This is a genomic window from Promicromonospora aerolata (assembly GCF_042682255.1).
GTDB classification, from domain to species: Bacteria; Actinomycetota; Actinomycetes; order Actinomycetales; family Cellulomonadaceae; genus Promicromonospora; species Promicromonospora aerolata.
Genome location: NZ_JBHUHF010000001.1, coordinates 5,374,816 through 5,429,456, shown reverse-complemented (window position 1 = coordinate 5,429,456; position 54,641 = coordinate 5,374,816). Strand labels below are relative to the sequence as shown.

58 protein-coding genes and 1 tRNA gene (2 of these 59 only partly in view) are annotated in these 54,641 nt (G+C 69.8%); 19 read left to right on the top strand and 40 right to left on the bottom strand.

Going from position 1 to position 54,641, the window contains the following annotated elements:
* On the bottom strand, positions 1-510 hold the beginning of the coding sequence (locus ACFSL2_RS24130; RefSeq protein ID WP_377200270.1) for a urocanate hydratase. The gene continues 1,164 nt to the left of window position 1, outside the view; 510 of the gene's 1,674 nt are visible here — the first part of the coding sequence; it begins with the start codon at positions 508-510; the stop codon falls past the left edge of the window.
* A gap of 27 nt (positions 511-537) precedes the next feature.
* Entirely contained in the window at positions 538-2,187 is a 1,650-nt protein-coding gene (gene hutH / locus ACFSL2_RS24125) for a histidine ammonia-lyase (protein ID WP_377200269.1), read from the bottom strand.
* A 167-nt stretch (positions 2,188-2,354) separates the two neighbouring features.
* Here hutH and ACFSL2_RS24120 point away from each other — a divergent pair, with 167 nt between their 5' ends.
* Together ACFSL2_RS24120 and ACFSL2_RS24115 are read left to right on the top strand one after the other, a co-directional pair.
* The gene (locus ACFSL2_RS24120; RefSeq protein WP_377200268.1) at positions 2,355-3,122 is read left to right on the top strand and encodes an IclR family transcriptional regulator; all 768 of its coding nucleotides are present in this window, start codon (positions 2,355-2,357) and stop codon (positions 3,120-3,122) included.
* A gap of 334 nt (positions 3,123-3,456) precedes the next feature.
* Positions 3,457-4,248: a transposase family protein gene (locus tag ACFSL2_RS24115; RefSeq protein ID WP_377197979.1), complete on the top strand. Its 792-nt coding sequence runs from the start codon at positions 3,457-3,459 to the stop codon at positions 4,246-4,248.
* Between the two features lie 9 nt (positions 4,249-4,257).
* Here the strand turns inward: ACFSL2_RS24115 and ACFSL2_RS24110 are convergent, their stop codons facing one another.
* The gene (locus ACFSL2_RS24110; protein ID WP_377200267.1) at positions 4,258-4,446 is read right to left on the bottom strand and encodes a hypothetical protein; all 189 of its coding nucleotides are present in this window, start codon (positions 4,444-4,446) and stop codon (positions 4,258-4,260) included.
* Between the two features lie 305 nt (positions 4,447-4,751).
* Here ACFSL2_RS24110 and ACFSL2_RS24105 point away from each other — a divergent pair, with 305 nt between their 5' ends.
* A complete protein-coding gene (locus ACFSL2_RS24105) occupies positions 4,752-5,381 on the top strand; it encodes a ClpP family protease (RefSeq protein ID WP_377200266.1) in 630 nt (209 codons plus the stop codon).
* On the top strand, positions 5,378-5,965 hold the full coding sequence (locus ACFSL2_RS24100) for a ClpP family protease (protein WP_377200265.1): 588 nt from the start codon (positions 5,378-5,380) through the stop codon (positions 5,963-5,965). The genes ACFSL2_RS24105 and ACFSL2_RS24100 overlap by 4 nt, the downstream gene beginning before the upstream one ends.
* Before the next feature lie 34 nt (positions 5,966-5,999).
* Here ACFSL2_RS24100 and ACFSL2_RS24095 read toward each other — a convergent pair whose 3' ends face one another.
* On the bottom strand, positions 6,000-6,317 hold the full coding sequence (locus ACFSL2_RS24095; RefSeq protein ID WP_377200264.1) for a helix-turn-helix domain-containing protein: 318 nt from the start codon (positions 6,315-6,317) through the stop codon (positions 6,000-6,002).
* Positions 6,318-6,514: 197 nt separating this feature from the next.
* On the opposite strand from ACFSL2_RS24095, the gene ACFSL2_RS24090 reads away from it, so the two are divergent.
* The 5 genes from ACFSL2_RS24090 to ACFSL2_RS24070 all read left to right on the top strand — a co-directional run bounded on the left by ACFSL2_RS24090 (position 6,515) and on the right by ACFSL2_RS24070 (position 10,696).
* The gene (locus tag ACFSL2_RS24090; protein WP_377200263.1) at positions 6,515-7,276 is read left to right on the top strand and encodes a hypothetical protein; all 762 of its coding nucleotides are present in this window, start codon (positions 6,515-6,517) and stop codon (positions 7,274-7,276) included.
* Positions 7,277-7,427: 151 nt separating this feature from the next.
* Positions 7,428-8,600, top strand: coding sequence for a UDP-N-acetylglucosamine--N-acetylmuramyl-(pentapeptide) pyrophosphoryl-undecaprenol N-acetylglucosamine transferase (locus ACFSL2_RS24085; protein ID WP_377200262.1), 1,173 nt, complete (start codon positions 7,428-7,430; stop codon positions 8,598-8,600).
* A 23-nt stretch (positions 8,601-8,623) separates the two neighbouring features.
* Positions 8,624-9,352, top strand: coding sequence for an AAA family ATPase (locus ACFSL2_RS24080; RefSeq protein WP_377200261.1), 729 nt, complete (start codon positions 8,624-8,626; stop codon positions 9,350-9,352).
* A gap of 64 nt (positions 9,353-9,416) precedes the next feature.
* Positions 9,417-9,977: a peptide deformylase gene (gene def / locus ACFSL2_RS24075; RefSeq protein ID WP_377200260.1), complete on the top strand. Its 561-nt coding sequence runs from the start codon at positions 9,417-9,419 to the stop codon at positions 9,975-9,977.
* A 53-nt stretch (positions 9,978-10,030) separates the two neighbouring features.
* A complete protein-coding gene (locus ACFSL2_RS24070; protein WP_377200259.1) occupies positions 10,031-10,696 on the top strand; it encodes a class I SAM-dependent methyltransferase in 666 nt (221 codons plus the stop codon).
* Positions 10,697-10,712: 16 nt separating this feature from the next.
* Here ACFSL2_RS24070 and ACFSL2_RS24065 read toward each other — a convergent pair whose 3' ends face one another.
* The 3 genes from ACFSL2_RS24065 to ACFSL2_RS24055 all read right to left on the bottom strand — a co-directional run bounded on the left by ACFSL2_RS24065 (position 10,713) and on the right by ACFSL2_RS24055 (position 12,302).
* The gene (locus ACFSL2_RS24065; protein WP_377200258.1) at positions 10,713-11,390 is read right to left on the bottom strand and encodes a DUF429 domain-containing protein; all 678 of its coding nucleotides are present in this window, start codon (positions 11,388-11,390) and stop codon (positions 10,713-10,715) included.
* Between the two features lie 108 nt (positions 11,391-11,498).
* Positions 11,499-11,837, bottom strand: coding sequence for a hypothetical protein (locus tag ACFSL2_RS24060; RefSeq protein WP_377200257.1), 339 nt, complete (start codon positions 11,835-11,837; stop codon positions 11,499-11,501).
* Between the two features lie 90 nt (positions 11,838-11,927).
* Positions 11,928-12,302 carry a hypothetical protein gene (locus tag ACFSL2_RS24055; RefSeq protein ID WP_377200256.1) on the bottom strand — a complete coding sequence of 125 codons (375 nt, stop codon included), beginning with the start codon at positions 12,300-12,302 and terminating at the stop codon, positions 11,928-11,930.
* A gap of 300 nt (positions 12,303-12,602) precedes the next feature.
* Here ACFSL2_RS24055 and ACFSL2_RS24050 point away from each other — a divergent pair, with 300 nt between their 5' ends.
* From ACFSL2_RS24050 to ACFSL2_RS24040, 3 genes are read left to right on the top strand one after another with little or no spacing between them, the layout of a single operon-like run.
* Complete coding sequence (locus tag ACFSL2_RS24050) at positions 12,603-13,286, top strand: YceI family protein (RefSeq protein ID WP_377200255.1); 684 nt, start codon at positions 12,603-12,605, stop codon at positions 13,284-13,286.
* Between the two features lie 19 nt (positions 13,287-13,305).
* Complete coding sequence (locus ACFSL2_RS24045) at positions 13,306-13,830, top strand: sigma-70 family RNA polymerase sigma factor (protein WP_377200254.1); 525 nt, start codon at positions 13,306-13,308, stop codon at positions 13,828-13,830.
* Entirely contained in the window at positions 13,827-14,642 is an 816-nt protein-coding gene (locus ACFSL2_RS24040) for an anti-sigma factor family protein (RefSeq protein ID WP_377200253.1), read from the top strand. The genes ACFSL2_RS24045 and ACFSL2_RS24040 overlap by 4 nt, the downstream gene beginning before the upstream one ends.
* Here the strand turns inward: ACFSL2_RS24040 and ACFSL2_RS24035 are convergent.
* The 10 genes from ACFSL2_RS24035 to ACFSL2_RS23990 all read right to left on the bottom strand — a co-directional run bounded on the left by ACFSL2_RS24035 (position 14,637) and on the right by ACFSL2_RS23990 (position 27,134).
* Entirely contained in the window at positions 14,637-15,125 is a 489-nt protein-coding gene (locus ACFSL2_RS24035) for a nitroreductase/quinone reductase family protein (RefSeq protein ID WP_377200252.1), read from the bottom strand. The genes ACFSL2_RS24040 and ACFSL2_RS24035 overlap by 6 nt on opposite strands.
* Positions 15,126-15,205: 80 nt before the next feature.
* Positions 15,206-16,738, bottom strand: a complete 1,533-nt coding sequence (locus tag ACFSL2_RS24030; RefSeq protein WP_377200251.1) for a sulfatase-like hydrolase/transferase — start codon at positions 16,736-16,738, stop codon at positions 15,206-15,208.
* A gap of 4 nt (positions 16,739-16,742) precedes the next feature.
* Positions 16,743-17,759, bottom strand: coding sequence for an aliphatic sulfonate ABC transporter substrate-binding protein (locus tag ACFSL2_RS24025; RefSeq protein ID WP_377200250.1), 1,017 nt, complete (start codon positions 17,757-17,759; stop codon positions 16,743-16,745).
* An 83-nt stretch (positions 17,760-17,842) separates the two neighbouring features.
* The gene (locus ACFSL2_RS24020; protein WP_377200249.1) at positions 17,843-18,649 is read right to left on the bottom strand and encodes an ABC transporter ATP-binding protein; all 807 of its coding nucleotides are present in this window, start codon (positions 18,647-18,649) and stop codon (positions 17,843-17,845) included.
* Positions 18,646-19,458, bottom strand: a complete 813-nt coding sequence (locus ACFSL2_RS24015) for an ABC transporter permease (RefSeq protein ID WP_377200248.1) — start codon at positions 19,456-19,458, stop codon at positions 18,646-18,648. Before ACFSL2_RS24015 ends, ACFSL2_RS24020 begins: the two co-directional genes overlap by 4 nt.
* Entirely contained in the window at positions 19,455-20,738 is a 1,284-nt protein-coding gene (locus tag ACFSL2_RS24010) for an ROK family protein (protein WP_377200247.1), read from the bottom strand. Before ACFSL2_RS24010 ends, ACFSL2_RS24015 begins: the two co-directional genes overlap by 4 nt.
* Before the next feature lie 169 nt (positions 20,739-20,907).
* Positions 20,908-23,343 carry a glycoside hydrolase family 43 protein gene (locus ACFSL2_RS24005; RefSeq protein WP_377200246.1) on the bottom strand — a complete coding sequence of 812 codons (2,436 nt, stop codon included), beginning with the start codon at positions 23,341-23,343 and terminating at the stop codon, positions 20,908-20,910.
* A gap of 643 nt (positions 23,344-23,986) precedes the next feature.
* Positions 23,987-24,838, bottom strand: coding sequence for a carbohydrate ABC transporter permease (locus ACFSL2_RS24000; protein ID WP_377200245.1), 852 nt, complete (start codon positions 24,836-24,838; stop codon positions 23,987-23,989).
* Positions 24,839-24,840: 2 nt separating this feature from the next.
* On the bottom strand, positions 24,841-25,788 hold the full coding sequence (locus ACFSL2_RS23995) for a carbohydrate ABC transporter permease (protein ID WP_377200244.1): 948 nt from the start codon (positions 25,786-25,788) through the stop codon (positions 24,841-24,843).
* The gene (locus ACFSL2_RS23990) at positions 25,785-27,134 is read right to left on the bottom strand and encodes an ABC transporter substrate-binding protein (RefSeq protein ID WP_465264543.1); all 1,350 of its coding nucleotides are present in this window, start codon (positions 27,132-27,134) and stop codon (positions 25,785-25,787) included. The genes ACFSL2_RS23995 and ACFSL2_RS23990 overlap by 4 nt, the downstream gene beginning before the upstream one ends.
* Positions 27,135-27,323: 189 nt before the next feature.
* Between ACFSL2_RS23990 and ACFSL2_RS23985 the strand changes: the two genes are divergently transcribed.
* A complete protein-coding gene (locus ACFSL2_RS23985; RefSeq protein WP_377200242.1) occupies positions 27,324-28,256 on the top strand; it encodes a sugar-binding transcriptional regulator in 933 nt (310 codons plus the stop codon).
* A gap of 24 nt (positions 28,257-28,280) precedes the next feature.
* On the opposite strand, the gene ACFSL2_RS23980 is transcribed toward ACFSL2_RS23985, so the two are convergent.
* Positions 28,281-29,777 (bottom strand): mannitol dehydrogenase family protein, encoded by a 1,497-nt coding sequence (locus ACFSL2_RS23980; protein WP_377200241.1) that lies wholly within the window; start codon positions 29,775-29,777, stop codon positions 28,281-28,283.
* A gap of 143 nt (positions 29,778-29,920) precedes the next feature.
* Here ACFSL2_RS23980 and ACFSL2_RS23975 point away from each other — a divergent pair, with 143 nt between their 5' ends.
* Positions 29,921-30,307, top strand: a complete 387-nt coding sequence (locus tag ACFSL2_RS23975) for a MerR family transcriptional regulator (protein ID WP_377200240.1) — start codon at positions 29,921-29,923, stop codon at positions 30,305-30,307.
* A gap of 36 nt (positions 30,308-30,343) precedes the next feature.
* Here the strand turns inward: ACFSL2_RS23975 and ACFSL2_RS23970 are convergent, their stop codons facing one another.
* A complete protein-coding gene (locus ACFSL2_RS23970) occupies positions 30,344-31,294 on the bottom strand; it encodes a helix-turn-helix transcriptional regulator (RefSeq protein WP_377200239.1) in 951 nt (316 codons plus the stop codon).
* A gap of 90 nt (positions 31,295-31,384) precedes the next feature.
* Here ACFSL2_RS23970 and ACFSL2_RS23965 point away from each other — a divergent pair, with 90 nt between their 5' ends.
* Complete coding sequence (locus ACFSL2_RS23965; RefSeq protein ID WP_377200238.1) at positions 31,385-32,551, top strand: epoxide hydrolase family protein; 1,167 nt, start codon at positions 31,385-31,387, stop codon at positions 32,549-32,551.
* Positions 32,552-32,659: 108 nt separating this feature from the next.
* Here the strand turns inward: ACFSL2_RS23965 and aztD are convergent, their stop codons facing one another.
* Both aztD and ACFSL2_RS23955 read right to left on the bottom strand, forming a co-directional pair.
* Positions 32,660-33,988 carry a zinc metallochaperone AztD gene (gene aztD / locus ACFSL2_RS23960; protein WP_377200237.1) on the bottom strand — a complete coding sequence of 443 codons (1,329 nt, stop codon included), beginning with the start codon at positions 33,986-33,988 and terminating at the stop codon, positions 32,660-32,662.
* Between the two features lie 139 nt (positions 33,989-34,127).
* Positions 34,128-35,015 (bottom strand): alpha/beta fold hydrolase, encoded by an 888-nt coding sequence (locus ACFSL2_RS23955; RefSeq protein ID WP_377200236.1) that lies wholly within the window; start codon positions 35,013-35,015, stop codon positions 34,128-34,130.
* 101 nt (positions 35,016-35,116) lie between these two features.
* Between ACFSL2_RS23955 and ACFSL2_RS23950 the strand changes: the two genes are divergently transcribed.
* Complete coding sequence (locus ACFSL2_RS23950) at positions 35,117-35,719, top strand: TetR/AcrR family transcriptional regulator (RefSeq protein WP_377200235.1); 603 nt, start codon at positions 35,117-35,119, stop codon at positions 35,717-35,719.
* On the opposite strand, the gene ACFSL2_RS23945 is transcribed toward ACFSL2_RS23950, so the two are convergent.
* The 8 genes from ACFSL2_RS23945 to ACFSL2_RS23910 all read right to left on the bottom strand — a co-directional run bounded on the left by ACFSL2_RS23945 (position 35,716) and on the right by ACFSL2_RS23910 (position 42,049).
* Positions 35,716-36,345, bottom strand: a complete 630-nt coding sequence (locus tag ACFSL2_RS23945) for a DUF6518 family protein (RefSeq protein ID WP_377200234.1) — start codon at positions 36,343-36,345, stop codon at positions 35,716-35,718. The genes ACFSL2_RS23950 and ACFSL2_RS23945 overlap by 4 nt on opposite strands.
* Positions 36,342-37,859 (bottom strand): HNH endonuclease, encoded by a 1,518-nt coding sequence (locus ACFSL2_RS23940; RefSeq protein WP_377200233.1) that lies wholly within the window; start codon positions 37,857-37,859, stop codon positions 36,342-36,344. Before ACFSL2_RS23940 ends, ACFSL2_RS23945 begins: the two co-directional genes overlap by 4 nt.
* 87 nt (positions 37,860-37,946) lie before the next feature.
* The gene (locus ACFSL2_RS23935) at positions 37,947-38,579 is read right to left on the bottom strand and encodes a GyrI-like domain-containing protein (protein WP_377200232.1); all 633 of its coding nucleotides are present in this window, start codon (positions 38,577-38,579) and stop codon (positions 37,947-37,949) included.
* A gap of 82 nt (positions 38,580-38,661) precedes the next feature.
* A complete protein-coding gene (locus ACFSL2_RS23930) occupies positions 38,662-38,949 on the bottom strand; it encodes a hypothetical protein (protein ID WP_377200231.1) in 288 nt (95 codons plus the stop codon).
* A 19-nt stretch (positions 38,950-38,968) separates the two neighbouring features.
* Positions 38,969-39,877: an IS5 family transposase gene (locus ACFSL2_RS23925; protein ID WP_377196429.1), complete on the bottom strand. Its 909-nt coding sequence runs from the start codon at positions 39,875-39,877 to the stop codon at positions 38,969-38,971.
* A gap of 461 nt (positions 39,878-40,338) precedes the next feature.
* Positions 40,339-40,411: transfer RNA gene (locus tag ACFSL2_RS23920), tRNA-Ala, on the bottom strand.
* A gap of 110 nt (positions 40,412-40,521) precedes the next feature.
* The gene (locus ACFSL2_RS23915) at positions 40,522-41,148 is read right to left on the bottom strand and encodes a superoxide dismutase (RefSeq protein WP_377200230.1); all 627 of its coding nucleotides are present in this window, start codon (positions 41,146-41,148) and stop codon (positions 40,522-40,524) included.
* A gap of 64 nt (positions 41,149-41,212) precedes the next feature.
* Entirely contained in the window at positions 41,213-42,049 is an 837-nt protein-coding gene (locus tag ACFSL2_RS23910) for an NAD(P)H-dependent oxidoreductase (RefSeq protein WP_377200229.1), read from the bottom strand.
* Between the two features lie 112 nt (positions 42,050-42,161).
* Here ACFSL2_RS23910 and ACFSL2_RS23905 point away from each other — a divergent pair, with 112 nt between their 5' ends.
* Positions 42,162-42,515 (top strand): winged helix-turn-helix transcriptional regulator, encoded by a 354-nt coding sequence (locus ACFSL2_RS23905; protein ID WP_377200228.1) that lies wholly within the window; start codon positions 42,162-42,164, stop codon positions 42,513-42,515.
* A gap of 13 nt (positions 42,516-42,528) precedes the next feature.
* Here ACFSL2_RS23905 and ACFSL2_RS23900 read toward each other — a convergent pair whose 3' ends face one another.
* From ACFSL2_RS23900 to ACFSL2_RS23885, 4 genes are all read right to left on the bottom strand, one after another.
* Complete coding sequence (locus ACFSL2_RS23900; protein ID WP_377200227.1) at positions 42,529-43,080, bottom strand: GNAT family N-acetyltransferase; 552 nt, start codon at positions 43,078-43,080, stop codon at positions 42,529-42,531.
* Complete coding sequence (locus ACFSL2_RS23895; RefSeq protein WP_377200226.1) at positions 43,070-43,441, bottom strand: nuclear transport factor 2 family protein; 372 nt, start codon at positions 43,439-43,441, stop codon at positions 43,070-43,072. The genes ACFSL2_RS23900 and ACFSL2_RS23895 overlap by 11 nt, the downstream gene beginning before the upstream one ends.
* A 111-nt stretch (positions 43,442-43,552) precedes the next feature.
* Positions 43,553-43,939, bottom strand: a complete 387-nt coding sequence (locus ACFSL2_RS23890; protein WP_377200225.1) for a VOC family protein — start codon at positions 43,937-43,939, stop codon at positions 43,553-43,555.
* 81 nt (positions 43,940-44,020) lie between these two features.
* Entirely contained in the window at positions 44,021-44,482 is a 462-nt protein-coding gene (locus tag ACFSL2_RS23885; RefSeq protein ID WP_377200224.1) for an Lrp/AsnC family transcriptional regulator, read from the bottom strand.
* Positions 44,483-44,604: 122 nt separating this feature from the next.
* Here ACFSL2_RS23885 and ACFSL2_RS23880 point away from each other — a divergent pair, with 122 nt between their 5' ends.
* Positions 44,605-45,981: an APC family permease gene (locus ACFSL2_RS23880; protein ID WP_377200223.1), complete on the top strand. Its 1,377-nt coding sequence runs from the start codon at positions 44,605-44,607 to the stop codon at positions 45,979-45,981.
* Here ACFSL2_RS23880 and ACFSL2_RS23875 read toward each other — a convergent pair.
* Entirely contained in the window at positions 45,938-46,225 is a 288-nt protein-coding gene (locus ACFSL2_RS23875) for a DUF1330 domain-containing protein (RefSeq protein WP_377200222.1), read from the bottom strand. The two genes, ACFSL2_RS23880 and ACFSL2_RS23875, sit on opposite strands and share 44 nt — an antisense overlap.
* 197 nt (positions 46,226-46,422) lie before the next feature.
* Between ACFSL2_RS23875 and ACFSL2_RS23870 the strand changes: the two genes are divergently transcribed.
* A complete protein-coding gene (locus tag ACFSL2_RS23870; RefSeq protein ID WP_377200221.1) occupies positions 46,423-47,196 on the top strand; it encodes a hypothetical protein in 774 nt (257 codons plus the stop codon).
* 604 nt (positions 47,197-47,800) lie between these two features.
* On the opposite strand, the gene ACFSL2_RS23865 is transcribed toward ACFSL2_RS23870, so the two are convergent.
* From ACFSL2_RS23865 to mobF, 6 genes are all read right to left on the bottom strand, one after another.
* Positions 47,801-48,178, bottom strand: coding sequence for a recombinase family protein (locus tag ACFSL2_RS23865; RefSeq protein ID WP_377200220.1), 378 nt, complete (start codon positions 48,176-48,178; stop codon positions 47,801-47,803).
* A complete protein-coding gene (locus ACFSL2_RS23860) occupies positions 48,175-48,561 on the bottom strand; it encodes a sulfate permease (protein ID WP_377200219.1) in 387 nt (128 codons plus the stop codon). Before ACFSL2_RS23860 ends, ACFSL2_RS23865 begins: the two co-directional genes overlap by 4 nt.
* Before the next feature lie 259 nt (positions 48,562-48,820).
* A complete protein-coding gene (locus tag ACFSL2_RS23855; protein WP_377200218.1) occupies positions 48,821-49,705 on the bottom strand; it encodes a DNA adenine methylase in 885 nt (294 codons plus the stop codon).
* On the bottom strand, positions 49,702-51,192 hold the full coding sequence (locus ACFSL2_RS23850) for a hypothetical protein (protein WP_377200217.1): 1,491 nt from the start codon (positions 51,190-51,192) through the stop codon (positions 49,702-49,704). Before ACFSL2_RS23850 ends, ACFSL2_RS23855 begins: the two co-directional genes overlap by 4 nt.
* Before the next feature lie 144 nt (positions 51,193-51,336).
* Positions 51,337-51,540, bottom strand: a complete 204-nt coding sequence (locus tag ACFSL2_RS23845; RefSeq protein ID WP_377200216.1) for a helix-turn-helix domain-containing protein — start codon at positions 51,538-51,540, stop codon at positions 51,337-51,339.
* Positions 51,541-51,612: 72 nt separating this feature from the next.
* A protein-coding gene (gene mobF / locus ACFSL2_RS23840) for a MobF family relaxase (protein WP_377200886.1) crosses the window boundary here: on the bottom strand, positions 51,613-54,641 show its 3' portion. Its footprint extends 505 nt past the window's final position; 3,029 of the gene's 3,534 nt are visible here — the last part of the coding sequence; its start codon lies beyond the right edge, outside the window; its stop codon occupies positions 51,613-51,615.

The following is a 54,641-nucleotide window of genomic DNA, read 5'->3' as shown; positions in this document are numbered from 1 at the left end:
GGTGAGCGTCCCCGCGAGGGTTCCGCCGAACTTCTTGGCCGCCACCGCCGCCAGCGTCTCGTACGTGCCCTGCAGGATGCCCTGCGAGCCGATGTAGATCCACGATCCGGCCGTCATCTGGCCGTACATCGTCAGGCCCAGCTGCTCCAGGCGGCGGAACTCCGGCCACGTCGCCCAGTCGCCCACGAGGTTGGAGTTGGCGATCAGCACCCGCGGCGCCCACTCGTGCGTGCGGAGCACGCCGACCGGGCGGCCCGACTGCACCATCAGCGTCTCGTCCTCGCGCAGGTCGGTGAGCGAGCGGACGATCCCGTGGTAGCTCGGCCAGTCGCGCACCGCGCGCCCGGTGCCGCCGTAGACGACCAGGTCGTCGGGCCGCTCGGCCACCTCGGGGTCGAGGTTGTTCATCAGCATGCGCAGCGGGGCCTCGGTCTGCCAGCTGCGGGCGGTCAGGCTGGTGCCGCGCGCCGCACGAACCCTCACGGGCGTCCCCCGGTCATACGTCTCCATGCGTCCCTCTCCTTGGTTGTAGGCGTGTCAGATCAGGGGGCCGACGGCGGCCGCGGGGGCCGTCGCGACGGCGCCGGTCGCCACGAGCTCGACCACGTGCTCGATCTCCGGGGCGAGGTAGCGGTCGGGTCCCGGACCGGGCACCACGGCGCGGACGGCGTCGTGCACGGCGCCCGTCCCCGCTGCGGGGGCCTCGGCGCGGAAGTCCAGCGCGCGCGTCGCCGTGAGCACCTCGATCGCGAGCACGCGCGTGAGCCCGTCGACGGACCGGCGGAGCTTGCGGGCGCCGGACCATCCCATGGACACGTGGTCCTCCTGCATCGCGGAGCTCGGGATGGAGTCCACGCTGGCCGGCGCTGCCAGCCGCTTCAGCTCCGAGACGATCCCCGCCGCCGTGTACTGGGCGATCATGTGGCCGGAGTCGACGCCGGGGTCGTGCGCGAGGAATGCCGGCAGGCCCTCGGAGCGGGAGACGTCGAGGAACCGGTCGGTGCGGCGCTCGCTCATGCTCGCCAGGTCGGCGGTCGCGATGGCGAGGAAGTCCAGCACGTACGCGACGGGTGCCCCGTGGAAGTTGCCGTTCGACTCCACGCGGCCGTCCGAGGTCACCACCGGGTTGTCGATGGCGGAGGCCAGCTCGCGGCCCGCCACCGTGGCCGCGTGCTCCAGGGTGTCGCGGGCGGCGCCGTGCACCTGCGGGGTACAGCGCAGCGAGTAGGCGTCCTGCACGCGGGTGCACGCGGGGTTGCCGTTCTCGTCCAGCTCGCGGTGGCTCGCCATGAGCGGTGACCCCGCGAGGACCTTGCGCAGGTTCGACGCCGACGCCGCCTGGCCCGGGTGCGGGCGCATCCCGACGAGGTCCTCGGCGAACGGGGCGTCCGACCCGAGCAAGGCCTCGACGCTGAGCGCCGCGGCGACGTCGGCGGTGGTGAGGAGCCGGCGCAGGTCGTGGAGGGCGAGGCAGAGCATGCCGAGCATGCCGTCGGTGCCGTTGATGAGGGCGAGGCCCTCCTTCTCGGCGAGCAGCAGGGGGTCGATCCCGGCCTCGGCGAGTGCCTCGACGGCATCGACGACCTCGCCTGCTGCCCCGCTGGTCGAGCCCTTCGAGGCGCTGGGCGGCACCACCCGCACCCGCCCCTCCCCCATGGTGGCCAGCGCGACATGGGCGAGCGGCGCGAGATCCCCGGAACAGCCGAGCGAACCGTACTCGTGCACGATCGGCGTGATGCCGGCGTTGAGCATCGCGGCGTAGGTCTGCGCGGTGACGGGGCGTGCACCGGTGTGGCCGGTGACGAGCGTCGCGAGGCGCAGCAGCTGCAGTGCGCGCACCACCTCGGTCTCGACCTCGGGGCCGGACCCGGCGGCGTGCGAGCGCACCAGGCTGAGCTGGAGCTGGGCCCGCATCTCCGTGGGGATGTGGCGGCGGGCGAGGGCGCCGAAGCCCGTGGAGACGCCGTAGTGGGGCACGGTGTCCTGAGCCAGTCCGTCGATGACGGCGCGGCTCTCGGCCATGCGGGCCACGGCGCTCTCGTGGATCTCGACGGAGGCGCCGTAGCGGGCGACCGCGACCACCTGGTCGACGGTCAGCGGCGTCCCGTCCAGGACGACGTGCTGGGGCAGGTCCGGACCGGCCGGGCGGGTGGCCGGCGTCGGCTCCGTGTGGTGCAGGGTGCTCATCCCCCCATGAAACCCCGCCCCGCTCCCTCCGTCCCCCCACCCAGGCCGGTTACAGTCTGAGATACCAGACAACCGAAGGTGGTCGGTAGTTCGTCAGGTGACCGGCAACTCGGGCTGCCGATCACCTGACAGATTGCCGATCACCCGGCCCCGTCCCTGGAGGCAGCATGGCTGGCAGCAGTACCGTTCCGGCCGCACGGACCACGGCGCGGCTGCTCACGTTCCTCGCGGCACAGACCGGTCCGGTGCCCGCCGGCGCCATCGCGCACGGCATCGGGGTGCCGCGCTCGAGCGTCTACCACCTGCTGTCCGTGCTGGGCGACGAAGGTTTCGTGCGGCACTTTCCCGACGAACGGCGCTACGGCCTCGGCGTCGCCGCGCTCGGCCTGGGCAGTGCGTACACCCGGCAGGCGCCGCTCACCCGGCTGGCCGCACCCGTCGTCGCCCGGCTCGTGGAGTCCACCGGTGAGAACGGGCACCTCGCGGTGCTCAACGGCCGCGAGGTGCTGTACCTGGTGGAGCAGCGGGCGGCGGGGCGCCCGCCTCTGGTGACCGACGTCGACGTGCATCTCCCGAGCCACCTCACCGCGAGCGGGCGGGCCGTGCTCGCGCTGCTGCCGCCGGCGCAGGTGCGGGCCCTGTACCCGACGCCGGGTTCGTTCACCGGGCTGACCGGGGCAGGACCGCGGACGCTGCGGGAGCTCCGGACCGTGCTGCGGTCGGCTCGTGAGCGAGGGTTCGCGGAGGAGGACGGCGAGGTGTCGGCCGGGTTCGCGTCGGTCGCGGCTGCCGTGGTGGACCACACGGGGCGGCCGGTCGCCGGGCTGGCGGTGACGTTCCGGTCGGAGGCCTACGACGACGACGCGCGAGCCGGTCTCGCGGAGCAGGCGACCCGGGCGGCGCGGGAGGTCAGCCGGAGGCTGGGGGCGCGGTGACACCGGCTCGGGCGCCTCGCTGTCGCACTGGTCCCTGGCGTTGGCTGCCCGCGCACATCATGCGTCGGAAATGACTCCTGACCTGCAAGAATATGCCTGCCGACAATGTCTCGAACTGCCGCGGTAATGACACAATTCTTGATGCCTGGACCGCTCGCGCGCGACGACTGATCGACTTAGAGCGTTATTCAGCGGCTTGGGAGTGCCCATGACTGTGTGACGCCCTGACCTGCATCGTTGCTTGTCAGGGTCAAGATCGGGCAGATAGCGCAACGGTCCTTGCGTCCGGTTTGATCGTGGTTGTCGAGACCCCATCAAGCCGAGCGAAGGACCGATGCCGTACCACTCTACTTGCGGGCTGAGCCCTGCCCAGACCTCCGAGCTGATCGGCCGCGTTCACCAGGTCCACGCCGCCCGTCCCGACGAGCAGCGGTACGACTTCGAGATGCCGGTCGACCAGGCGGTGGTGATGGTCCTGGTGATGGTGCGCCACAACCTCGCCCAGCAGGTCACCGCAGACCTGCACGGCGTCTCCCAGTCCACGGTCTCGCGGATCTACCGCTACCTGCTACCGATCCTGGGCATGGTCACGATGATGGACCGCGCCCGCCTGACCGACGCTCTCGCCTCCGGCGTCGTCCTAATCGACGGGACCCCGGTCCCGACCGGCAACCGCACCGCGACCGGGAAGGAGAACTTCAACGGCAAGCACCGCAAGCAGGCACTCAACGTGCAGGTCGCGGCCCGGCCCGACGGCACCCTGACCGACGTCTCAGACCCCGTGCCCGGCCGCCGCCACGACTCGGTGGCCCTGGACCTGGTGGGGTGGGGCTACCAGATCCGTGCCGCCACCGACCACAACCCGCAGCTGGCCGTCTTCGGCGACAGCGCCTACAGCCGGCACACCGACTGGACCCCGTTGAAGAAGCCGAAGGATGTCGAGCGCACACCCGAAGACATCGCGTTCAACCGCGCCGTAGCCAGCTTCCGCGCCCCGGTCGAACGAGCCATCGGACTGCTCAAGCAGTGGAAGACCCTCGCCACCGGCTACCGCGGACGCCTGAGCGAACTCCCAACCGTCATCCACGTGATCGTCAACCTGGAGTTCTACCGACTGGCCAGCTGAATAACGCTCTTACTTGCGCGAAAGATCCGCCACCGGAACGGTGAACTCTCGCGACCGCAGGGGACCTGGCGCCAGCACCACCGCCTCCTTGCCGGTCCACCCGCGCCGGATGGCCTGCACGACGCCCTCCGCGCCCCGCTCCGTGCTCGACACTCCGGTGACCTTCACGATGACGCCCGCCGCGATCCCGTCGCCCATGGCTTTTCTGCTCTCTGTAGTAATTGCGGTAGTAATTGCGGGCCAGGGCCGATCGACGTGACCTTCAACTCGTGGCGATTTGGCACTCAGCTCGATAGGGAGCCAGATACTGCCAGCGTCGACAGAGTGTCGTCAAGATAAATGCGGAATGTAGAAATGAATCACCTTTCTACGGTTCGTGGCCGCACATTTCCTCGCACCGGAACGACGCTCTCGTAGGTCTGCGACATGCTCGCTGCTCAGAGCAGTCCTGCTGACGGCAGATCCGGCCCCGCGACCCCCTCCGCGAAGCGCACGGTGGGGTCATGACCGAATCACCGAAGGCGCCGATGTTCGGCGAGCACGCACGCCGCGAGCTGTACGAGCGGCGTGTCCTGGTTCTCGACGGACCTCTGGACGACGACAACGGGACGCTCCTGATGACCCAGCTGATCGCGCTGGCCACGGAGGACTCGTCCACCGACATCGACCTGTGGATCCACTCTCCGGGCGGATCGGTGCCCGCGATGCTGGCGATCCGCGACATCATGCGAACCATCCCCAACGACGTGTCGACGCTCGTGCTGGGGATCGCCTACAGCGCGGGCCAGTTCCTCCTCTCGGCAGGCACCTCGGGCAAGCGCAGGGCGCTGCCGAACTCCCGGGTCCTGATGCACCAGGGCTCGGCCGGGATCGCCGGCACCGCCGTCGACATCGAGCTGCAGGCGGACGACCTGCGACACACCCGGGACACCGTGCTGCGCCTGGTCGCCGAGGACACCGGGCAGCCGGTCGAGCGGATCTTCGAGGACTCGCTGCACGACCACTGGTACACGGCCGAGGAGGCTCTCGACTTCGGCTTCATCGACACGATCGTGCAGGGCTTCGACGGGCTCAGACCGCGCGACCGTCAGCCGACCGGGTTCAGCGCCGTAGCCGAGGGGGACGCACGATGAGCAGCTACACCATCCCGAACGTCATCGCGTCGCACCCTCGGGGCGAGCGGATCATGGACGTCTACTCCCAGCTGCTCTCCGAACGGATCATCTACCTGGGCACCGCGATCGACGCCGGCGTCGCCAACGCCCTGATCGCGCAACTGCTGCACCTGGAGTCGAGCAACCCGGACAGCGACATCCAGCTCTACGTCAACTGCGAGGGCGGAGACCCGAGCGCCGGGATGGCGATCTACGACACGATGCGCTACATCCGGCCGCAGGTGTCGACCACCGTCGTGGGGCAGGCGGTCGCGGTCGGGGCCGTGCTGCTCGCCGCGGGGGCCGACGGCAAGCGGGCGGCGCTCCCGCACGCACGGGTCATCCTGCACCAGCCCGCGGCACAGGGCCGTGGCGCGATCCCAGACCTGATCCTGCAGGCCGACGAGGTGGTCCGCATCCGTGCCGACATGGAGGTCGCGCTCGCCCAGCACACGGGTCAGAGCGTCGGCACCCTCCGCGCCGACACCGACCGCGACCGCATCTTCACCGCCGGAGCCGCACGCGACTACGGCCTCCTGGACCACGTGATCGACCAGCGATGACGCGGTGTGATGCCCGGGCCGGTGGGCCCGGGCATCACGCCGCGAGCGCGAAGGCCGCCTGGCAGGTGGGCTGCCGTGCGGTGTCGCGGACGACGACCAGGCGGTCGGCGACGGCGGCAACCAGGTCGACCAGGGTGACGTCCAGCGCGCCGGTGATCGCCGCGATCATCTCGCTCGACGGCTCTTTGACGCCACGCTCGATCTCCGAGAGGTACTGCGGCGAGATCCCGGCGCGGCGGGCGGTCTGGTCCAGCGTCTCGCCGCGCACGTGCCGCAGCTGTCGCAGGCGTTCGCCGAGCAGGTGCCGCAGGAGCGGCTCTCGTGTCGTCGACGTCGACGGGGTTCGGGTCATACCTGAGCGTAGAACCGCACCCTCGGCCGACGTCGGCGCTTCTGCTGAGAGCAGCGACCGACACGGCACAGTCATGACGACACGAACCGGTCCCCGAGAGCCGGGAACTGACACCGGACAGCTGCAAGGCTGGGCCGGCGTGGGACAGATTCAGGACAGACGCCGCGAGCGACGCGGCCGGTGACCGGGGAGCCGAGATGCGACGGAGCAGGCTGGTGCAGGTCTGGGCGGTCTTCCTGGTGGGGCTGGTCGGTGGTTGCGCTCAGCCGGGTACCGCGGGTGGGGCGGCCGGTGTCGGCACATCCGGGGAACCGCGCGGATACCTCTGCCACGGCACGCCGGTCCCGGCGGCGGTCCTCACCGACGGCGCCACCGCCGATGAGCTCGGTGACGAGGCCGCCGCGGCACTGGACGGGGCGAGCGTCCCCGCCATCGAGCCGGAGCAGTGGCGTGTGCTGACGGAGACAAGCACGCGGGTCTACCTGATCCGGGAGCTGCCCGAGCCGCGTGACAGCGACGGCGAACAACGCACGCATGAGCTCTTGGGCATCGAGTGGACCGACCAGACCGAGGAGGGCGGCGAGGGCTGGCAGCTCTGGCAGCACGGCGACTGTGCGCTGCGCTACGACCTGGGCGAGCTCGGCGACGCGATCGTCGGGCTCGACCCCGACAACCCGCCGGACGCCGCGTCCTCGGAGGTACCCGTGCTCGTCACCGAGATCGACTGTGCGAGCGGCAAGCCGGCAGATGGCCGGGTCAGGGTGGAGCACCTGGTCGAGCTCGAGGACCGGGTAGAGCTCGTGATCGGCGTCGAAGCCCCGCCGGGGGACGGCCAGAACTGTCCGTCCAACCCGCCGACGCCGTTCACCATCGAGCTGGACGAGCCGCTCGGGAACCGGACACTGGTGGACGTCGCGGTGTACCCGGAGCGGGAGCTGGCCGTAGTCGCACAGGAGTGATGGGGCGGCCCGGATCACGGGGGGCGCACCGATGTCGCGGACAGGACACCACGTCCGTGGCTCCGGACCACGAACGCGAAGTTCTGTGCCCCCGTCGATCCTCTACAGTTGACCCGCGCCCCCCACCCCTGCCGTCCTGGGAGATGTCTTCGTGAGTTCACACCCGCGCGAGTTCCGTCTGCTCGTCACCGGTGGAGGGACCGGTGGGCATACCTATCCGGCCCTGACCACGCTCCGCGCCCTCCAGGCCAGGCTCACGGGGGAAGGCACAGCGGTCAGCGTCCTCTGGGCAGGCACCGCCGAAGGCCTGGAGGCCAAGGTCACCGCATCCGAGGGCATCCGCTTCGTGTCGGTCGCCACGGGCAAGATCCGCCGTTCGAGCAACCCGCTGGGCATGCTGTCGGCCGCCAACATGAAGGACATGGCGCGTGTGCCGCTCGGCGTCGCGCAGGCCAGATCGATCGTCGCCGAGTTCAAGCCGGACGTGATCCTGTCGACGGGCGGCTACGTCGCCGTCCCGATCGGGCTCGCCGCCGGCCTGCTGCGGCGTCCGCTCGTGGTGCACGAGCAGACCGTGCGGCTCGGGCTCGCCAACCGCCTCCTGGCCAAGCGCGCCACCCGCGTCGCCGTCTCCTCGCCGTCCACCCTCGAGCTGCTGCCCGAGAGCGTGCGCGAGCGGACCGTCGTGACCGGCAACCCGGTCCGCGCCGAGGTGATGACCGGGGAGCCGCTCAAGGCCGTCGACGCGCTCGGCCTGGACTCGTTCGACCCGGACCTCCCGGTCCTGTACGTGACGGGCGGCGCGCAGGGGTCCGTCCAGATCAACACGCTCGTCACCGAGGCGCTGCCGTGGCTGCTCCAGCGCGCGAACGTGATCCACCAGTGCGGGCCGAACAACCTCCAGGACATGTTCGAGCGCACCGCCGCCCTCCCGGCCGAGCTCGGCGCCCGCTACCGCGTCTTGGGGTTCGTCGGCGCCGAGCTGCCGGACGTGCTCGCCCTCGCCGACGTCGTCATCTCCCGGAGCGGCGCCGGGACTATCGCCGAGCTGACGGCACTGGGCAAGCCCTCCGTCCTGGTCCCGCTCGCCTCAGCGGCCGGGAACGAGCAGGCGCACAACGCGCGCCGGCTCCAGGACCTGGGTGCGGCTATCGCCCTGGAGGGCGACCTCCACGAGACGGACCTCCGGGCGGCGCTCAGACCGCTGCTCGACGCCGGACGGCGCGAGCGGATGTCCCACGCCGCCCGGGAGCACGGGCGTCCTGACGCCGCCGAGCGGCTGGTGGACGTGCTGCTGGAGGCGGCGCGGCCCGCCAACGCCTGACGAACCCTCGCTACGCTGTCTCGGTGCTCATCGAACGGGTCCGGGTCAAGCCGGCAGTCGTCGAAGAGGGCCAGTGGCCCTGGACCGTGCCGGCCATCGGTGACCTCGCCGCCCAGGGCATCCGGCTGAGCAGCAGCATCGTGGTCCTCGTCGGCGCCAACGGGAGTGGCAAGTCCACCCTGCTGGAAGCGATCGCCGAGGGCTACGGCCTGGACGTCCGCGGCGGGCACGGCGGCCGCAAGTACGCCAGCACCCTGGAGACGAGCCCGCTCGGCGAGGCGATCATGCTGGACCGCACGCGCGCCGGGTCGGGGATGACCCGCCGCAACGCCAAGGGCTTCTACCTGCGGGCCGAGACAGCTTTCGGGATGCTCGAGTACATGACCGGGGCGGGGATGCCCGGCTACGGCGACAAGCCGTCCTGGGAGGTCAGCCACGGCGAGTCCTACCTCCAGGCGATCATGGGACGGTTCGACGGGCCGGGCCTGTACCTCCTGGACGAGGCCGAGGGGCCGCTGTCGTTCGAGTCGACGCTGCAGCTGCTGTACCGCCTGCAGGACCTGGTCACCGAGTTCCCCGCCCAGGTGATCTACGCGACGCACTCGCCCATGGTCGCTGCGCTTCCCGGAGCGCAGATCCTCGAGATGACCGACGAGGGGATCACTGAGCGGGAGTGGGCCGAGCTGCAGTCGGTGGGCTTGTGGAAGAGATTCCTGGGTCGGCCCGACACCTTCTTCGACACCACCACCTAGACGAGCGGCTCCCCGGGCGGAGGCGCCCTACTGTGAGAACCAACCGAACAGGAACGGAGCACCGATGTCCTCACCGCAGAGCGGCAGCAGCTGGGCCCAGGGCGTCGCCGACGACGGCGTCGTCACGATCGGAGACCCGCGGCTCAAGGCCCCCACCACGGAGGTCGACACCGCGGAAGCCGGCGAACTGCTGAAGGCCCTGGTCACCCGGTTGCGCGCGCTCCGCGGTGCAGGGCTCGCCGCGCCGCAGATCGGGATCTCGGTGAGGGCTGCGGTCGTCGAGGTGCGCAAGACCGACGTCTTTCCCGACCGGCCGGAGACCGGGCTGATCCAGCTGGTCAATCCCGTCGTCGTCGAGAGCTCCGACGAGACCGTGCTGGACTGGGAGGGCTGCTTCAGCGTGCCCGGCTACATGGGCCAGGTGCCGCGGGCGGAGCGCCTCACCGTCCGGTACACCACCGAGACCGGCGAGAGCGTCTCGCGGGAGTTCACCGGCTACCCCGCCCGGGTCGTGCAGCACGAGATCGACCACCTCGACGGTCTCGTGTACCTCGACCGCATGGCAGACCTGGCCAGCCTCACGACCGTCCAGAACTACCTGGACCACCACCGGCCGGCGGGCTGACGCCACCAGCGGTCTTCTTGTGGACCACCCGGCGCCTGACTAGGGTCGACGCCGTGACCGACCCCCGTTCCTGGCAGTCCGAGACCGCACTGCTCGGCAACGCCGACCCGTCCGACCCGACCGGCTGGTTCGAGCGGCTCTGGGCGTCCGCCCGCGACGGCGACGTCACGATGCCGTGGGACCGGGACGAACCGCACCCGGCACTGGCCACCTGGGCAGGCGCCCCCAGTTCGGGCACGGCGAGCGGCACCGCCGTCGTCGTCGGGTGCGGGCTGGGCGCCGACGCCGAGCACCTGTCCCGGCTCGGCTACGAGACGACGGCGTTCGACATCTCCCCCACCGCTGTCGCAGCGGCCCGCGACCGGAACCCCGGCTCCTCGGTGACCTACGCCGTCGGAGACCTGCTCGACCTGCCCCGCGCGTGGGTCGGCGCCTTCGACCTGGTCGTCGAGATCTACACCGTCCAGGCGGTGAACCGCAGCGTGCGCGACGGGCTCACCGCCGGCGTCCGCTCGCTGGTGGCGCCGGGCGGAACCCTGCTCGCGGTCCAGGCCATTGCCGAAGAAGGCGACGACGACGGCCCGCCCTGGCCACTGACCCGGGCGGAGATCGAGGCATTCGGCACGGACGGACTGTCGGCCGTGTCGATCGAGCAGCTTCCCGCCCCTGGAACCCCGAACCGCCCCGGAATCTGGCGCGCGGAGTTCCGCCGGGCCTGAGCCGCTGGAGTCAGCGTTATGCATGGATGCACGAGGCAATTCCATCGAGCAGCTCCGGCGGGTCGGGATACCGTGCCGCTTCTCCTGCTGCAACCCGCGCTGCGCTCCAGCACGCGACAGCGGCATCGAGCACGTCGTCCGGGCCGGCCACCAGCCCTGCAGGACCAAGATTCGCAGGCAGGACGAAGTTCGCTTCCGCGAGCAGCCGACGCCGGTCCTCCAGACCTGCCCACGTCGCTTTCGCAGCAGGTATGAATCGGCCCGCCAGGACGGTGAACGACATCTCGGGATGCACCTCGACGATCTGACGACCCGATGCGCGGACGACCTCGTCTACTTCGAGGATCCGAGCGGCCAGGGCCCACGCCTGCCGGCTGATCCCCTTCCGCATCACCCGGCGGGCCTCGTTGGAGGCGGCCTGATAGTCCGGCGCAGCCAGCACGGTTCGAGGCGGTGTCATGAACACTGACGGCCACCGTGGTCCGACAGCCTTCCGCACCAGTACGTCAGCCTCCCTGGGCTCGAGCCCGTCTGGCAGACCAATTGGGATGTCGATACCCACCACCTCGACCGCCCCATCAGCATCTGCGGCAGCGAGCAGCCCGACCAGTGTCGGTGATGCGTAGGTACGCAGATCGCTCGCGACCGCGACCCAGTTCCTCCCCGCTGCGTCGACTCCCATCACCCGGACCATCAGCACATGATCCGTCTAGCGGAAGGGCTGGGTTCAGGCGTTCCGCGGTCCGCGTTCACCGCAACGTAACGTAACAAACAGCATCGAAGGTGCGATGAAGCCGGCATCTCAGTGGGCTGCGGCGGCCACTTGTTGTGATCTCGAACGGGGCCATGTCGTGACTTGCGACCTTCCATGCATGTCGTCGAAGGCAACCGTCGCCGACATCGTCTTCTCGATCCTCACGTCGGCGTCGAATGTGGCCCGAATCGTTCGTGTCCCGTCAGCTCCATCCGGCTTGTGTGGCGCGCTCTTCGCCTGCCACATCACAGAGACTGCTCTGGTTTCCAACTGCTCGGCCTGGCGCTGCTGCCGGACCAGCTCACGCACCTGCCGACCCGCAAAGACCGCCGCTGCAACCGTCGCCGCAGCCACGACGAAATTGGTCACTTCTTGGGCGTCGAACACAGCTCTCATACTGACACTACGGGGGTCGCCCTGGCGTCCAGTCAGAAGAGATCACCCGCTGGGCTGACGATTGCTCTACTGGGCCAGCTATCAATCCACCCACCGGTCGTACTGCACGAAGAACCGCGCATCTCCCGCCCCTGCACCGATCACCCCGGTGCACACCCGCCGCAGGTCCAGCACGCCCTGGAAGGCGCACACCGTGCCGCCGGCCACCACCTCCGACGCCAGCTCCTCGCCCGACATACCGGCCGGCGGGTCGACCGTCAGCTCCACCCAGCAGCCCCCGGAGCCGCAGCCCATCCCCTCGGCAGTCACTCGGGCGCCGTCGGGCAGCGGAGGGAGCGACGACGCCGGCGGGATGGCCGACTCGTCGAGGGCCAGCGAGAGCGGGGGAAGGGCCACGCCCACCGCCGCGACCGCTACGAGTGCCACGACGCTCCTGATCGCCGTTCGGGTACGCATCCCCAGACCCTATGGGGAATGCATCCGATGACGGCCAACGCGTCGTCACCGGTCACCGAGGCCCTACCTTCGTCCCCACCTCCTCGCACGCAATTGAGATCGGTCGGATGACTCGAGATCGGTCAAACAACCGACCGATCTCGAGTCAACGGACCGAAGCCGGCGAGATCGGTCCGACGACCGACCGAACTCACCGACTCAGCCGGCCAGTTTCCGGACGATTGAACCAATGCCCCCTTTCATCCGTAGTGCAGGGCAGAGGCCGGCAACGGGTCGGCCTGCGAACGAGAGGGGCGGAGCGTGCGCAGAGGGACAAAGGTGGCGGTCGGTGTCGGCGCTGGGGTGGTCGTGATCGGTGCGGCGGCGGTGGTCTTCGGGCCAGGCCTGTACGCCGACTGGGCGAACGAGGCGGCCGCGGACGCCCCCACGCTCGAGTCGTCGGCGGTCCCCCTGCCCGACGCCGAGGCGGCCGCCGGCACGTGGACGATCGGCGACGGGTCGTTCGCCGGGTACCGCGTCGACGAGGTGCTGCAGGGCGAGGACGTGACGGTCACGGGGCGGACCGAGGACGTGACCGGCTCGATCACGGTCGCGGACGGCGCCGTCAGCGAGGCGAGCGTCGAGGTGGACGTCGCGAGCGTGGCGACGGACGAGGCGAACCGCGACGCGTACTTCCGGGACGAGGCGATGGAGGCGCACACCTACCCGACGGCGACCTTCGAGCTGACCGAGCCGGCCCCGATCGAGGAGGGCGCCACCACCGTCGAGCTGATGGGCGACCTCACGATCCACGGCGTCACGCAGCCCGCGACGGTCGAGGCCGAGGTCGCGGGCGACGCGACCACCGGCGACCCCGTGCAGGTCATCGGCAGCGTACCGGTCACGTTCTCCGACTTCGACGTCGAAGCCCCGTCGCTCGGCTTCGTGACGGTGGAGGATGAGGGCAGCATCGAGTTCTCGCTGCAGCTCCAGCCCGAGCAGTAACGACGGAGGCGACCGGACCGTGACCAGAGGCGACTCGCCGGCGGGCGCCGAGGACGAGCTCCTCGCCGCCGTGCACGACACGCACGCCGGTGCGCTGTACCGGTACGTCGTGCGCCGCACGGGCGACGAGGAGGAGGCGCGCGACGTCGTGCAGGAGACGCTGTTGCGCGCGTGGCGGCACCCCGAGGTGCTCGAACGGTCCGAGGAATCGGTGCGGGCCTGGCTGTTCACGGTCGCACGCAACCTCACCGTCGACCACCTCCGCAGTGCCCGGCGCACCCGCGAGCGCGCCACCGGGCACGTGCCCGACCGCGAGGAACGGGACACGACGCAGGCCGTGCTCGACTCCTGGCTCGTCGCCGACGCGCTCGTGTCGCTCTCGCCGGCACACCGGGCGGTCGTCGTGGGCGCCTACTACGGCGGCCGCTCGGTGGCCGAGCTCGCGACCGAGCTGGGCGTCGCGCCCGGAACGGTGAAGTCGCGGCTGCACTACGGGCTGCGCGCGCTGCGCCTGGCCCTGCAGGAGAAAGGAGTCACGTCATGATCCCGGCAGACCCAGGACACGGCGGCGACCACTACGCGGAATGGGACGCGGCCTACGTGCTCGGCGCCCTGAGCCCGAGCGATCGCCGCGCCTACGAGCGACACCTGGCCGAGTGCGACACGTGCCGCTCGGCGGTCGCCGAGCTCGCCGGCATGCCGGGCCTGCTCGGCACACTGACCCCCGCGCACGCGGAGGCACTGGTGGCGGAGGCTCCGGAGGTGTCCGACGGCGGCGGGTCCACGCCCCACGCCCCCGGGCCGTACGCCGCGAGCTCCGCGCCGGATCCCGTGGTCTCGCTCGCCGGCCTCGCGGGCGCGGCACGCAGGTCCCGCACCCGACGCCGGTCGCTGGCTGCCGTCGCGGCGTCGGCCCTGGTGGTCGCCGGCGCTGTCGGCGGTTCGGTCCTCGCCGACGACGGCCTGTTCGGGACGCCGGGCGGGGCGGGGACGCCGCCGTCGGCCACCGTCGCGGGGGCCCGGACGATCGAGCTGCGCCCCGTGGGCGACGCCGACATGCGCGCCGAGCTGGTCGTCACGCCCACCACCTGGGGCACGAGCCTCCGCTGGAGCTGCCACTACCCGCCGGCACCGGGGCAGCAGCCCGACGGGCGCTACACGCCGGCGGAGCCGATCACGTACGAGCTCGTGCTGGTCGGCCAGGACGGCGCACGCACGGTGGCCGGGACCTGGTCCTGGTCGGGAGGCACGACCACGGGCCTCGACGCGTCGTCGGCCGTCCCGCTGACCGACGTGGACCGCATCGAGATCACGCTCGACGGGCAGGAGGAGGCACTCGCGGCGGCGACCCTATGACAGCCGCCGGGGCTCGGGGCGCGGCTCCAGCACGACGACCGCGGTCTCGGTCGACCGGAGCGCCGCGTAGGCGTCCAGGTGCGCGTCGATCTCCTGCCACAGGCTCCAGAGACGGGTGCGCTCCTCCCCCTGTGCCGCGTGCGCCTGCACGAAGTGGGACCCGTCGGCCACGTCCACCGTGGCCTCGGCGTGCTCCTGCAGGTTGAGCCACCAGGCGGGCTCGCCGTCGGCCCAGCCGTTCATCGCCAGGGTGATGTAGTTCGGCCCGTCCTCGAGGTAGGCGATGATCACGCTGTGCTCGCGCCCGGTGCGGCGCCCCGTGGTCGTCAGGCGCAGGGTTCCCCAGCTGTGCCCCCTCGGACGGCGAAGACCCACCCGGCCGGCGGTGACCCGGTACAGGCCGCGGTGCAGCGCCCACACCGTACGGACGAACCACCGGGGCGGAACCCGCGGTGCGGAGACTGGCCTGTGCTCGTTCGACACACTGATCACGATAGCGGGAACGACCATGCACTTGCTGCCGAAATCACGAACATCCTGGCAGCAAGTGCATGGTCAACCGGCTACCGCGGGGCGTAGGTCGTCTCGTCCAGGCCCGACTGGGTGGGGTCGTGGTCCACTTCCCCGACGTCGTACATCGTCGTCATCCAGTGGTAGAAGTTGTCGCCGCGGTCGCGGAGCAACCGGTACAGCCGCCCCATCATGCGGCGCTGCACCTCGGCCGGCCCGGGCGTGTCGTAGACGTTCGTCAGCTCGTGCGGGTCGGTCTCCAGGTCGTACAGCTCGTTCACGGAGTCCGGGTTGACCACCAGCTTGTACCGGTCCTCCCGCAGCATGCGCTGCGGGTACGGGAAGTGGTGCCCGTGGAACTCGCACACGATGTCCTGCTCCCACTCGACCTCGCGGCCCTCGACCAGGGGCAGCAGGCTGCGCGAGTCGATCGCCGGCTTCGGGTCGATGCCGGCCAGCTCGAGGATCGTGGCCGTGCAGTCCAGGAGGCTCACGAACTCGGTCCGCACCTGGCCCGCCGGGCCGCCCGGGACCCGCAGGAGGCCGGGCGTGCGGTAGATGTCCTCGTACATCGCCGGACCCTTGTCGTGCAGGCGGTGCGCCCCGGTGAACTCGCCGTGGTCGCAGGTGAAGAACACCGCGGTGTCGTCCACCAGGCCCAGCCGCTCGAGCGCGTCCATGACGCGGCCGATCTGCTGGTCGATGAGCGTCACGTACCCCCAGTAGACGGCGATCAGCTTGCGCGTCACCTCGATGGGCATCGTGTCGAAGGTCCAGTGCGCGCTGTAGTTGGCCTGGACGGGCGGCTTGCCCTCGAACGTCTCGGCGATGGAGGCCGGCAGCTCCACGTCGGCCGGGTCGAACATGTCGAAGTACTCGTCCGGCACGATGTACGGCAGATGGGGCCCGAAGAAGCTGAGCTCCAGGAAGAACGGCCGCGCTCCGCTGCGGTAGTCGTCCGCGTACTTCTCCAAGAGCTCGATGGTGCGGGTCGCCAGGTAGTGCTCGAACGTGGCCTCGACCGGCTGGTGCAGCCGTGCCGCCAGCAGGTTGCCCGGCCCGCCGTTGGGCAGCGTGCCGCGCACCCGGTCGCTGATCTCGTAGGGCGGCAGGTCGTTGTCCTTCAGGTACGCCAGGTAGTCCTCGTTCTCCACGGGGTTGTGCCAGCCCGGCAGGTCCGGCCCGTCGAACCCGAAGTACGCCGCGTCCTTCACGGTGCCGGCGTGCCACTTGCCGACGAGCCCGGTGTTGTACCCGTGCTCCCGCAACGCCTCCACGTAGGTGAAGGTGCCGTCGGCCAGGTCCTCCTGATAGCCCACGTTGCGCTCGTGGTTGGCCAGCACCTGGTGCCGGAACGGTGCCTGCCCGGTGAGCAGGCTCGCCCGCGACGGCGTGCAGATCGCGGTCGGCGTGTACCACCGGTCGAACCGCGTACCCGTACGGGCCAGCTCGTCGAGCACCGGCGTGCGCGCCTGCGCGTTGCCGTAGGCACCCAGCGTGTCGGCCCGGTGCTGGTCGGTCATGAGGAACAGGACGTTCCGCCGCGACGTCGCCTCGGGGCCCTGTCCGGTCGCTGCGTCCGCCACCGGGTCACTCACCCGCCTTGAGGAACAGGTCGCCGGTGTAGTACTCGGCGGGGTCGACCGGCGCCTCGAGCGTGCCCGCCTCGACGAAGTAGTCGTTCATGCCGGACAGCCACGTGTCGACCGTGCCGTCCTCGGTGATCTTGTCGAGCTCCGCGAGGTCCAGGACCTCGACGTTCGCGGCATCCGCCTCGACGTCGGCCACGTCGAGGTTGTTGAACTCCGCGGTCAGCTCGATCGTCTCGTCCATGTTCTCGGAGCGGTAGGCCATCGCCTCGCGCAGCACCGTGAGCACTGCGTCCACCTTCTCGGGTTCGTCGGCCACCACGTCGTTGCCCGCCACGAACGCCGTCGGGAAGGCGACCTTGTCCTCGAAGTCGGTGTTGTCCGCCAGCTCGACCAGGTCCGGCACCTGCTCCTTGACCGTCGCGAGCGCCGGGTACCAGAAGCCGGCGGCGTCGACCTGCCCCGACGACAGCGCGGCCACGATGGCCGGCGGCTCCATCGGCACGAGCTCGATGTCCTCCTTGGTCATGCCGGCGTCCTCGAGGGCGAGGGTCAGGATCATGTCGCCCGACGTACCCTCCGGCACGGCGACGGTCTTGCCCTTGAGGTCCTCGACCGACTCGATGCCGGGCTGCGCGACGACGCGGTCGGCGCGGCCGAGCGTGTTCATCGCGACGAGCTTCGCCTGGCCGGAGGCGGGCAGCCAGAACGCGCCGGGGCCGATGTACCCGAAGTCGAGGTCGCCCGTTCCGAGCGCCTGGATCTGCAGCGGCCCGTTGGTGAACGACGACGTGGTGGCGTCGATGCCGTGCTTCTCCCACAGCCCCTGGTCCTCGGCGACGGCCAGCAGGCTGGTGCCGTTGAAGTCGGGGATGTAGCCGAAGTTGACCTCGATGGTGTCGCCGCCGTCCGCCCCGGCGGCGCCGCCGGAGGAGCAGGCTCCCACGGACAGCACGAGGGCGAGGCCGGCGAGCGCCGCACCGATGGTCTTGCGGGGTGATGGCCTGGAAAATCGCATGGGGGATCCTTAGAACGGGTTCGTGGGTTCTGGTGAGGTCTGGGGCAGGTGGCCGGGTTTGGGGGCCACCCGGCGGGGCCGGGCTAGTGGTCGGCGGTCTGGTGGTAGACGGCGCGCCACACGCGGTTGCGCAGCTCGCCGAACTCGGGGCTGAGCCGCACGTCCTCGGTGCGCGGGTACGGCAGGTCGACGTCGATGACCTCGTGGATGCGGCCCGGGCGGGCGGCCATGACGACCACGCGGCCCGCGAGGAACACGGCCTCGTCGACGTCGTGCGTGATGAAGAGGACCGTGCGCTTCTCGGTGCTCCAGGTGTCGAGCAGCTGTTCTTGCAGGCGCACCCGGGTCAGGGCGTCCAGTGCGCCGAACGGCTCGTCCATGAGCAGGATCGACGGGTTCACTGCGTAGGCGCGGGCGATCGCGCAGCGCTGCTTCATGCCGCCCGACAGCGTCTTGGGCAGCGCGTCCGCGAACTGCTCCAGGCCGACCAGCCGCACGTAGTGCTCGGCGCGCTCCCGGCGCTCGACGGCGGGCAGGCCCGCTACCTTGAGCCCGAACTCGACGTTCTTGCGCACCGTGAGCCAGGGGAACAGCGCGTACTGCTGGAAGATCACGCCGCGCTCCGGCCCGGGGCCGGTCACGCCGTTGCCGTCCACGAGCACCTCGCCCGACGTCGGCGTCTCCAGGCCCGCGACGATGTTCATCAGGGTGGACTTGCCGCAGCCCGACGGGCCGACGACGGTCACGAACTCGTTGTCGGCGACGTCCAGGGAGACGCTGTCGAGCGCGACGAACTCCTCGTCCTGCAGCGCGAACGTCTTGCGGGTGTCGCGCACGGAGATCTTCGCGGTGTCGGTCATGGTCTTCGGTGTCTCCTGCGTGGTGGTCATCGTCGCTCCTGCCATCCGGTGAGCCTGGTCTCCGCCAGCAGCAGCAGCCGGTCCATCGTCAGGCCGAGGATGCCGATGACGACGATGCTGACGAAGATCGTCGCGAGGTCGTAGTAGGTCTGGGCCTGCTGCATGCGGAACCCGAGGCCCGCCTGGGCGGCGAGCAGCTCTGCCGCGACGAGGGTGGCCCACGCGGAACCGAGGCCGACCCGCATGCCGACGAGGATGAACGGCGACGACGCCGGCACCACGACGCGCACGAAGATCGTGCCGTCGCCCGCACCGAGCACGCGGGCCGCGTTGATGAGCGTCCGGTCGACGCTGACCACGCCCTGGTAGGTCGAGATGACGCAGGCCAGGAAGGCCGCCAGGAAGATGACGAACACCTTGGGCATCTCGCCGATACCCATCAGCACCAGCACGAGCGGCAGCAGCGCCAGCGGCGGGATGGTGCGGAAGAACTGGATCCACGGTTCGAACAGGCCACGGGCCGGCGTGTACCAGCCCATCAGGAACCCGACCGGGACCGCGGCGGCCGAGCCGAGCAGGAACCCGGCAAGGACGCGGCCGAGGCTGGCCGACAGGTCCTCCATCAGGGTGCCGTCGCTCCAGAGCTCGATGCCCTGGACGAGCACCTCCGGCGGCGTGGGGAGCTGCAGCCCGCTGAGGGCCAGCAACCACCAGATCCCGATGCCGCCCACGACCGAGACGGTGTTGAGGACGAGCAGGGTTGTTCGTTTCCCGGCACGGCGACGGGGCGGAGACCCGTTCTTCGTCGCGGTGGGAGTCGACACGGTCGACGCTGTCACAGGGCTCTCCTCATACGTGCGTGCAGAGTTTCGGGCGGGGTGCCGGGCCGTGGCCCGCGCAACGGCCCGCGCAGGTCTCCGCGGGCGTGGGTGGTCTCCGGCTCGGGGTATCCGGCCAGCAGGGGGGAAAGATGGAAGGCGGCGGCGAGCGCGCCGAGCGCACCGTCGGTGTCGCGCAGCCGCCCGGCGCGTACCACCAGCGAGTCGCCGGTGGGCAGGGGGTGCAGCTCATAGCGCAGGGCGGCGGCGGCCTGCTCGACGATCACGGGGGCGACCCGGGTGATCTCGCCGCCGATCACTATCTCGTCCGGGTCGAGGGCGAGGGCCGCCATGCCGAGCACGCGCCCCACGGTCGCGCCGACGTCGCGCAGCACACCCTCGACCACGGGGTCGCTGGTGGCCACCGCGGCGGCCAGGTCGTCGAGGTTCTCGACCTCGACGCCCTTCTCGCGGCACGCGGCCAGGACGGCGTGGACGGACGCGACGGTCTCGAGGCAGCCCCGCTTGCCACAGCGGCACCGGGTGCCCGCCGGGTCCACGGAGACGTGGCCGAGCTCGCCGGCGAACCCGTGCGCCCCGGTGCCGATGCGGCCGCCGACGACGAGCCCGCCGCCCACGCCGTCCGACAGGCGCACGTACAGCAGGTCGCTCGCGCCCTCGGGCTGCGACACCGCCTCCGCGAGCGCCGCCAGGCGGGTGTTGTTGTCGACGACGACGGGCGCGTCGAACCGTTCGGCGAACGCGGCGTGCACGCCGTCGGGCGCCGACCGGCGCACCCAGGGCACCTGTTCGCTGTCCGGGCGCCCGCCGCCGTGCGGCCCGGCCACGCCGATGCCGACCGCCTGCAGCTCACCGAAGTGCAGCCCGTGGTCGCGGGCCAGCCGGTCGATGAGGGAGAAGGCGAGCTCGAGCCGCTCGGCGCCCACGGTCTCGTCGTCGTAGTGCTCGACGCCGGAGGCGACGGTCTCCCGCGTCGCGTCCGCCACCGCGGCGCGGACGCGCCGGTGGCCGAAGTCGACGCCCAGGTACTGGCCGGACCCGGGGTCGAGCGCCAGGCGCTCGGCGGGCCGGCCGCTGCCCCTGCGGGTCGCGGCGTCGGTGTCGAGCACCACGATGGCGCCGCGCCGCAGGAGCTCGGCGGTGGTCTCGGAGAGGGTGGTCCGGGAGAGCCCTACGCGCCGGGCGAGCTCGCCGCGGCTCAGGGGCCCGTCGCGCAGTGCGCCGAGGACGCGGCCTTCATGGGCGCGCCTCGCGGTACTACCGGGTGTCGTCGTCGACATACCGGTGACCCTAGGGACCCCACAATTTTTCCGTCAACGACCCGGCAAAAAACCGGATCATTTTGGCCGCTCTCAAACAAAACCCCGCCCACCCTCGCTGAGTGCTGGGTATGTGCGCGTTGAGACGTCTCAGTCCCGCAGATACCCAGCACTCAACGGAGGCGGGGGGTTATGGCATGGCGTACGTGCGGAGGTAGTCGAAGCGTGCCGTGGCGCCCGGGGTGTTCATCGCTACCAGGCCGATGCGGAGGTCCTTGTCGTTCGGCAGGGTCCAGACGCCGCCCCACCGCCACGTCTCCCCGTCGGTGCTCGAGGCCATGCGCACCTCGTACTCACCGTTCGCGGCGTCCTGGTGGGCGTACAGCCGCAACCAGGTGGTCTCTCCGGGCGCGGCGCCCCACATCGGGGCCGCGGCCACCGCCGTCGGCGGCGTGGTGGTGGGGCGCGGCCCCTCCTTGGTGAACTCCACCTGCTGCGAGACGCTCCCCGGCTTGCGGGAGAGTCCGAGCTGGGAGTGCACCAGCTTCACGAACTGGTCGTCGCTCCCGTACAGGACCAGGCCGGCCTGCTTGTTCACCCCGACGCCGTCCAGCTCGAGCTTGGTCTCGACCAGGTAGTCCCCCTCGGGCGCGTCGCGGGTCAGCACGGACGCCGAGTTGGTGCGGAGATACAGCTCGGCCCCCTGGGTCGGCCAGGTGAAGGCGCCGTCCTCGAGCCGGACGCCGTCGGCCGGGCCCCGCACCCAGGACCAGGCCGATCCGTCCTCGCCGGGCACGGTGCCGTCGAACTCGTCCGAGCTGCCCGGCAGCAGCGCGCCCGGTTCGGGGTCGGCGACCCGCTCGGTCACCGGTCGGGCCGCGGGGACGAGGCTGATGTTGTCGGCGTCGGCGCCGCCGCGGGCGGTCACACCGACGGGTGCCTCGGTCGCGCGCCCCGTGCCGCCGTCCGGCCGGGTCGCCGCCGTCGGGGTCGCCGCCGCATGGGTCGGCGCCGTCAGGGTCGCCGCCGTCAGGGTCGCCGTGCCGAGCGGTTCGTTCAGGTTGTCGGCGGAGACGGCAGCGGTGAACGTGCCGGCGTCGACGTCGCGGTCGAGCGTGACGACGTTCCAGTCGCCGTACGGGAAGCTCTCCGGCAGGGCGGTGGCGGTCCGCACGGTGCGGGCGCCACGCCCGGCCTCGAGCCGCAGCTCGCCGGCGCCGCGATCGACCCAGGCGACGGCACGCCGCACGCCCTCGCCGAGGACGAGCCCGGCAGCGCCGTCGGCGTCGGTCACCCGCAGGTCTGCCTGGGCACGCAGATCGCCGTCGGCCCCAGCGGTGCTCGCGAGGGACGACCCGGCGAGGTGCACGTACGGGCCCGCGTCCGTCTCCTCGGCGACCGTGACGTCGCCGTCGGCGGACCAGCCGTCGAGGGAGCCGCCGGCGAACGTGGTGCTGACCGCGCCGGAGGTCGCCGGGGCGGGCTGCGGCCCCGACGACGGTCCGGCGCCCGCGTTCACGACCGGCCAGCCGTCGACCCAGTCGAGCCGGTCGATCATGAGCGGCCGCTTCGACAGGTTCAGCGTGCCGTTCCGGGTGTCGACCGGCGGGAAGTCCGGGTCGTCCGTCGGGATCGCGTGGTAGGCCATCCAGTCCTGGCCGGCCAGGTCGGTCAGCACCGAGTGGTGGCCGGGACCCGCGAAGCCGTTGCCGTTCGACGTCAGCACATAGCCGCCCTTGGTCGACTCGGCCATGAGGTCCACTCCGTCATCGTCCAGGAACGGTCCGCGCGGGCTCTCGCTCCGTCCGACCTTGACGGTGTACCCGCTGAAGGCGCCGTCGCAGCAGCCCGCGTCGGAGTACATCAGGTAGTAGAGGTCGTCGTGACGCACCATGAACGCGCCCTCCATGCGACGCCCCTGCGCGACCTGGGTGACCGGGCCGGTGAGCTCTTCGGCGCCGGGGGTGAGCTCCGAGACGCAGACGACGTCGTAGCTGCCCCAGTACAGGTAGAGCGTGCCGTCGTCGTCCGTGAACAGGGCCTGGTCGATGTTGCCTGTCGGACAGCCCGCGACCTGCGCGGACGGCACCAGCAGCCGGTCACGGTGCGTCCACGGGCCGGTCGGCGTCGGTGCCGTGGCCACTGCGAGGCCGCCCGTGGAGAGGCCGTAGGTCAGCAGATATTCGCCGTCGACGTAGCGGATGTCCGGCGCCCAGGCGCGGGAGTTCGACCGCCAGGTGGACGGCACGTCGTCGGCGTCGATCACCTCGCCCGCGTACTCCCAGTGCGCCAGGTCCTCGGAGCGCAGGATCGGCAGGATCCGCTCCCCCGGCTCGCCCGCGCTGTTGAACACCGGGTTCTGGGTGCCGTACGCGTACCAGGCACCGTCCTTGCCACGGATCACCGCGGGGTCCGGGAACGTGTCGGTGACCCCGGCGGAGACCGGGTTCGTGTAGGTGGCGCCGTCGATGTTCGGTGCGGTGGTGGGTGGGTTGGGGGCCGGGTTGGGGGCCGGGTTGGGGGCCGGGTTGGGGGCGTCGGCCGGGGCTGCGGCAGCGGCGTCGGCGGGGGCAGCAGCGGCGTCGGCGGGCGGGGCATCAGCGCCTACGCCCTGGGCGGGGACCATCCCCGACGCCAGGACCGCCGCCGCGACCGCCGCGACCCAGCCGGTCCGGACCGGTCCGCGGGGGCGACGTCGCGCCGTGCTGGGTCGACCTGAGCTCCATCGATCTGATCTCCATTGATCTGATCCCAAACGCATGAGGGCAGGCTCCTCTCGAACGGTGCCGTCGAGCAGTCGCGCGACGGCGGGCCGGTGCCCCGTGACAGGACGCCCAGGCTCCGCCCCTCATCGAAGGAGCCCTGAGTTCTTCCGGCAACTACCCGACAAAAAACATCGGACACTAAACCGCCACCCACCCGTGGCACCGCCCCCCGGCCCCCGTCCGCGGACCACCGCCGCCGAACCACTCCTGACCGAGGTTCAGCAGGCTCCAGGGGACCACTCAGCGTCCGATAACGGTCGCCTGGAGCCTGCTGAACACGAATCGGTCACCCTCGCCGCCGACTCCGGAGCACGAATGTCCAGGGACGCCGTTCGGCCGTACTCAGCTTGCGGTTCGGCACCGCACACGCCGCAGCCCAGCGATCTGGCCCGAAACTCACCTGGCGGGTTCTAGCGATCCCCGCAACACCCTGGATTTCGGGGAGTTGCGGGGATCGTGGTTGCTGAGGAGTTGAGGGCGAGGTTCTTCGAGGCTCCGGGCCGCCTACTTGATCGCGCCCATCGAGAGGCCGCGCACCAGCTGCTTCTGCGCGATCCAGCCCGCGAGGATCACGGGGAGCGACGCGAGCAGTGCGGCCGCGCACAGCCGAGCGAGGAACAGGCCCTCGCTCGTCATGGTCGACACGATGAGCACCGGCACGGTCGCCGCCTGGGACGCCGTCAGGTTGAGCGCGAAGAAGAACTCGTTCCACGCGAAGATCACGCAGATGAGCGCGGTGGCCGCGATACCAGGGGCCACCATCGGCAGGAGCACGGACCGCATGGTGCGCATCAGCCCCGCACCGTCGATGGCCGCGGCCTCGAGCACCTCACCGGGCACCTCGATGAAGAACGACCGCATCATCCACACCGCGATCGGCAGGTTCATCGCCGTGTACAGGACCACGAGGGTCCAGATGTTGTCGAGCACCTTGAGCTGGCCGGCGATCACGTAGATCGGCACGATGACGGCCACGACCGGCAGCATCTTGGTGGAGATGAAGAAGAACAGCACGTCGCTGACCTTCTGCACCGGCCGGATCGACAGCGCGTACGCGGCCGGGACACCGAGCAGCAGGACGAGCACGGTGGAGACGCCGGTGGCGATCACCGAGTTGCCCACATAGACCATGGACCCGCCCTCGAGCACGGCGCGGAACTGGTCGAGCGTCGGCGCGAAGAACCACGTCGGCGGGTCGGAGGCGGCCTGGTTCTCCTGCTTGAACGCCGTCATGGCCATCCAGGCGACCGGGAAGAAGAACCCGATGGCCAGCAGCCACGTGACGGTGGTCAGGAACCCGCCGGAGAAGCGACGGTTCGTCGCGCGCGGAGTCACCGCGGGGGTAGCGACAGACATGGTCACTCCTTCACCTCGAAGCTACGGAAGATCAGGCGCAGTGCGGCGGAGGCCACGATGATCGTGGCGATCACGACGACGACACCCATGGCGGCGGCCTGCCCGATGTCGAACCCGAGGAACGCCCGCTGGTAGATGTAGAACGGCAGGTTGGCGCTGGCCGTACCGGGCCCGCCCGCCGTCATGAGGTAGATCTGGTCGAACGTGTTGACCACGTAGATGATCCCGAGCAGCACACCCAGCTCGATGAACCGGCGCAGGTGCGGCAGCGTGATCAGCCGGAAGGTGAGCCACGAGTTGGCGCCGTCGACGGAGGCCGCCTCGAGCACGTCCTTCGGCTGCGCCTGCAGGCCGGCGAGCACGAGCAGCATCATGAACGGCGTCCACTGCCACACCAGGGCCATCAGGATGGCGATCACCGGGTACGTCGACGTCCAGTCGACCGCCTCGATGCCGAACAGGCCGAGTGCCCAGTTGAACAGGCCGTAGGTCGGGTTCAGCAGGGCGACCGACCACAGCACCGACGTCGCGACCGGCATCACGAGGAAGGGTGTGATGAGCATGGTGCGGGCCACGCTGCGCCCGAAGAACGGGCGGTCCAGCAGCAGGGCGAGCACGATGCCGAGGATCATCGCGACCAGGACGCAGCCGAGGGTGATGACCACCGAGTTGACGGCGGTCTGCCGGAACGTGGAGTCGCGGGCGATGTCGAGGTAGTTCGAGAAGCCCACGAACAGGTCGGCCTCGGGACGCAGCAGGTTCCGCGAGTGCAGCGAGTACCAGATCGTCAGGAGGAACGGCAGCTGCGTGACGATGATGGTGAAGATCAGGGCCGGCAGCAGCGGGCCCCGACGGCGCCAGCCCTCCGCGCGGCTGATCGGCCGCGTGGACGCGGCCTTGCGAGCATCCCGGCGCGCGCCTTCGAGCCGGTCGACGGTCGTGGTGCTCATTGCCCCTCCTCTGCCTGGTAGGTCTCCGCCACGGTCTCGGCGTAACGCTGGGACTGCGCGATGGCCTCGTCCACGGTGACCTGCCCGGCGATAGCGGCGGACATCTGCTGACCTACCCGGGTACCGAGGTCCTGGAACTCGGGGATACCGACGAACTGGATGCCGGGGTACGGCACCTCGTGCGTCATCGTCGCCTCCTGGGTGGCGCCGTTCATCGACTCGAGGGTCGCGTCGGCGTAGGCCTGCGACACCTCGGCGTACTCGGGGATCTCGTAGGTGGACAGCCGGCTGCCGGGCGGCACCCGCTCCCAGCCGAGCTCCTCGCCCACGAGCTCGATGTACTCCTTGTTCGTCATCCAGGACACGAAGTCCCAGGCGGCGTCCTTGTGCTCGCTCGTGGACGGGATGGCCAGCGACCAGCTGTAGAGCCAGCCCGCCGCCTCCGTCTCGGCGACCGGTGCGGGCACGTAGCCGACGTCGCCCGCCACGGTCGACGACGAGGGGTCCTCGACGGACGACACCATGGAGGTCGCGTCGTACCACATGGCCGACTGGCCCTGGGAGAAGCGGGTGAGGCAGTCGCCGAAGCCCGACGTCGCCGCACCCGGCTGCCCGTAGGTCCGCAACGTGTCGATGTACGTCTCGATGGCCTCGCGACTCTCCGGCGAGTCGAGCGTCGCGTTCCACTCGGCGTCGAACCAGCCACCACCGAACGTGTTCAGGGCCGTGGTCATGGGCGCCATGTTCTCGCCCCAGCCGGCCAGACCACGCAGGCAGATCCCGGAGAAGTCCTGTGCCGGGTCGTGCAGGTCGCCGGCCAGCTCGCGCACCTCGTCCCAGGTCGGGTTGGCGGGCATCTCCAGCCCCGCCTCCTCGAACAGGTCGGTGCGGTAGGCCAGGAACGAGGACTCCCCGTAGAACGGCACGGAGTACATGTCGCCGTCGGACGAGAGAGCCTCGCGGACGCTGGGGACGAAGTCCTCGGCGTCGTACCCGTCGGTGGCCTCGATGTACGGCTGCAGGTTCTCGATCCAGCCGTTCTCGGCCCACATGGGCGTCTCGTAGTTGGAGATCATGACGACGTCGAACTCACCGCCGCCGGTGGCGACCGACGCCGTGATCTTGGCGCGGGCCTCGTTCTCGGGCAGGGACACGAACTGCACGTCCACACCGGGGTGGGCCGCACGGAACTCGTCCTGCAACGAGATCGCGTCCTGCATCTGCGGGTTGGAGACGATCGCCACCACGATCTGCTCACCGTCACCACCTCCCACGGCGCCCGCTCCGGCACAGCCGGAGAGCGCCAGCGCGACGGCGGCCGTCGTGGCCGCGATCCTCACCCTCACCGAAGTACCCCTCGGAGGTCGGAACATCCTCGTCCTCTCCTCGGCGCAGCCTCTACGCCGCGCTCATTTGAGAATTTTAACTTGCTCATCTGCTTCCGCAGAGTAGTTGGGTATGCTCAGGTGAGCAAGACCCTCCGCTCAATAGTCGCTCAACCGTTCCCGCTATCGCCTGCGGGGGTGAGGACGCAGGTGACCCAGAACGAGTCGAACCTCATGGTCGAGGTGAGCACCGACTACTACCTCGACGGCAAGTCGAAGGTCGAGATCGCCCGGGACCGCGGCATCTCCCGCTTCCAGGTGGCCCGCCTGCTCGCCCAGGCCCGTGACCAGGGCGTGGTCCGTATCGAGATCACGCCACCCCGGGTCGACGGCGAGCGCGGTGCCCGCCTCGCCGCACGGCTCGGGGTGAGCGAGATCCTCGTCGCAGCCACGGGCGAGGACACCACGGCCACCCGGGAGAACGTCGCGGTCGAGCTCGCCCGCGCGGCACGCGACCACATCACCGAGGGCGCGACGGTCGGCGTGTCCTGGTCCCGCACGGTCGAGGCCGCCGTGCGGCACATCGGACGGCTCCCGCAGTGCGACGTCGTCCAGCTGGTCGGGGCACTGCCCGTCGAGGGCAGCGGCAACTCCCTCGCACTGATCAACACGTTCGAGCAGATGCCGGGCGTGCGCACCTGGCCGGTCTGGTCGCCCCTCCTCGTGGCCGACGCGGCGACCGCCGCCGGCATGCGTCGGCAGCCCGAGATCGCCGACGCCCTCGCCCGCGCCGACCGCCTGGACGTCGCCATCGTGGCGGTCGGCCACTGGTCCGAGCGCAGCTCCACGGTGTTCCCGCAGATCAGCGTCGAGGAGCAGCAGGCGGCCACCGACGCGGGCGCCATCGCGGAGTGTTCGGGCCGGCTGTTCGACGCCGAGGGCCGCCCCGTCCGGACGAGTCTCGACGAGCGTGTGGTCGGCGTGACGCTCGAACAGCTCGCGGCCACGCCCCAGGTCATCGTCATCGGCTATGGCGCGGCCGTCGCGCCGGGCCTGGTGGCGGCCGTGCGCGGCGGGGTCGCCAACACCCTGGTGGTCGACGACGCCGCGGCGACCGCCCTGGAGCAGCTCGCCCCCGCCTAGTGCGGCCGGGGGCGAGCGACCAGCTCAGGTGCGCGACACCAGGGCCTCGACCGTGGCACGGGCCCCCTGGTCGTGCAGCGAGTCCAGCGCGGCCGTGTACGCGGCGGTGAACCGCTCGTCGTCGACGAGGTCGCCGAACACCTCGCGGTCACGCAGGAACGCCAGCGGGTCGTCCCGCTGCGCGAGCGCGGCCCGGTGCAGCCGGTCGGCGAGGCGGTCCACGATCTCGATGGGCTCGCCGGCCTCGTCCACGCCCTCGTCGTAGCGGGCCCAGGACGCGACGACGAGCGCCGCGTGCTCGATCGGCCCGCCGTTCGCGAGGTGGTACCGGACCACGGGCAGCAGCCACTTCGGGATGCGGTCCGACGACTCCGCGCACAGCCGGGCCAGGGTGTCGGCCACGTGCGGGTTCGCGAAGCGCTCGATCAGCGTGCGCTTGTACAGGTCAAGGTCGATCCCGGGCACGGGCTCCAGGGTGGGTGTGCCCTCGGCGTCCATGTAGCCGAGCAGGAACCGGGCGAACACGTCCTGCCCCGCCACCTCGTGCGCGTACCGGTGCCCCGAGAGGTAGCCCACGTAGCACAGCGCCTGGTGGCTCGCGTTGAGCAGGCGTAGCTTCATCAGCTCGTAGGGTTCGACGTCGGACACCACCTGTACGCCGGCGTCCTCGAACGGTGGCCGGCCCGCCGGGAACGTGTCCTCCAGCGCCCACTGCTCGAACGGCTCGGCCACCACGGGCCAGGCGTCCTCGATGCCGAAGCGCTCGACGATCATGGCCCGGTCGGCGTCGGTCGTCACCGGCGTGATCCGGTCGACCATGGAGCTCGGGAAGGCGACGTTGTCCTCGATCCAGGTCGCCAGCTCCGCATTCTTGGCACGGGCGAACGTGGTGAACGCGCGCCGGGCGACCTCGCCGTTGCCCTGGATGTTGTCGCAGCTCATCACGGTGAACGGTGGCACGCCCCGGTCCCTGCGGCGGCGCAGCGCCTCGGTGACCAGCCCGAACGTCGTCGCCGGGACGGCGCCGTCGGCGAGGTCCGCGGCGACGGCCGGGTCGTCCAGGTCGAACTCGCCCGTGACGTGGTGGATGTTGTACCCGCCCTCGGTGACCGTGAGCGAGACGATGCGCACCTCGGGCGAGGCCATCTTCTCGAGCACGGCCTCGGGGTCGTCGGGCGCCAGCAGGTACTCCTTGATCGACCCGATCACGCGCGCCTCCAGTCGCCCGTCCGGGTGCTTGAGCACCATGGTGTAGAGGCCGTCCTGCGCGGCCAGCGCGTCCCGCATCCGGGCGTCGCCGGGGAGCACGCCGACCCCGCAGACCGCCCAGTCCATGGCTTTGCCCTGTGCCATGAGCCGGTCGAGGTACATCGCCTGGTGAGCCCGGTGGAATCCACCCACACCCAGATGGACGATCCCGGTGGTCAGGGTGGTGCGGTCGTAGGTGGGAACGGTCAGCTCCGCACCGTCCGGCGCGGACGCCACCAGGCTGCCCACGGTCGCTTCGTCGAGTGCCGTCATCGTGCTCCTCCGCCGCCCTTCAGACTCCGTTGAACGTCCGGCCAGATTAACAGATGAGCAACCTCGCGGTCACAGATGAGCGGGATAGAATCTGACGTTGACGTCAGGGGCATGTCAGGGGCAAGGGAGGGATGGTGCGCGACATGGAGCACCCGGTGATGCGGATCGGCGAGCTCGCCCGGCGGGGCGGGGTCAGCGTGCGGGCACTGCGCTACTACGAGGAGCAGGGCCTGCTCACCGCGCAGCGCTCCCCCGCGGGTCAGCGCTACTACGCGGAGGACGCCGTGGACCGGGTCCGGCTGATCCAGCTGCTGTACGGCGCCGGGCTCAACAGCAGGACGGTCAGCGACATCATGCCGTGCATGGACTCGGGCATGGCCTCGACCGACATGCTCGAGCTCCTCGCGGCCGAGCGCGACCGGATCGACGAACGGCTGCGCGAGCTGGCCGAGACGCGCGATCGGCTCACGACGGTCATCGAGCTGAGCCACGCCACGCGTCTGGCACGCACAGCCCATGCGGGCGGCTGAACCCCGCATCGCACGGCCGGGCACCGCACGGCCGGCTCACCCGCCGACCGCCTCCGCGTAGCGCCGGGACAGTGCCGCCAGGTGGTCGACCAGACCCTGCGGCTCCCGCACCGTGAAGTCGAGGCCGAGCATGCCGATCCATACGGCCACCGTCTCCAGGCTGTCCCCGCCGGTAACCAGCACGCTCGTCCGTTCGTCGACCGGCTCGACGGTGCCGACCGCCGGGTTGATCCGGTCGAGCACCTCGGCGGCCGGCGCGTGCACCAGGATCCGGGCGTGCACCGCCCAGCCCGTGCGGGCCACCTCCCGCACCACGAGCTCGGTCAGGTCGACGGGCGGGTCGGCCGGCACGAACCGTCGTCCGCCCGGCGTGCGGAGCTCCAGCCAGTCCACCCGGAACGGCAGCCACTCCCCCGAGCCGACGTCCCGCCCGACGAGGTACCACCGGCGCTGCCAGGCGACGAGCCGGGCCGGCTCCACCTCGCGCGACTCCTCGCGGTACCAGCAGCGCAGGCCCTGGTGGTCGCGGATCGCCGCGGCCAGCTCGGTGAGCAGCCCGGGGTCGACGGCGGGGTCGGCCACGTTGCTGTCCGTGTTCACGGGCCCGGCGCTCGTGGCGTCGCGGAGCGCGGCCACCTGGCGGCGCAGCCGGTCGGGCAGCACGTGCTCCAGCTTGCCGAGGGCGCGGGCGCTGCTCTCCTCGATCCCGGACACGGCGGTCGCGGCCCGCAGCCCGACCGCGATGGCGACCGCCTCGTCGTCGTCGAGCACGAGCGGGGGCAGCTTGCCGCCTACGCCCAGGCGATAGCGCCCACCCGGCCCGCGGACGCCGTCGACCGGGTAGCCCAGGTCGCGTAGGCGGGCGACGTCGTTGCGCACGGTGCGGTCGGTGACGTCGAGCCGTTCCGCGAGCGCCGCTCCCGACCACTCGGCGCGGGACTGCAGCAGGCCCAGGAGGGCGAGCAGGCGCCCCGCCGTCGTCGTCATGGTGGCTCCTCGCGAGGCTCCGCAAACTCTTCGGACACGGCTCAGAATAGAGGAAAGAAGCGTTCCTGAATCCTCCATAGAGTCGAAGACATGGAGACCACGGAGCAGACAGCAGCCACCACCACCGACACGATCCACCCGTTCCGCATCGAGATCCCGCAGGCCGACCTCGACGACCTCGCCGACCGCCTCGCCCGCACCCGGTTCGCCCCGCCCGCACCCGGCGACTCCTGGGAGTACGGCACCCCCGAGTCGTACCTGCGCGACGCCGTCGAGCACTGGCGCACCGCGTTCGACTGGCGGGCCGTCGAGGAGCGCGCCAACGCGTTCCCGCAGTTCCGCACGGAGATCGAGGGGCAGACCGTGCACTTCCTGCACGTCCGGTCGGCCGAGCCGGACGCGCGCGCCCTGGTCCTCACCCACACCTACCCGGGCTCGTTCCTCGACTTCCTCGACCTGATCGGCCCGCTCACCGACCCGGTGGCGCACGGCGGGCGCGCCGAGGACGCCTTCCACGTCGTGGTGCCGTCGATCCCCGGGTTCGGCTTCAGCACCCCGCTGAGCGAGCCGGCCGACGGCGGGAGCTGGACCATGGCCCGCGTCGCCCGCACCTGGGACACGCTGATGCGGCGGCTCGGCTACGAGTCCTACGGCACGCACGGCAGCGACGCCGGCACGATGATCGGCCGGGAGCTCGCAGTGCTCGACCCCGAGGGCTTTCTCGGTGCCCACCTGCTGCAGCTCTTCTCGTTCCCGTCGGGCGCGGAGGGTGAGATGGACGGGTTCGGCCCCCAGGAGTTCGCCGCGCTGGAGCACCTGCAGTGGTTCCAGAGCGTGGGCGGGTACAACGCGATGAACGCCTCCCGCCCGCAGACGGTGGCCGCCGGGCTCAGCGACTCGCCGGTCGGCCAGCTCGCCTACAGCGAGCTGTTCGAGAACTTCGGCAAGGGCACGAGCCTGGTCTCCCTCGACCAGGTGCTCGCGCAGGTCAGCCTCTACTGGTTCACCAACACCTCCGCCACGGCGGTGCGCTACCACTACACCGAGCAGCGTTCCGGTGCCGAACCCGTGGTGAGCACGGGCCGGATCGGGGTGGCCGTCTTCGCCGACGACTTCCAGACCATCCGGTCGCTGGCCGAGCGCGACAATGCGCGCATCGAGCACTGGGCCGAGTACCCGAGGGGCGGCCACTTCGCGGCCATGGAGGTGCCGGAGCTGGTGGTCCAGGACCTGCGCATCTTCTTCGCCGGGCACTGAGGTTCGCCGGGCACTGAGGTTCGCCGGGCACTGAGGCGACGCGCTTCCCCGCCGGCGGGGAAGCGCGTCGTCAGGCAGTGCCAGGTGACAGCCCGGTGCTGCCGGGTGTCAGTGGTCCTCGCCCTCGCCCTCGTGCTCGTGCTCGTCCTCGTGCTCGTCCTCGTGCTCGTGCGTGTGCGGCTCGCCGCCCGTCACACCGTTCAGCTCGTTCGGCGTCACGCCGAGCTCGGCCGTCTTCCACACCTCACCGGACTCGACATCGACCGCGTGGATCGAGTCGGTCGCCGGGTCGGTGACGTACACGGAGCCGTCCAGGGCGAGGATCGCCGGACGCGGCTCCTGCCACTCGACCGGCTCCTCCCACTCGTCGATCACCGGGATCGACTTCGTCACCTTCGCCGACTCGGGGTCGATCACGTGGACCTGACCGTCCGTGCCGAGCACCAGGGCCTCGCCGTCGTCGCCGCGGGCGAGCGAGCGGAACGTGTACGACGACGGCAGCTCGACCAGCTCGAGCTTCCCGTCGCGGGTGTCGATCAGCGAGACCTGCGTGGGCCGCTCCAGCTCGGCGTCCTCGTCGGTCTTGTAGTCGCCCAGCACGACCGGGGACGCCTCGGTGCCTGCCTGGTTACCGATGCGGCCATAGCCGTCCGGCGAGTCCACCTTGGTGATCTTGCCGTCGGTGTAGAGCAGGGCGCCGTCCTGGCAGCCGATCAGCACGGCCTCGTCGGCGGCGACCGCCTCACCGTGCACGCCGGGGCAGTCGTCGGACGCCGCGATCTCCTCGCCGTCGCCGTCGAGCACGCGGATGCCGTTCGCTCCCTCCTCCGTGCCCTCCGAGACCACCAGGGTGTCGTCGGTCAGCTCGACCGCCACCCCGTGGTGGGCCGACGGCGTCGTGTGCTCCCGCGCCGCGGCGTCGGTGTCGGCCACGTGCTCCGAGTCGACGATGCGGACCAGGCCGGTGCCGTCGTCGAACAGCGCCGTGCGGCCCTCGTGGACCACGACGTGACCCGGCTTGGCCGCCTCGTAGGCCACGTCGGTGAGCGTCGGCTCGGCGATCCAGTAGTGGGCGTGGTCGCCGTGCGCCTCGGCCCAGCTGCCGAGGTCGAGCGCGCGGAACTCACCGGCGGTGGAGACCATCAGGTGACGCTCGTCGCCGGCGGGGTTGAGCCGGTTGAAGCCCTCCAGCTCGATGTCGCCGACCGTCTCGAGGCTCATCGCGTCGAGCACCCGCACGCCGCCCTCGTAGGTGACCGCGATGCGGGGAGTACGCGCCTGGGCCTCGGTGGCCTCCGGCGCTTCGTGCTCCTCGGTGCCCGCCGAGGCGGACTCAGAACCGGAGGCGGCGCCGTCGTCGGCCGCACAAGCGCTCAGCAGGAGCAGGGAGAGAGCGGCGCCGAGGCCCGCCGCGGTGCGCGTGGTGTGGTTTCTCATCGTTGGTCGGGTGGTCCGGTCGGGACCGCCCGCTCCTTCCATCTAGAATGACAATCATTCTCGTTACCGAGGAAGAGTGAACCAGAGATGAGAACGATTCTCAAACAAGGGTCAACACTGGGGAGGCCGGCGCGAGAACTCAGGGACCGGCCCGCTCACCCGTGTCGTGCCGGGACAAGAACTCGACGACCCGGGCAGTGACCTGGTCCGGGACCTGGCCCCGCACATCGTGGCCGGTCCCTGGGTACACCTGGACCTCGGCGTCCGGCAGGTGCTCAGCGAGGCGCCGCTGCGCCGCGACCGGGTCCGAGACCACCGACGCACCTCCGTAGACCGCCAGGAGCGGCGGGGAGAACGATGCCAGCTCGGCGTCCTTGAGCGGCCGAGCCCAGCCGGCCACGAGCCGGTACCCCTGGCCCGCCTTCGCGTTCGCCCGTTCCACGTCGGTCATCGTGACGCCGGGCGTGAGCCATTCGGCCATCTTCCGCCAGCCCTCGTCCGTCCTGTCCGCACCGAACCTGACCATCCTCGCCAGAGCGCGCCACGGGGTCCTCGTGATCACACCGTTGGGCTCGATCAGGGTCACGCTCGCCACACGGTCCGCCGCGTGCAGGCCCGCCAGGGTCGCGTGCCAGGCTCCCGACGACTCCCCCAGCACGTGCACACGATCCAGCCCGAGCCCCTCGAGCACGTCCGCGAACCAGACACCGTAGTCGGCGTCGCCGACCAGCGGGGCGGTCTGCACGCTGCGCCCGGGTGCCCCGATCGTGTCGAGCGCGAGGACGGCACGGTCCCGAGCCAGCCCCGCCACGACGGAGTGCCAGTGCAGACTGCAGCCGAGCACGCCGGCCAGCAGGACGAGCGGCAGCCCGTCGCCGGAGCCCGACCGGCGCACATGCGTCGACCCGAACGAGGTCGGCACGTCGGCCAGCACCGCCGGTAGCGGCCAGAGCTCCGCCATCGCCTCGTAGGTGCGCAGGTAGGCCTCTCGCGCCTGGTCGCTCCTGAACCTTCCGACCCGAGCCATCCGAGCTCCCTTCGTTGGTGATATGACCGTATCACTTATGATGGTGTACACGTACCATAAAAGCGGCCGGAAGATTCGTGACACGAGGAGAGCGGGAACACATGCCGAAGTTGGCCGACCACGATCAGCGGCGGACCCAGATCACGAGCGCCGCGCGTCGGGTCATCGCCCGGGACGGACTGGGGGCGGCCACCTTCCAGTCGGTCGCCGCCGAGGCAGGCATCTCGGTGCGGCTGGTGCAGTACTACTTCGGCACCAAGCGACAGTTCCTGCTCGCCACCCACCAGGCGGTGGTCGCCGACGCCGGCGCGCGCTTCACGAGGCGGCTCAGCACCCTCGCTGCCGACCCCGCCCCGCGCGAGGTCGTACGCGCGATCCTCACCGAGCTGCTGCCGGCGGACACCGACCGGCGGCAGGACACGATCGTCCTGAACTCGTTCCATGCCGCGGCGCTCACCAGCTCCGACGTCGACGCCGAGGACACCCTGGGCGCGCCGCGGTTCCTCGCCAAGACCATTGCGGAGCAGCTGCGACGGGTCCGCGGAGACTCCGCGCCGGCCGCCGTGCACGCGGCGGAGCTCGACGCCGAGCTGATCGTGGCCGGCGCGAGCGGTCTGGCCCAGACGCTCCTGATCGACAGGGGTTCCGAGCAGCGCACCGACGAGCTGCTCGACCGCCTCATCGACCGGATGCTCGACGCCTAAGCCATCGAGTAGGCGACGTAGAAGGCCCCCGCCACGAGCGCAGTGCCACCGATCGCGAGCGTGGTCGGCAGTGCACCTCGGACGCGGCGGACGAGCATGACGGCCACCAGCACCACCCCGGCCGCGCCGATCAGCGACCAGTACACCGGGCTCGTCGACTCCCGGACGACCGTGAGCCCGTAGATGCTCTCGCCGATGCCGATACCGGCGAGCAGCGCCGCGCCGAGCGCCGCCCGGACGCCGGTGGACCGCAGCCACGACGCCGCGACCCCGACGAACGGGCCGACCACGATGCCGACGGCGGAGAAGAACAGCGGGTCGTACCAGAAGCCCCGCAGCTGGGACGCGACCGCGTAGCCGAGAACGAGCAGCACGAAGCTGACGGCACCCAGCGCCGCGGCCTGCCCCCCGCGCGCACGGGACCAGAACACGAGCAGGGCGGTGATCACCGTCCAGCCGCTGGCCGAGTTCGCGAAGGACCGGAGCTCGTCCGGCAGGAACCCCTGCGCCCAGGAGGTCAGCCCGCCCAGCAGAACACTCAGGAGTACGACGGCCGCGATGCGCAGCGACCAGCGGAAGGTGCGCGCAAGAGCCGGTGACATCTGGGTGCTGAGTACCGTGGTCATGCCGTTGAACCTAATGATCCGACACGGGCGGCACATCGACCCCAGGACGGACCGACGTCGTACCCAGGGTGGACAGCGGCACCCGTGGCCGCCCTCAGAGTGCCGCCCTCGCCGACGCGTCGATCCTGCCGGACCGGGCGCGGCGGCTCCGGCAGCACCGACAGGTACTCGTGGCCGGTCGGTGACACGGTGGCCACCGCATGCCGGCCGCCCGCGGCCGGATGATCCGGCGGCAGCACCTCCTGCGACCAGCCAGGTGCTTGCTTGGCGTGGTTGCAGCGCACGCACAGGCCCTGCCCGTTGCTCAGGCTCGTCGACCCGCCCTCACCGTGCGGAACGACGTGGTCGGCGTGCCGCACCGGCGCATCGCAGTACCGGGTGGCACATACGCCCTGCTGCCGGGCCCGCAGTAGATCCACGATGCCGTCCGGAAAGAACCGCGATGTGCTGGTCGTGGCGAGCAACCGCCCCTGAGGGTCCACGTAGATCGCACGCAGCCATGCGGCATCCGCATCGACTCCTGCCGCGACGAGCTCGCGCGCCACCTCCGCGGGCACCGTGCCGGCACCGGCGGCAGCGCCCTCGAGCAGCACACTCGGCGCCGATCCGCCGGCGACCAGCGTCTCGTCCGAGACCAGCAGGTTCACCGCGACCGGCACCTGATCGGCCTTGTCCCTGCCGGTGACCCGCTCGATCAGGGTGTCGGCCATGATCTGCCCACCGGACCGCTCGTCACCGGCGCCCTTTGCGGCATCGGCGTGGGCCTTGAGCTGGGCGTAGGCCTGGATGCCCTGCTTCATGGGGACGAGCGGCGTCAGGTGCACCATGAGGTCCGGCGCCGGGCGCACGCTCACGCAGCGCTCACTCTCCGCCTTGGCCAGGCGCTTCACGCACGCGTGCACATCCAGCCTCGACGCCAGCTCCTTGACGCTCGCGGTGAGCCGCTTGCCGCCCAGACCGTCCAGCGAGCGCAGGTCGCCGCACACCAGCTCGTCGATCAGCGCGCGGTGCTCCGCGCTCAGGTGCGAGGTCTCTCGCACCAGGATCCTCGCCCGCCACTCGCTCAACGCACCGACACGCAGCGCCTCGAAGGTGCACGGCATCTGCTGCACCCACACCCGAGCGGCACCCAGGAACGCGGCACCGGCGTTCGGTGACTGCTCTATCGCGGCCCCGACCTGCGACGGCACACCCCGCCCCCGGCGCTCCTTGCGGATGCCCTGCTCCTTCTCCGCTGCCCTGGTCGCCTCGTCCAGCGCCACGGCGACCCGAGCCTGGACGGCTGCGGCCGTGTGCTTGACCTTCTCCACCTCGCCCAGCAGGTCCACCCAGGCCGCCAGCGTCTCCCCTGGCACCAGTGCCGCCGTGTCGGTGGCTCCGGGCAGAATCCCCTCAGCGAGCACCGCGCGCAGCCGAGCAACCGTGCCGGCGTCGAGCACCGGACGACCGCCCTCGGGCAGCGGTACCGAGGCGGGCGTCCCGCCTGAGTCCACCGCATCCATCATCTGCGTCATGGCATCATTCTATCGAACGCCAGTACGCATTGCAGTGCCTGATCAAGATCTGTGGACAACCACGCGGCTCAGCGGTCGGTCGAGCAATCACCGGCCGGAGCGCGGGTCACCGACCGGCTGCCGAAGGATCGTCCGCTGCTTTTCCGGCGCGACGCGGCGGGTGTCGCTGAGGTAGATCTCGTGATGCTTGCCGACCATGTGGAGGCCGTTGCCGGGGATGAACTCGTCGTGCATTCGCGCGAGCACATCGGCCTCGTCGTCGAAGGCGCCGACGTGCAGCGTCTGGACGCAGCGGCCCTCGGACAGCGGTTCCAGGCGGAGGCCGTCCAGCCGGGGCGGGCGGCTCTTCGCCCTGACCTGCTCGACGGCGGCGGCGAACATGTCCCCGTCGATCCAGTCGGGCTGCATGATCATCAGGGTCCAGTCCCACCGCGACTTGTCCCGCGCCGCGGTGAAGGAGTCCATGTCGTCGGCCCACCACTGACCCTCCAGCGGCATGACGACGAAGTCGCGCCCGAGGCCGCGCTTGCTCGCGAACTTCAGCGCGTACGCCACGGGATAGAGCGTCTCGACCGCCTCGGCGAAGACCGGCGAGGTGTTCGGGTTCCCGTGCCCGTCGATCATGAGGTACTGCAGGTCGGGGACGTCGAGCACCCGGAACTGGCCCACCTTTGCACGGTAGGCGTCGAGACTCTTCTTGAGATCGACCTTGTCGGACATTCGACACCTGGGCTCCGCCGGTGAGCCGCGACCTTCCCGTCTCCTGGGGCTCGACTGGTCCTAGGGCCTGTTTGGGATTGGGTCAGCGTCGGCTGACCCAATCCAGGACGTCGTCGGCGATGATGTTCGGCGCGGCGGCGGTGGTCTTGGCGTCCTCGCCCGTGTCGGGGTCGTAGCGGTGCAGCTCGTAGCCACCGAACGTGCCGACCTTCTTTGAGATCGAGAAGAACCAGTCGGCGTCGTCGATGTCCGGGTGAACCACGATGAAGGTGTTGTTGCTGGTGTTCAGCTCCGTGACCAGGTCGATCAGGTCGCCTCGGGTCGGGTCTTTGAGGTAAGCGCCACCCTCGGCGTCGGCATAGAACGTCACGCGCCCAGGATGCCAGCGATCACGTGGCCCTCACGAGCGCGCGGACCCAGTCGTCGATCACTGCGACCGTCACGGTGGTCTCATAGCGCACGGCGAGCTTGTCGAACCTCGTTGAGACTGCCCGCCAGCGTTTGAGCCGGTTGAACATGCACTCCACCGCGTGCCGCTTCTTGTAGTCCTCGTAGTCGACCTTCGGTGGCCGCCCACCCGCCGAGCCCTTCTTCAGACGGTGGGCGGCGTGGTCCTTCTTGTCCGGGATCGTCGCGCGGATCCCGCGTCGGCGCAGCAGCCGACGATTCGCGGCCGAGGCGTAGGCCTTGTCACCACGGACCCGGTCCGGACGAGTGCGCGGCCGCCCCACCCCACCAGGACGCGCCACGCGGACCTGGTCGAGCACAGGCTTGAACTGCGGGCTGTCACCGCGCTGCCCGGCCGTGACGACCATGCCCATCAGCTTCTGCCCCTGCTCGGCGGCGGCGTGGACCTTCGTCGTCCACCCGCCGCGGGACTTGCCCAGCGCGTGATCGGCCGGCTCCTTGCTGGCCGGGCCGTGCGGCGGCTGGACCTGCGCGTCGCCGTCCCGGCGGGCGCCGGCCGCGTGCTGGTGGGCGCGAGCGATCGTGGAATCGATGTTCAGGTCCCAGTCGATCAACCCGGCCCTGTCAGCCTGGGTGCGTAACCGGTCAGCGAGCAGGGCCCAGGACCCGTCCAGCTGCCAGACCCGGAACCTTGAGTAGACGCTCTGCCACGGCCCGTAGGCGTCCTCGGGCACGTCCCGCCACGGACAACCAGTACGGATCCGGAACCTGATCGCGTCGATCTGACGGCGCAAGGCCCGCGACCTACGGCCGCGGACCTTGACGGGCAGCAACGGCTCCAGCACCGCCCACATCTCGTCGGACAGGTCATGGCGTCCCGCATCACTCACGACCCCGCATCATGGCGAACCTGCAGGTCAGGACACCAATCCCAAACAGGCCCTAGTGAACCATCCGGTAGAAGGCAGGGAGCGCCTGCATCCGGTTGCGCCGCAGAGTTCCTCGCACGACGCGGTGGAAGCTCGGCCTCAGCAGCTGGCCGAGCAGGAAGCGCGGGGCGCGGAGGGCAGCCGCACATAGTTCACCAACCCGAAGCGCGACCCACCAGTGGTCGGGCGCAGGGCGGTCGAGTTGTCCACGCCAAGCTTCGAGGTGTACCAGTCCTCACGGGTGTGCTCGAGCTCAGCGACTATCTCGAGCGCGAGCACCGAGCCGGGCGCCTCCCGGAACAGCGTCCCCTGCCGGCTACTCCCGCACGGTGGTCAGGACCCTTTTCGCCTGACTCCCCGACGCACGGTCCCGCAACGACAGATGACGCGGGACATCAACGATGTCCCGCGTCATCACCCGGTGGAGCTGGGGGGACTCGAACCCCCGACCCCCTGCATGCCATGCAGGTGCGCTACCAGCTGCGCCACAGCCCCAAGGTGTTCGCCCAGGTGGGCGAGCGCCGTCAGTCTAGACCGATTCGGCCGCTGGGACCAAAGCGGCCGACTCGTGCCCGACGTCGCCGACCAGGGCGAACCCTCCCCGGTCACACCGCCGCGATGAGTCCTCCCGTCGCGGCACGCGCCCGGTCGAGCCGGCTCGCCACGTCGGACCAGTTGGCCAGGTTCCAGAACGCCTTGACGTAGTCGGCCTTGACGTTGAGGTAGTCGAGGTAGAACGCGTGCTCCCACATGTCGAGCATCAGCAGCGGGGTGACGCCGAGCGGCACGTTCGCCTGCTGGTCGAACAGCTGGAACACCAGCAGCCGCTCGCCGAGGCTGTCCCAGCCGAGCACCGCCCAGCCGGAGCCCTGGATCCCGGTGGCCGCCGCGGCGAAGTGGGCCTGGAACGCCGCGAAACCGCCGAACTGGTCGGTGATCGCGGCCGCGAGCTCGCCGTCCGGCTCGCCGCCGCCGTCGGGCGAGAGGTTGTGCCAGAAGACCGTGTGGTTGGTGTGGCCGCCCAGGTTGAAGGCGAGGTTCTTCTCGTGCAGGTTCACCGCGGCGAGGTCGCCGCTCTCGCGAGCCGCGGCCAACGCGTCGAGCGCGGCGTTCGCTCCGGCCACGTACGTCGCGTGGTGCTTGTCGTGGTGCAGCTCCATGATCCGCCCACTGATGTGCGGCTCGAGCGCCGCGTAGTCGTAAGGCAGGTCAGGCAGGGTGTAGACGGGCATTGGTTGTCCTCTCATCGAATGCTTCCGACGCTAGAACCTCAACCAGGGTTGAGGTCAATGAACGTCACGAGGCGAGACGGTGATCGTCGACACACCGCCCGGCGAGGCCTGGCGCCGCGCGACCCGGCTCGCCGTCGTGGCATTCATGGATCCGTAGTCCACGCTCCCCCGGCACCACATCGACTCGCAACTTCCGGTCCCGCCCGTAGTCACCGTCGGCCAGGGCGCGGTACCGGATCGGCGCCTCCGCGCCGAGTCCGGCGATCCGCTCGCGCAGCCGCTCCACCTCCTCGTCGAACGCGTCCCATCCGGGCCGGTCGACGCCGGCCACGAGGTGCGGTCGGAGCGGCTCCATGCCCGTGTACCAGGCGGTCCCGTGCAGGAAGGGAAAGAACAGCTCCTCGAGCTCGCCGTTGAGACCGCGCGGCTCGAACGACTCGCCCCGGTCCCCCGCCGTGACGACCGCGAGCACCCTTCGGCCGACCAGGCCGCCGTCGCCGTACTTGCGTGGCAGTCCGGCGTCGTCCTGCAGGCCGAACGCGAACCCGTTGACGAAGACCCGGTCGAACCAGCCCTTGAGCATGGCAGGCATGCCGTGCCACCACATCGGGAACAGCAGCACGAGCAGGTCGGCCCGGCGCACCTTGTCCTGCTCGGCGACGACGTCTGGCGCGAGCGCACCGGCGTCGAACGCGTGCCTCGACCGCACCGAGACGGTCTCCGACTCGCGCACGACGTCGCCGTAGTCGGCCAGGCGCACCGCCGGGTCCCAGTCCATGGCATAGAGGTCGGAGACCTCCACGGAGTGGCCGCAAGCCTCCAGCGCGGCGCGCGCCACGCGAGCCAGCTCGGCGGTCAGCGAGCGAGAGCTGGGATGAGCGGTGACCACCAGGGCGTGCATGGGCTTCTCCTTCGACGACGAGTGGTACGTCCTCCACGCTAGAAAAGCCGGTACCGTTCGCACAAGTACGCACATTGCTGACACATACTGACGATCGAGATAGTATGAGCCGATGACCAGCACTGCCGAGACCATGCGCTCCCCCGTCCAGCGAGCCATCGAGGTCTGCCCCGTCGAGGTGTCGATGGCCGTGCTCGGCGGAGCGTGGAAGCTGAGCACCGTCAAGTACCTGCTCGAACACACGCACCGGTTCGGCGAGCTGCAGCGACGCCTCGGCACAGTGACCCCGCGCACCCTGACGCGCGTGCTCCGCGACCTCGAGGCCGACGGCATCGTCGTGCGCACCGTCTACGCGGAGGTGCCGCCCCGGGTCGAGTACTCCCTCACCGACCTCGGCCGGTCCCTGGACCAGGTGGTCGGGTGGCTCAACGCCTGGGGGGACGCGTACCCGCGGTCCGTCGACTGAGACGTGGACCGGGTCACGCTCCGGCCGGACGCTCGCACCGGTACACGACGTGCTGCCCGTCGTCGAGCGGGCTGTCCGGCTCCATGTGCCCGGCGGCGATGCGGGTGAAGCCCGCTGAACGGAGCGCGCCCCACGACGCGACGTTGCTCTCCGACACGGGGACGATGATCGCCGGGGCCTGCGCGTGGTCCCGCCAGCACACCTCGATGAACTCCTGGATCAGCCGGCTGCCGAGGCCGTGGCCGACCATTGCCGGCTCTCCGATGAAGTAGTCGATGGTCAGCGCGCCAGGCGGCACGTCGACGAGCTCGATGAGCTCCGTGAAACCGTCGGGGTAGTCGTGGATTCGGCAGCGCTGCACGAACCCGACAGCCGTGCCGCCGCACTCGACGATGAAGTCCTCCGACGGCTCCGTACCGTCGATGCTGCCCGCGAAGTCGCGCTCGACCGCCGCGTCGCTCGTGTCGTGCGCCCAGTAGCGAGCGACGTGCTCGTGGCGGAGCCACTCCTGGATCTGCTGGAGGTCGCCGCGTCGCGTCCGGCGGAACCCCAGCTCAGGCAGCACCCGGCACCGGTGTCTGCTGGTACAGCGCGAGCCGCCACGCGTCGCCCTGCCGGGTGTAGACGCTCGACATCAGCGCGACGAACGCGGGCTCGTCGCCGTCGCGGTAGGCACGGCCCGTGTAGACGAGGATCGCGTCGCGGGGACCGAGCTCGATCAGCCGCTCATCCGTGATCTCGTACGTCCGCCAGGGCGGCGCGGCGTCGAGTGAGGCCACGACGGCCCGCCGGTCGAAGACCTCACCGTGGGCCAGGACCATGACGCCGTCCTCGGTCATGACCGACCCGTAGAAGTCCGCACCCGTGCCGTCGCACAGGGACTGCCACCCCTGGTGCTCAAGGTCCAGCAGCTCGTCGGCGTCCACGGCTCCGCTCCCCTCGTCCGCTGTGGACGATAGGCACGACGGATCGCGCCGGTCAACCGAACGCGGGTCGACCGGGACCTGCGCCCACCGGAGCCGCTGGACCAGGGCAGTTCACTCCTGGATGAGCGCGATGACGTTGCCCGCCGGGTCGGCGATCCAGCCGATCGTCGGGCCCTTGTTCGGGTCCGTGCTGCGCGCTACGCCGCGCTCGTCCTGCTCGAAATCGGGGTACCGGATCAGGCTCACCCCCGCCGCGTCCAGCTGCGTCACCGCCTCGTCGATGTCCGGCACGACAAGGTTGAGCATGGTGTACGACGCCGGCACGTGCGCCTCGCCCTTGGGGTAGACGAACACCGTCGAGCCTTCGGTCAGGTCGATGTCGAGGCCACCCATGGCGTTCTCGCGCGCGGGCAGGCCAAGGGTGTCGCGATAGAAGCGGAGAGCGGCGTCGGCGTCGTCCACCGAGAAGCCGCTGAAGCTGCGGAGCGTGGTGACCATCGTGGGTTCCTTCCGTCGGAGCGGTCATACGACCGACTCCCGGACCCGCCAGAACTCATCGAAACGAACAAGGACGCGCGGTCAGGCGTCGTCGAGCCGCTCGTGCACCTGCTTCTGCAGGCTGCGATAGACGATCTGGCTGCGAAAGCTGACCACCTCGCGTCGTTGGCTGAGGCGGTCGATGAGAAACGCGTGCAGGTGGTCGAGGTCCTGAGCGGTCACGTGGACGAGGAAGTCCTCGTCACCGGCGACGACGTAGACGGCGACGACCTCGGGCAGCTTGATCAGGGCGGCCTTGAAGGAGTCGATCACCTCGCGCTTGAGCGGCCGCAGCCGGGTCGAGACGAATGCCTCGACCTCCCGGTTGAGGGCTGACGGGTTGATCTCGGCGTGGTAGCCCCGGATCACGTCCCGCGCCCGGAGGAGCCGCACCCGCTCCAGGCAGGTCGACGGCGCGATACCGAGGCGGCGAGCCAGCTCTCGGTTGGTCTGCCGCGCATCACGTTGCAGTTCCTGCACGATCGCCGAATCAAGTTCGTCCATGGCGACGAGTTTAGCCACCGTGCCGAATGAAGTTCATGGACCGGCCCGTTGATCTGCGCATCTGCCTACGCTCTCCGAGCCTTACCAGCCATTTGGTCGCCGATCAGCATCGAGGACAGAACATGAACAAGCTCATGACGAGCGACCGCGGCAACCCAGGACTCGGCGTCCTCACGGGGGCGGTGATGCTGCTCGGCGCCGTCCTCGGACCGGGCGCCCTCTCCCTGCCCGCACTGGCCGCCGACGCCGCCGGGCCCGCGTCCCTGGTGGCGTGGGGCCTGCTGCTCGGTGCCAGCATCCCGGTCGCGGCCACCTTCGCGGCGCTCGGGAGCGCGTATCCCGACGGAGGGGGTGTCGCGCACTTCGCCGCCGGCGCGTTCGGACGACGGATCGCCGCACCGGTCAGCTGGTGGTTCCTCGCGGCGGTGCCGCTCGGTGTCATGGCCGCCGCGCTGATGGGAGGGCACTACATCGCGGCAGCCCTCGGCGCGGGTCCCGACGTCGCCCTGGCCGTCGGCCTCGGCCTGCTCGCCACGTCGTTCGTCCTCAACGCGGTCGGCCTCCACGCGACCGGCCGAGCACAGGTGCTGACCGCCGCGGTGATGGTGACCCTCCTGGTCGTCACCATCACGGTCTCGCTCGGCGGCGTCCACGCCGAGGCGTTCACACCGTTCGCGCCCAGCGGTCTGGGCAGCGTAGCCATCGCGTCGACCGTCCTGTTCTTCGCGTTCGCCGGGTGGGAGGCGGCCACCCATCTGTCAGCCGAGTTCGCGGACCCGGTCAATGGTCTGCGGCGCGCCACGGCGCTCGCCCTGTGCCTCGTGATCATGCTCTATCTCGGGCTGGCGGTGGTCACCATCGGTGTGCTCGGACCGGCGGCGGGCAGCACGCCGGCGCCCCTGCTCGTGCTGCTGCAGCGCGCGTTCGGCCCTACGGGCACGGCACTGGCCACGGTCGCCGCCGTGCTGCTGACCTTCGGAGCCATCAACGCCTACCTCGCCAGCGGTGCCCGGCTGGGTGCCGCCCTCGGACGGGACGGGTCCCTTCCCCGCTGGCTCGTCGGTCGGACGACGCCAGGACGTGAGCCGCGCCGAAGCCTCGGGTTCCTCGCCGTGTGCTGCCTGCTCCTCGCGGTTCCCGTGCTCAGCGGCGCCATCACGCTCGACGCCCTGGTCCGGGCCACCTCCGCCCTGCTCGCCGCGGTCTCTCTGGTCGGCGCCCTCGCCGGCACGCGGCTCCTGCGGGGACGGCAACGGCGCACGGCCGTCGTGGCGTCCTCGTTCCTCGGCGTCCTGCTCGTGTTCTGCGGGCCGCTGCTGGTGGTCCCTGCCGTGGTCGGTGGCGTGGCGATGGTGGTTCGGCGTGGGCTTCCGTCGCGGCCGGAGGACCGCAGCCGCCCCCGGTCCGCCGGTGCAGATCAGTCGGCTACAGATCAGTCGGCTCTGTCGTCGGCGCTCAGGCGCCCTCGACGAGAACGACGCGGAAGGTCGCTCCCTTGAAGCGGTGCTCTGCCACCTCCTGGTAGGCGGGGCTGTCGTACCAGGTACGCGCGTCGTCCATGGTCGGAAACTCCAGCACCACCACACCTTCCGTGGCGGGGCCTTCGAGGACCTGCTGCGGACCGTAGGCGGCGAGGATCTTCGCTTGGTGCCCCTCGAACGTCTTCCCGACGTTCTGGAGGTACGCGTCGACCTCGGACTGGTCCTGCGTGCTCTCCTTGAAGAACACGATGTATGCGCTCATGACGGGCCCCTTTGAACGACGAACAGCGCAGCGCGGGCAGCTACCGCTGCCGGGCTGACCATCGGACTGCTGCGAAACCAAGAGCGTAGTGCCTGCTCACGGGTACGCACCCGGATGAAACTCTCATCCCCCTCTCACGCGTTTCTCATGCTGACCTGGGAGCGTGGCCCTTCCGCCCGACGGAAGGAACGGACCACATGTCCAAGCTCTCCAGCTTGATCGGCCTCGCGAAGAAGGTGCTCGACTCCCAGACCGGGCAGCAGCAGCACGGGGCCACGCAGGGCTATCCGACCGCCCCACAGGGTCGGCCGAGCCCGTCGGCGTCCACCGACGCCGACCGGCAGGCCATCGCCCGCTACGACTACCTCATGCAGACCGCGGAGCCCCACCAGATCGAGCAGATCCACGCCGAGTCGTTCGCCCGACTGACCCCTGCGCAGCGCCAGGCGGTGCAGCAGCGCATGCAGACAGAGCTACCGCCGCACGAGCAGCCCCGATCGGCCGACGTCGCCGACCTGTCCCGGGCAGCCGCTCGGACGGAGGCACGCCGACCGGGCTCCATGCGATCAGTGCTCGCGAAGGTCGGCACGGGCGGAGCCGTGGCCGGAGTCGCGGTGGGCGGGGTCGGCGTCCTGGGCGTGGTCGCGGCCGGAGCCGCGGTGAGCAGCGTGGCCGGTCCACTCCTGGAGAACGCGGCGAACGTCGGCGTCGACTTCGAGACGCTCGCGTCGGGGGTCGACGTCGAAGGGCTCACGTCATCGCTGGGCGACCTCGGCACCGGCGCCCTCGACGAGGCCGCTGCGGGTGTCGGCGATCTCGGCACCGGCGCTCTGGGTGAGGCGACGACGGGCGTCGAAGACCTTGCCGGCACGGCCGACGGCGCACTCTCCGGGCTCGGGGACCAGGTCTCGGGTGCCGGCGAGCGGCTCACGGACCTCGCCAAGGGGTTCGACCCGCGCGACCTCTTCTGAGCCCGCTCCTTCTCGGAGCGGCAGGAAGCAGGGAGCCGGGACATCCATGAACGATGTCCCGGCTGCCGAGCCGCACGAAGGCAGACGTCCCCGATACGACAATGACGCGAGACATCAAGGATGTCCCGCGTCATCTCATCGGTGGACCTCCGTAGAGAGTTTGAGAACCCTTGCTCGGCTTTGAAAACGGTGGCTTTGCGCCGGTCACGCGGGCTCTACAAGCGTGATCGGCGGCCCCTGGAGCCGACGATAGTGGACTCGCGGGGTCGGATGGTGCGTGCAGTTGGGATGACTCAAACCATTCTGAGCCCCGCACGAGTGGACGAGCTGGTGGCCCTGTACCAGGCGGGTGCGACCCTCGTGGAGCTGGGCGAGCGGTTTAGTGTTCACCGCCGCACCGTCGCGGCGCATCTTGACCGTCGGTCAGTCCCTATCCGCAGGCGTGGCCTCAATGAGGCCCGTCTCGCTGAGGCGGTCGAGCTGTACGCGGGTGGGTTGACACTGATGGAGGTTGGTCTGCGGGTCGGGGTGAGCCAGCAGGCGGTCAGGCGGGCACTCGCCGCGGAAGGCGTCACGATCCGACCAAGCGGGCGGCGCGGGCCGGTCAGCGCCTGAGGCGAGAGGAGGCTGGAATCGCGACGGGCAGGGTGTCGGCAAACGTGGTGACATCGGCAAGTTGGCGCGTTTCGTAGTTTGCGGCGTAGACGTTCACGCCGGCGTCATGAAGGTCCGCGATGATCTGCGGCGCGGCGGGGAGGGTGCAGCTGAGCCGGTCCAGGCTGGCGACGAACACGACGGAGACCCGACCTGCCGAGGCGTCGGAGTGCAGCCGTGCCAGCTCCGGTCGAGCGCCGGCTTGGTCGCTGTAGGTGCGGGCGATGTCGAGGTGGAGGGCACGGGCGAGTGCGACGCAGGCGGACCGTTGGCGATCGTGTGCCTCGGGCGTGGGACCGGCGGTATAGGTGTAGGCAGCGGCGCTCATCGGAGTGTGCCCGCCAACTCGGATGCCTGACGCACTGAGCGATCGGACGTGACCTGTCCGTTGCGTGCGCGGCGCCGGGCGACCGCCTCCTGAACACGGGCGCGGACCAGGAGGACGAGGCTGGCCGGCCCCATGATGATGAACTTCATCGCGTTCCAGATTGACCACAACACCACCACGTGCAGCCAGCCGGGGCCCCCGTCGGCGATGAGGGTGGTGCAGATGTTCGCGATCAGCAGGTACGGCGCGGCGAGGAGCATCACGGGGATGCCCCATTTCAGGCCGCGGCGGGTGCGAATCGTGTCGAGCAGCCGGTTGGTGGGCATGTACCGGCGCAGGAAGTAGCGGCTGTGGACGCTGATGATCCAGAGAAGGCGGAACATGGCGGGCTCCTGGGTCACACGTGTCTCTCCGTCGAGGAGGCAGTACGTGTATGAGCGCCCGTGATGGGCCGTCCCGAAGGACCCGCAGATGAGGAGGATCTGCCTCACATTCCACTGTACGCCCAAGCAGGGGCACGCGGAACCCTCAGTGGGATGCGCCTCTGGGTGGACGCCGACATCGAATGGGCAACGGTTCTGTAGAGCGGTCCAGGAGAAGTGCTGAACAGGCAGACACCCGCGGGCACCAATAGGGTTGCTACTATCCAGTACCGAGCGGCCAACCTTCGCCGATGTCCGGGAGAGCATCCGACAGGACCGCGACCTCGGTGGCTTTCACGACGCGATGGGCAGAGTAGTTCAACTCGAACTTGCGGCGGCGGCGTTCTGCATAGAGTTCGGCAACCTGAGGCACATTATCGTAGGTCAATAACCAGTGGCTGTCAGCGACGTTGTTGAGCACCCGAGCCAAGGCTTCGTGGTTCTCGGCAGCAAACGCATTTAGGTACAACGAGCCCGCCTTCTCGAAGTAGGGCGGGTCAGCGTAGATAATCGTATCGTCCTTCGCTGCATACTCGGTGATGACCTCTACACCATCCCGCGATGTGGCCACAAGGTTGTCTGAGTACAGGGAGAGGATACGGAGGCGCTCCTCTAGCCCCTCCCGGTTGAAGCGCGCGTCAATCTTGTAGTTGCCGGTCTGATTGAGCCCTCCGATCGGGCCTCCATTTAGTACACCGGACCTGTTAGTGCGGTTGAGGTAGAACGTTGCGAAACCGAGCTTGGGAAGATCTTTCGTGTCAGCGGATACGTAGATCTCACGTTGCCGACGCCATTCGTTCACATCAAGTGGGACCTTGCGGACTCGATCGATCAAGAAATCTGGCTCGGCTTGCACAGTCGCCCAAAATGCGTAGATCGCAGGGTCGAGGTCGTTGATCACCACACGCTCTACCTGTCCGGTGACGAGGAGACTGAGCCCAGCTCCGACACCACCAGCGTACGGCTCAACGTAGGTACAACCGGCCATATCCATGTCGCGGATCATCTGCCGCAATCGCGAGTACAGCGCCGACTTCCCGCCGGGGTATCGAAGTGGTGAGATTCGCGGACGCCTGCTGGTGACACCGATTGGTGCCGCGCTCATGGCTTCATCGCATATCTCATGATCGAGTCGATCGAACTCCACATCGCGAACGCCTGGTCGGCATCGACCTTGAAGTGGTGGTTATGGTTGACCGCGTTGAGTGAATCGCTTGAGTTCGTGTATGTCACGAGCTTTCCGGTGCGTACGCCCTCAACGACCTGTATGAGGTACTTTGGACCGTTCGGTTTCACATAGTCCAGCAACCAGTTCAGAGCGTGCCCGAGCTGAACTCGGCCGTTCTGGTTGTTCCCGGTCGCCTTAATGTCGATCGACTTCGCCTCAGCAAAAGCTTTGATCGATTTCTCCAAAACCGCGCGAATCATGAGGAAGGTTGCGTTCGGAAACTTCTGAACGTCTATCTCCGACAACTCTCCGAGCAACAACTTCAATGCCTCGGGGTAGCTGTCCGGCGCCTTCACCTGGCCCAGGTCGAGGTTCTTCGGCTTCTTCTTCTTTCCCGCAGGAGGCTGTTTCGTCGTCGTTGCGCCCCCGGCTGTTCCAGAGGCAGCACCCGTCGAAGCGCCCGAGCCGGACGAGGTTCCAGTGCCCGTCGGGCTGGACCCGCCAGCCGCTGCCGCGCCTCCTCCCGCACTTCCAGTGGCTCCCGGCGCTTCGGACCCGCTAGGCCGAGTGGACTCAGTGCCATCCGCGACGATCCGACGAAGCTCGCCCATCAGCTGCGTATACCTGGGGCTCTTAACCGAGTTCAGACTACGGGTGTTGATGTTCTCGTCGTGCATCCCTTGAACGATGGCCGTCGCAATATTCTTGAATACAGGGTCCGAAACTGTCTTAGTGACACGTCCATCGGCCTGCATCGCGAGGCCCGTGAGTTCCAGAAAATCCTTTGACTCGTATATGCGGGCAAGGGTCGACAGCCCTCGCGCCCACTTTTTGGTCGTCAGGAAGTCCTGCAATTCCGCATCGTCGTACTTGACTGACTTGAAGAGATTAATGATGTGAGCGCGGAAGACAAACTTCCTAACGTCAATCGTCGGATATCTCGTAAGAAGCTCGTTCAACTTCCGTCCAGCGTCGATTTGCGCCTGGAAGAATGCGGCCTGCCTGCTTGGGCTCCACGCCTTCCGCAGATTCCCCGTGTGAATCGCCGCGATGAGCTGGTCCGCTTCCGTCTGGTTCGGCGCAACCATCACCCGAATTTTTGAAAGAGCAGACCGGTCAGGCAGGAGGGCCGCAAGAGCCGCAATGCGTGCCTGGTAGTCGGGAACAAGCATTGGGTTCTGAATAGCTTTGAGCGCGGCCAGTCGACGGTTCCCCTCGACCACGACGGACTTTCCGCGACGCTTGAGCACGACAGGCGTCTCGTGCGTCAGGTAGCCAACCTTGCAAATGCCCTCAACCAGTCCGAGCGCGTCTTCGTTGACGAAAAGGTCTTCGATGATGTCAGCCTCAACCTTTGCGTCCGCGACTTCTAGGCGAACATTTTTCGGGTCGAGATGCACCTCTTTGAGAACGTCGAGTTCCACCTCCGGCCACCGCGATGTGTCTAGCATTCGCAGGACCTCCATTCGGGACGCCATGCCCGAAGCTCACGCTCTGCGGAAGCGCCAAACTCTGATAGATGCAAGCGAGACGCAAAGACTCCTTCGAGTGTCAGAAGCCGCATCGTTCTAATGGTCATTCGTGCCTGCTCCTCTCGCTTCGTCCGAACCTCGCACATAGGCGAGAACGTCACTCTTGACGAAGCGCCAGGCTCGTCCCACCTTCTCTCCCGGGAGGGAGCCCGAGCGCGCAAGAGCGAGGACCGTCTTGGTCGAGACACGGAGCAGGGCCGCTGCTTCGTCGGTCGTCAGGACCTCGTGATCTTCCGCCATCTTCTCGTAGCCTCCTCGTAAGGGACGTATCTTCACGCTATCAGGCATTAGAGCGGGCGGCCATCTCTCTGGTCAGAGGCCGAGTTCGTGTGTCATGCGTGGTGCCGGATGCTGCCGGGCACCGGGTTCTTGCGGTCTGTCTGTGAGGCTTCGGAGCGCGGCTTCTGCACGTGCAGCGTCGATCCTCTGCGCTGTCGTCCCCGGCGTCGGGCCGAGGGGCGCATCGTCGGTGATGCCGTACCGGTCCCGGTAGGCGGCGACCGTGCGGGCATGCCTCCGCCAAACTGTTGCCTTCCGCGAATCGCGAGGAGGCACGCCTAGCGGTCTCGTCCAGACTTCCCCAGCGCCGCGTGCGGTGTCGAGTACCACGTCGGCGCGGTCCTCGATCAGGTCGCGCCGCTCATCGAGCGATCGCCGCATGTCGGTGCTCATGGCGCCATCGGCGTGCGGGACGAGACCGGCGATCAGGCGCGGCGCCTTGCGGGTGCGGCCGGACCCCACCGGTTGTGAGGTGGCACGCGCGACCCGGTGGTGCAGGACGGCCGCGATGTCGTCAGCGTCACCGAACCCGCGTGCGGCCACGAGGCGCGGGAACACGGTGTCGAGGTCGTGATGGTTCGCCTCGGCCCTTCGCAGCTCGGCCGTGAGCGCGCCGAACGCTTCCGAGTCGAGCGCGGCGTCGACTTGCTCGGCGGTGAGTCCGGATGCACGAACCAGGCTCGCCCAGCGGTCGCGTTGCGCAGTGGCGGCGATCGTCTCGTATTCTGCGGCGAGCTGCGCGATCGACCCCCACTGCTCGTGTTCGGCGGTAATCGTCTCGTGTGCGGACATCTCAGCGCCGACGTGTCGGAGCACCCCGTACAGCACGCTCCTGCCTGTGGCTTCGCGGTTGTCGCCCGGATGCGGGGCGGCATGGTCGTCGGCCCGGTCGAGGATCACATACGCCTGGTTGGAACGCATGCCTCTTGTCATCGCGACGTAGAAGTTCTCCCGCGCCGTTGTCGGTTCCACGAGGACGTGCGCCGTATCAACGGTGACGCCCTGGGCGCGGTGGGCGGTGACCGCATACCCGAGATCAACGTGCGCAGCCACATAGGACGCCGGGAGGACGATAGAGTTGCCGAACCTGCGCCCGGTCTTGCGGATCGAGACCGAGCCGTCGTCGCGGACGTTAGTGATGGTCCAGGTGTCGCCGTTGCGCACCCACTCCTTGCTGTTGCGGAGGCGGCGGTCGTTGCGGCGGGTGATGATCGTGTCGCCGAGCCCGGCGGCGGTGCCGCCGTTCAGCTCCACCTCCCGGCCCGGTGTCAAGGTGCCGTCGAGGATCAGGTCCGCGCGGGCGCGCTGGTTGAGGGTGGTGACGTCGTCGCGGGTCTCCGCGATCAGCACCGACACCAATCCCCCGTTCCGGTCGGCGCGCCAAGCGGCGTAGGCGGCATCCGTCATTGCCTCGGCGTCACCGTCGCGGATGCGTCCGTGGTCGAGGTAGGTGTCGATCACCTGCGTCCGCCCGTGCCGCAACGACAGTGAGGCCGTCTTCTCCCAGGTGTTCACGAAGCGGTGGACATCGACCAGTTCGGGCGCATCATCCCGGTCGTTCACCAGCAGTCCGAATGCGCCGCCGGCGTCCACCGACTGGAGCTGGGCGAAGTCGCCAACCAGCAGCGCTTTCGCCCCCGCCCGCTCGGCCAGGTGCGTGATGCGATCCAGTGAAAGGGTGCCGCCCAGAGATGCCTCGTCGATGATGACGAGCTGGCCGGACTGGAACGTCTCGCCACGGGTGAGATGGTTCTGCCACCACTTTGCCGTGTTCTCCGTCGCGATTCCCAAGTCCTCGGCAAGCACCTGCGCCGCGACCGCGGAGGGCGCCAGACCGACCACGGACCCGGCGCCGTGTTCCATCTCCCATGCCCTCCGCAGCGCGGACATGGCCGTGGTCTTGCCCGCGCCGGCGGGGCCCACCAGCACGTCGAGCATCCGGCCCGAGACGGCGACCTTCATCAGCGCGTCGGCCTGGTCCTCACCCAGCATCCGCCCCTCGGCGTCCGGGCGGGACGTGATCTTCTCCACCGTCGCCAGCGGGACGGTGGGCGCGGTGAGGGTGCGCGCGCGGTCGAGCAGCCGGCCCTCGGCCGCGAGGAGTTCTTCGGAGGAGAACACCGTGGAATGCCGGGGCCGGAACACACTGGTGCCGTCCACCCGGCGGAACGTCACAGGGCTGGTGGCGAGGTCGGGCGGCGTCAGCCGCAACGAGACGCCTTCGGCGGCATCGGCGACCATCCCGACGATCGCCTCCCGATCCCGCATCGAGGCGAACCGCCAGCCCATCGTCTGGCGCGACGCCTCCGCCATCAGATTCCACCACCGCCACGTCGACCGCTTCTCACCCACGACACAGACGACGCTCTCGCCGAGTTCGGCGATCACATCCAACGGCACATCATCGGCCCGCAGCAGCAATGGTGCCGCGTTGTCGGCGACGGCGCGTGCCCAGGCGGTGGCGTCCTGACCGAGAACGGTCGTGGCGCGACTGCGCCACTCGCTGGTGAGGTCGGCCAGCGACCGCACCTCCTTCTCCGGCCGAGTGGCAAGGGTGGCCTGTGCCCGGAGCTTGATGATCGTCGCTGTGGACGGTTGGTGTCCGTGCTTGGCGACGTACGCGGCGATGAGCCGGTTCTTCTCGACGTCGATGTGCCGGGCGCGGGTGGAGAACTCGACAACCAGCTCCTCCGGCACGCTCGCGATCGCCCATGCCGGGTTCCGGTCACGGCCCATGTCCCGGTCCTCCCACTCGACGCCGAACGTGCGGGTCATGTGATCGGCGAACACACCCTCGTGCAGCTCCGAGAGAGCGACCACGGCGGCGTGCATCGGCCGCCCATCCAGCGACCGCCAATTTCCATCCAAGGTCGTCTTGACCTTGTTGGAGATGACGACGTGGGTATGCAGGTGAGGGTCGCCCGCGCGGGAGTCGAAGTGATCGAACGCCGTGGCCACCAGCCCGGTGACATCGACCTGTGCAACGGCCCCGTCCCCGGCGGTTGCGCCGGTACGGGTGGCTGCAACCTCCCGCTCCATGAACGCAACCACCTCCGCAACCG

Excerpts from the sequence above, each read along its gene's own strand:
- hutH (WP_377200269.1), bottom strand. The coding sequence starts at position 2,187 with ATGAGCACCCTGCACCACACGGAGCCGACGCCGGCCACCCGCCCGGCC.
- ACFSL2_RS24120 (WP_377200268.1), top strand. The coding sequence starts at position 2,355 with ATGGCTGGCAGCAGTACCGTTCCGGCCGCACGGACCACGGCGCGGCTG.
- ACFSL2_RS24115 (WP_377197979.1), top strand. The coding sequence starts at position 3,457 with ATGCCGTACCACTCTACTTGCGGGCTGAGCCCTGCCCAGACCTCCGAG.
- ACFSL2_RS24110 (WP_377200267.1), bottom strand. The coding sequence starts at position 4,446 with ATGGGCGACGGGATCGCGGCGGGCGTCATCGTGAAGGTCACCGGAGTG.
- ACFSL2_RS24105 (WP_377200266.1), top strand. The coding sequence starts at position 4,752 with ATGACCGAATCACCGAAGGCGCCGATGTTCGGCGAGCACGCACGCCGC.
- ACFSL2_RS24100 (WP_377200265.1), top strand. The coding sequence starts at position 5,378 with ATGAGCAGCTACACCATCCCGAACGTCATCGCGTCGCACCCTCGGGGC.
- ACFSL2_RS24095 (WP_377200264.1), bottom strand. The coding sequence starts at position 6,317 with ATGACCCGAACCCCGTCGACGTCGACGACACGAGAGCCGCTCCTGCGG.
- ACFSL2_RS24090 (WP_377200263.1), top strand. The coding sequence starts at position 6,515 with ATGCGACGGAGCAGGCTGGTGCAGGTCTGGGCGGTCTTCCTGGTGGGG.
- def (WP_377200260.1), top strand. The coding sequence starts at position 9,417 with ATGTCCTCACCGCAGAGCGGCAGCAGCTGGGCCCAGGGCGTCGCCGAC.
- ACFSL2_RS24065 (WP_377200258.1), bottom strand. The coding sequence starts at position 11,390 with ATGGTCCGGGTGATGGGAGTCGACGCAGCGGGGAGGAACTGGGTCGCG.
- ACFSL2_RS24055 (WP_377200256.1), bottom strand. The coding sequence starts at position 12,302 with ATGCGTACCCGAACGGCGATCAGGAGCGTCGTGGCACTCGTAGCGGTC.
- ACFSL2_RS24040 (WP_377200253.1), top strand. The coding sequence starts at position 13,827 with ATGATCCCGGCAGACCCAGGACACGGCGGCGACCACTACGCGGAATGG.
- ACFSL2_RS24025 (WP_377200250.1), bottom strand. The coding sequence starts at position 17,759 with ATGCGATTTTCCAGGCCATCACCCCGCAAGACCATCGGTGCGGCGCTC.
- ACFSL2_RS24020 (WP_377200249.1), bottom strand. The coding sequence starts at position 18,649 with ATGACCACCACGCAGGAGACACCGAAGACCATGACCGACACCGCGAAG.
- ACFSL2_RS24010 (WP_377200247.1), bottom strand. The coding sequence starts at position 20,738 with ATGTCGACGACGACACCCGGTAGTACCGCGAGGCGCGCCCATGAAGGC.
- ACFSL2_RS24005 (WP_377200246.1), bottom strand. The coding sequence starts at position 23,343 with ATGGTCCCCGCCCAGGGCGTAGGCGCTGATGCCCCGCCCGCCGACGCC.
- ACFSL2_RS24000 (WP_377200245.1), bottom strand. The coding sequence starts at position 24,838 with ATGTCTGTCGCTACCCCCGCGGTGACTCCGCGCGCGACGAACCGTCGC.
- ACFSL2_RS23995 (WP_377200244.1), bottom strand. The coding sequence starts at position 25,788 with ATGAGCACCACGACCGTCGACCGGCTCGAAGGCGCGCGCCGGGATGCT.
- ACFSL2_RS23980 (WP_377200241.1), bottom strand. The coding sequence starts at position 29,777 with ATGACGGCACTCGACGAAGCGACCGTGGGCAGCCTGGTGGCGTCCGCG.
- ACFSL2_RS23975 (WP_377200240.1), top strand. The coding sequence starts at position 29,921 with ATGGAGCACCCGGTGATGCGGATCGGCGAGCTCGCCCGGCGGGGCGGG.
- ACFSL2_RS23970 (WP_377200239.1), bottom strand. The coding sequence starts at position 31,294 with ATGACGACGACGGCGGGGCGCCTGCTCGCCCTCCTGGGCCTGCTGCAG.
- ACFSL2_RS23965 (WP_377200238.1), top strand. The coding sequence starts at position 31,385 with ATGGAGACCACGGAGCAGACAGCAGCCACCACCACCGACACGATCCAC.
- aztD (WP_377200237.1), bottom strand. The coding sequence starts at position 33,988 with ATGAGAAACCACACCACGCGCACCGCGGCGGGCCTCGGCGCCGCTCTC.
- ACFSL2_RS23955 (WP_377200236.1), bottom strand. The coding sequence starts at position 35,015 with ATGGCTCGGGTCGGAAGGTTCAGGAGCGACCAGGCGCGAGAGGCCTAC.
- ACFSL2_RS23950 (WP_377200235.1), top strand. The coding sequence starts at position 35,117 with ATGCCGAAGTTGGCCGACCACGATCAGCGGCGGACCCAGATCACGAGC.
- ACFSL2_RS23945 (WP_377200234.1), bottom strand. The coding sequence starts at position 36,345 with ATGACCACGGTACTCAGCACCCAGATGTCACCGGCTCTTGCGCGCACC.
- ACFSL2_RS23940 (WP_377200233.1), bottom strand. The coding sequence starts at position 37,859 with ATGACGCAGATGATGGATGCGGTGGACTCAGGCGGGACGCCCGCCTCG.
- ACFSL2_RS23935 (WP_377200232.1), bottom strand. The coding sequence starts at position 38,579 with ATGTCCGACAAGGTCGATCTCAAGAAGAGTCTCGACGCCTACCGTGCA.
- ACFSL2_RS23915 (WP_377200230.1), bottom strand. The coding sequence starts at position 41,148 with ATGCCCGTCTACACCCTGCCTGACCTGCCTTACGACTACGCGGCGCTC.
- ACFSL2_RS23910 (WP_377200229.1), bottom strand. The coding sequence starts at position 42,049 with ATGCACGCCCTGGTGGTCACCGCTCATCCCAGCTCTCGCTCGCTGACC.
- ACFSL2_RS23905 (WP_377200228.1), top strand. The coding sequence starts at position 42,162 with ATGACCAGCACTGCCGAGACCATGCGCTCCCCCGTCCAGCGAGCCATC.
- ACFSL2_RS23890 (WP_377200225.1), bottom strand. The coding sequence starts at position 43,939 with ATGGTCACCACGCTCCGCAGCTTCAGCGGCTTCTCGGTGGACGACGCC.
- ACFSL2_RS23885 (WP_377200224.1), bottom strand. The coding sequence starts at position 44,482 with ATGGACGAACTTGATTCGGCGATCGTGCAGGAACTGCAACGTGATGCG.
- ACFSL2_RS23880 (WP_377200223.1), top strand. The coding sequence starts at position 44,605 with ATGAACAAGCTCATGACGAGCGACCGCGGCAACCCAGGACTCGGCGTC.
- ACFSL2_RS23875 (WP_377200222.1), bottom strand. The coding sequence starts at position 46,225 with ATGAGCGCATACATCGTGTTCTTCAAGGAGAGCACGCAGGACCAGTCC.
- ACFSL2_RS23870 (WP_377200221.1), top strand. The coding sequence starts at position 46,423 with ATGTCCAAGCTCTCCAGCTTGATCGGCCTCGCGAAGAAGGTGCTCGAC.
- ACFSL2_RS23865 (WP_377200220.1), bottom strand. The coding sequence starts at position 48,178 with ATGAGCGCCGCTGCCTACACCTATACCGCCGGTCCCACGCCCGAGGCA.
- ACFSL2_RS23860 (WP_377200219.1), bottom strand. The coding sequence starts at position 48,561 with ATGTTCCGCCTTCTCTGGATCATCAGCGTCCACAGCCGCTACTTCCTG.
- ACFSL2_RS23855 (WP_377200218.1), bottom strand. The coding sequence starts at position 49,705 with ATGAGCGCGGCACCAATCGGTGTCACCAGCAGGCGTCCGCGAATCTCA.
- ACFSL2_RS23845 (WP_377200216.1), bottom strand. The coding sequence starts at position 51,540 with ATGGCGGAAGATCACGAGGTCCTGACGACCGACGAAGCAGCGGCCCTG.